Genomic DNA, 57,671 nt, shown 5'->3' on the forward strand with positions numbered 1-57,671 from the left:
CTCGAATGGTAGAGCATGCCAGACAAACGAAGCTCCGCTTCGGAAGACATAGTCCATGGTTTCAGACATTCCAGCGCATTTACGGGATCTTGTCGGGATAATCAATTGCGAACCTATGTTTCCGTTCAAGCTTTGCACAAGGGAAGCTTTGTTTCGTGATGTCTTTTTCAAGTGAATCGAGTCATCGCCTCTGCTTTCTGCGCCTTTCGTTACAGCTGATAGTGCTGGTTCTCTTAATCGTAACCCTTTCACGGATTCAGGAATTATCAAAAACAAAAAATGCAACAATCTCTAACCCAACTCGAAACCAACTTCAACGCCCTCCTGCAACGAGCGTTCAAAGGAGAGTTGACCAGCAGTACCGATTTCGAAGAGTAATGGACAACTAGAGAGGAGCGTTCCTTCGTGTCTTCCAACTTCGTATTTCTGAAAGAACAACCGCAATATGCCTCCTTCGCCAATGCGTGCCTGGAGGCAGAGAAAAGCTTGCTCGTCAGTCCGGCTACCTGTGCGATTCTATCCAGACGAGCATTAGAGTTATCCGTCAAGTGGTTATACAGTTCAGACAGCGACTTGAGAGTTCCGTATCAGGATAACCTATCAAGCCTTATCCATGACCATAGCTTTCTGAACATTATTGATCATGAGCTGCTGCCATTGCTCAAGTACATTGTGAAGCTTGGCAACGTAGCTGTGCATACGAGCGCGACGTTTACGCGCCAAGAAGCGATTCTCTCGCTTCATAATTTGCACCAATTCGTAAGCTGGATTGACTATTGCTACTCGGATGAATTTACCGCTCCCGAATTCTCGGAAGCTGTCATTCCAGTCGGAGAAGAGAAGCGTACGCGACCGGAGGAACTTCAGGATCTGTACGAGCGTCTCAGCTCCAAGGATCGTGATCTCGAAGAGATTATGAAGGAAAATGAGCAGTTGCGGCAGCAGCTGTCGGCGAAGCGTGTTGAGCATACCGAACAGTATAATTTCAGAGTGGATGAGATCAGCGAATACGAGACGCGGAAGCGGTATATTGATCTCGATCTGAAGCTGGCAGGCTGGGAGTTCAAGAAGGATGTTATTGAAGAAGTTGAAGTGCAAGGCATGCCAAATGAGACCTCGCTAGGTTATGCTGATTTTGTGCTGTATGGAGATAACGGATTGCCGCTGGCCGTAGTCGAAGCGAAGCGGACAAGCGCTGATCCGAATAAGGGCAAGCAGCAAGCGAAGCTGTACGCGGATTGCTTGGAGGCAATGTCAGGGCAGCGGCCAATCATTTTCTATACGAATGGATTCGAGACGTATATCTGGGATGATATGAATTATCCAGCGAGACGCATATCCGGGTTCTACAACAAGGAAGAACTGCAACTGCTTATTGATCGTAGAACGATGAAGCGCCCGCTTGCGGACATCGTGATCAACGATCATATCACGAATCGTTATTATCAGAAGGAAGCGGTTCTCGCTGTGGCACAATCGCTGAACGAGCAGCAGCGGAAGACGCTGTTAGTCATGGCAACCGGAAGCGGCAAGACGCGGGTTGCAATCTCGATTGTCGATGTGCTGACGCGTCATAATTGGGTGAAGAACATTTTGTTCCTTGCAGACCGCAAGGCACTGGTGACACAAGCCAAGAAAAATTTCAGCAACTTGCTGCCGAATCTGACGCTGTGCAATCTTTTGGACAATAAGGACAATCCGGAAGAGTGCCGGATGGTATTCTCTACGTATCCGACGATGATGAACGCCATTGATGAAGCGAAGCGCAAGGATGGCAAGAAGCTGTTTGCGGTCGGGCATTTTGACCTCATTATTGTGGATGAGTCGCACCGCAGTATTTATAAGAAGTACAAGGCAATCTTTGATTATTTTGACGGCATGCTAATGGGTCTCACCGCAACGCCGAAGGCGGAAATTGACAAGAATACGTATGACGTGTTCGATCTCGAGAACAATGTGCCTACCTTTGCCTATGAGCTGGAACAAGCGGTCGCGGATGGGTATCTGGTCGACTATCGGACATTGGAGACGAAGTTCAAGTTCCTTGAGGAAGGAATTCGATACGATGACCTGTCTGAAGAGGAAAAGGAGCAGTACGAGGCGACGTTCGATGACGAGGTTGGCGACGAGATTAGCAGTGAGGCGCTGAACAATTGGCTCTTCAATGCCGATACGATTGATCAGGTGGTATACCAGCTGATGGAGAACGGAATTAAGGTTGAGGGTGGAGACAAGCTCGGGAAGACGATTATTTTTGCGAAAAGCCACAAACATGCCTTAAGCATCGTCCAGCGCTTCGATCTGCTCTATCCAGAGTATAAAGGGAAGTTCGCTGCGGTAATCGACTATGAGACGAAATATTATCAATCGCTCATTGACGACTTCTCAGATCCGGCGAAGATGCCGCAAATTGCGGTCTCTGTCGATATGCTCGATACCGGCATTGATGTGCCGGAGGTTGTCAATCTCGTGTTCTTCAAGAAGGTGCGTTCCAAGGCGAAGTTCTGGCAGATGATCGGACGCGGAACGAGACTGTGCAAGGATTTGCTCGGTCTGGGCAGTGATAAAGAGGGATTCATCATCTTTGACTATTGCGGTAATTTTGAATTTTTCCGGGCGAACCCGAAAGGGAAAGAAGGCAATATAGCGATCAGTCTTACAGAGAAGCTGTTCAACAGCAAGGTTGAATTGATCAAGGAATTGCAGGAATTATCTCTTCAAGACGAGGAACATATTGCGTACCGGAAGCAATTAGTAGACGACGTAATGGAGAGAATGCAGCTCTTGAACGATGACAACTTCCGAGTGAGGCAGCATTTGAAGTTCGTACATAAATACATGCGGATAGCTGGCAATCGCTTGGCTTGATGAATGTGAATGAGATCAAGGAACATATTGCGCCTCTAATTATCTCATGGACCGATGATGAACTGGCGAAGCGCTTCGACTATCTGATGTACACGATTGAGCTGGCCAAGCTGCAGGGAAATCAAGCGGTTAAGCCCATCAACAGTGTCATAAACACGGCAGAAGCCCTATCCAAGCTGGGAACTGTCCCGCAAGTAATGGAGCAGCGTGATCTGATTCGCAAGGTGAAGACGCCGGAGTTCTGGGAAGAAGCGGGTGTGTGCGAGCTTGAAGAGGTGCGGACAGCGTTGCGTGAGCTCATTAAGTTCCTGGAGAAAGAGGCACAACAGATCTACTACACAGACTTTAAAGACCAGATTACGGAAGTCAAAGAGAACAGGGCAATCTATCACACAAATGATTTGCAAAGCTATCGTAAGAAGGTCAATCAATATTTGATGGAACACCGTGATCATATCGCGATCTATAAGCTGCGCAATAACAAACAGCTTACGCTTCAAGATATTCGAGCGTTGGAGCATATTCTGTGGACTGAACTTGGTACGCGCGAAGAATATGAGAAAGAATACGGCGACACACCTGTCGCCAAGCTGGTTCGCAAGATTGTCGGGTTAGACCCGCAGGCTGCCAATGAGGCGTTCTCCGTTTTTTTGACCAATGAGCAGTTGAATCTCGAGCAGAGCAAGTTCGTGAAACTCATCGTGGACTATGTGGTCAAAAATGGAATTATGGACAAACGGGTGCTGCAGGAAGAACCGTTCAAGACGGTGGGCAGCATCATCGAACTGTTCAAGGATGATATGGAACAAGCAAGAGAAATCATCGCGATTATTGATCAGATTAACCGGAATTCTGAAGAAGTTACAGGAGCGTAAGAAAAAATATAACAAATAAAGACATCAACGGAACATACTTGTTCTCTTGATGTCTTATCCATTTGCATGCAGTTGGAAAAAGGTGCCGTCGAGTCCTGCGCTCCGCCAGCGTTTGGATCCTGCCGCTTCGTCAGAGAAAGCCGTGGTTTCTCGCCCTATAAAGGTATGGATGCTGTGCGCCTTGGCGTGTGATTGAATTGTACCGCGCCCATGGCACAAGCGAGCAATTTCACAGTGAAATCAAAACCGCTCTGGATCTGGAGCGACTTCCAGCCGAGAAATTCGCGACCAATATACCAACTGGAGCACCAGTTGTATCCACAGAATACCAAATCGGTAGCTTAGGCTGCGGTAATGTCAGGGATTCAAAGTAATGATATGATAGCTATTTTCATAGTTTACAATTCAAAAGTGATGTGATAAATTGAAGATAGCGAGAAAAAATGGTGAAAAAAGGAAGGTGAAGGTGTGGGTGAACAGCGCGACCCTAACGATTGGGGAATCGATACACAAGTATAGGCGCGAGGCCGAGATGACATTAGCACAGCTATCAGAGCTGAGCGGCATCCATAAGGGGACCATTTCCAGAATCGAGAATGGTGAGGTCAAGCGGCCCGGTTTCGAGACGATACGCCCTCTTGCTGCATCGTTAGGAATACCCTTCGAGGACATCGTCGAGCGCTACATAGAGATTGAGAAGAGGGCAGATTCCCTGTATACTATTTTGCTGGAAGCCGTTTCGACAGGAGATAGCGGGCTGATTAGCAAGGTTGCTGTGAAGTTTTTGGAATCGCCAAGCGAAGATACTTATTGTCTGGTTCAACGACTGTATGAGTTGGCCGATGCCATCGACGACCGAAAAATCCGATTATTATTGTATACCTTGATCACGAACTATTCGCGTGACCACGGAATGATGCCGTTTTTAGCCAAAGGATTACTTCAATCCTACTTCATTGCCCGAGATGATTTCAGCAGGCTGGAAGCTACTTATCAGGATGGAAGACATATTTTGCACTACACCAATTTCCTGTCAGACGAAGAAAAGCTCGCTTTTCATTACAAGTTGGGCGTCCACGCCTATAATCTCATGAGGTACGAGGAATGTGTGGAATTATGCGAGTATATTATTCACAATGATCCGACGAGAAGTGAGGTTAAAGCAAAAACTCTCTATTTGTTAGGGCTTGCGCATGAGCATTTAGGCGATTACGAAAAGTGGGAGTATTATTTACAGGAGTACGGAACTTATAATCATCCTGGAGTAGAAGAGAACCGAAAGGTGACAACTGCTATCGTAAAAAGCAGGACAGGTGAGATAGAATCGGCAATTGGCATATTGGAAGAGTTACTGCCTCAAGTGGCAGATAAAAATTTTATCATTATCATCACAAGACTTTTTGAAATTTATTTGGAAACCAACGACCAACATGCTATTCGAGAGCTGCTTAAATACGAGGAAAGATTAGCGAGCATTCCGGTCGGTACACCCATTACCCAACTGCATAAGGCTTATTTCTATCGTCTCAAACAGCTTGCATTTATTACAAGCGATTTTGATATGGCTATGGAAAGTTGCCGAATAAGCGCCCAAGAATACGCTAAAATATCACGGTTTGATCAGGTTTTCGAATGTCTCAGCATCATATCGAAAGAACTGTTAAAGAACAAAAGCCTAGTCCATGATGAAAATATACGAAAAATTGACATGCTCTATGATGAGTTAAGAGATTATGGCAAGGAGGAGTAGTATTTATGAAAAAAAAGTTGATTCCGGTTGTATGTCTCTTATTGTCGTTATATGTGGCTGTAGCCCCTCTTCCTGTCCATTCTGATTACACTGAGATCGGGTTGTATTCCGGAAATCCCGATTGGACCTCGCATTAATTGCTCCAACAGTTGTGTATATGAATCTATTTTGAGAGTGCCCTTCGAGGCACTCTTTTTTAGGGTCATTTTGTAGAATTGAGTCGAAAGTTACATTAATAACAAAATAATGGATATATGGAAACCTGTCATATAATGGGTACAACAATAATCGACAACTTTGTTGACACGTCATCCATGGACCAAATATGCGAGGTGTCTCACGGTGTGCATTTATTACAGCGCTTCAAATGACAGGTTATTCAAAAAAATTCAGCAGCTTCGGCATAAGCTCGTAACGATAGTGAATGTGAAGAAAAATTTTACGGACGATGAGGTCGTGAGCGTCAGCCAGGAGTTGGATTATTATCTCGTCGAATTTCAGAGGAAAATGAATCACGAACGGGCGGACAGGTGACGAATCAGAGGAATGGAGTCGATTCCAGATCAGCATCGCGGCGATACTGGACATCGACTCTGTGTATCGTTTTACGTGAATCGAAATCAAAAGAACCACCCGTATAAGTATCAGTCGTCAAGCCATGGATAATTCCCGTAGGCCTCGCGAATAAACTGGACTGCCTGATCAATCAGTTCCCATACTTGCGGGTAATTGTTCTCCAGCAAGTATCCCTCCAACATAGCGAACGTCTCCACATGATAATGACCCGCCCAATCTCCGATAGGCAGAAAAACGCCGTCCTCCCGCGTAATCAAGCCAGCTTCCTGATAATCCCTTACGATATGCCCGCGAATATCCTCATCACAGAGCTTCTGTCATTCATGTTGTTCATCGGTATACCTTCTCTCCTGCCGGTAGTAGATAAGCTTGATTGTTGATTGTAACCAACAAATAAAGCCCCTGAAATAGGAGCTTTATTTCGAGGATATAACCTGGATAGCTAGTGTAGCTACAGCGACAACGGTAGCCAAAAGACCAAAAATGGTCGTGATAACAAGTAATTGCGTATGTTTTTTCATCGAGTCGATCTTATCGACCGCCCGGTAAATCTCATGTCGTACCTCCGAACGCAACCCCTTAATCTCTTCTGAGATGCGGGAAACTAACTTTTCGTTCCGTTCTTCAATTGCTTTCATTTCTTCCCTATATCTTTTATCTTGTTCTATCATTTGCTGGTGCAGCCTTGACTCTCGTTCCGCAGCGTCCTTAGAAAGACGTTGTTCCCGCTCTCTGAGGTCGCTGTCCAATCTATCGACATATCTTCCCAAGTCGTTGCTCATGCCATCACCATCTTTCTGATCATGATCACTTGAAGCGATTTGCGAATATCCCGCTACAATTTCATGAAACGGATGCTCTCTAATATTTCCAATTGCTTGCTGGTCAATTTGATCATAATCAAACTTTTTTGGCAATGAGGGGAATACGGGTAAATTATCGTTTGAAACAACTTTAAACCGTCTTTTTGTTGTGGCATGATCAAAATTATTCATGATCATCACCTGTGGCAAATGTTCTTAATTGATCAGCCAAGGTTTCTATTTGCTTCCGTTTCCTGTCATCAAAGTCTGATTTGTCAAAATAGGATTCAAGGTAGATATTTAGATTCATCATAACAGAAATGATATTATTCTGATTTATTTCAACATCAAAATACTGTCCATCGGCTCTGGAGATTCTTACAATTTTAGAATCATTTGAAGCAGGGGCAAATTTGGTCAGTGAGAAAGGTGAGTTGCTAAGAGATGCTGCATAGCAAGCAAAATCGAAATAAAAACTGTTCTTCAATGCTATAAAGTATTCGCGATTGTCAGTTAGGTATTCATCATAATTTGAATTGCGATCAGCTAGTAAGCAAGCTATGGTTTGCCCGGTATGTTCCCCGAATATGTCTTCAATATACTCATTGATGTCTTTATCGGCAATTGTAGCTTTCTTTCGAAAAACTTTTCTAGTGATTTCCAGAGGACATCTCTCATAAATGGATTCTCTTTAAATAAGTTGTTAAGCGTCTGGAACCCTAATCTAATGTTTTCTTCGTTAAGTTCGATATCTCGTTCCGCAACGATTTCAGTGTTTGCAGCTGCAGTCATGCGAAATAACCTCCTACTTTTCATTGCGCCGGACCCTTATGCATCTATTTTGCCATAGTAAAATTAAGGAAGGTGTAGGATAAAGGCGGAAAATGTCGAACCAAAAATATATTTTTTCCAAGGACTTTGCGCAGCATTCGCCTTATAATGTATACATACAATATTGTACAAAACAGGAACGGGAGTCGACAATGATAGACATGAAGGAGATGCTTGTTGATTATATACGAAGCTTGAGAAGGGCAACCGTGTATACGGAGCAATTGGAGCGCGCGGTAGAAGGCATGCTGCTCACCTATGAGGATTTTGCGGGAGCTATCCTGGACCTGGAACAGTCGGGGCTGCTGGAAGCGATCCGATCGGCCGGCAGGAACCCGAGGCCGCCGCATGTCGCCTACCGGTATCGAATTCATGCCGCCCCGTTGCGAACCGGCTTGCAGCAGCGGCTCCATCAGTTGCGGCTGAAGCTTCATCCTTCGATCTCGCTAGATCGTTATTTTATGCTGGGGGAATCTGTGCTTGATTCGGATCTGCCCTATATTATGAAAATCGATCGCTATTTGCAGGCATGCGGTCTGCCAGCGGACAGCGCCGCTGCGCCAGAGAGGAGCTTTGCGTTAGTCGGCGACGAAAAATGGATCAAGGAGAAGGACGGCCAAGCTCTGTTGGAACGGATTGGGCTGCTTGACAAGCTGAAGCTCGACTCATCTCCGGATCCGGTGATGTTCGCCGTGAATCCATCCCGAGGCGTTCACCCTGGCCGTGAAGAACCGCGTATCCATCTTGTCGTAGAGAACAAGACGACCTTTCTGGCGCTGCTGCCTGCTCTGTCCGAGACGATCTTCCACACGCTTATTTATGGTTGCGGGAACAAAATCGTCGGCAATATCGACATGTTCGCGCAGCAGTATCCTGCTGCTTCGGGAGCGCACCGCTTTTACTATTTCGGCGATATCGATTATGCGGGTATCCTGATTTGGAGCAATCTGTCCCGGAAGGTTCCGATGATTCCTGCTCTTCCTTTTTATAGAGCCTGCCTGGAGAAGCCGGCCGTGCCCGGGAAGACCAGTCAACGGCCTGCCGCATCGGCCTTGTATCAATTCGGCATGTATTTCGCTCCAGCCGAGCGGGAACGATTGGCATGGAGCCTGGAGAGCGGGCGATATTACCCGCAAGAGACATTATCCGCTCAACAACTTCAGCAGATCGGGAAGGAGGCTACATGGGAACCGTGGGAACCGTTGACGTAACTCAGATCGTATCCGGCTTCCAGGAACGAATGGCGAAGCTGGCTTTGTTCGATCCGCTCTTCGAATTGCAGCGCCAGAGAAAATCCGATCGCAACGGAGAACCGATTGAGATGATGGAAATGGGGCTGTTGACGCTGCTGTTCTTTTTCGAACAGAAGCTCATGCGCAATCCGAGAGCAAGCGTGAAAGATTTGGCGAAGTTTTTGCAAGAGACGGCAGCCGATACGGTTACGCTGGATGATGCGGCGTTTGAAGATTTGGCCAGAACGATCATTCAAGTGTTTCGGCCCTCCTCAGGCAAGAGGCGATCTTTCACTTTCTTTAATTGGGAGACGCGACAACAGGATACGGCCTATACTTCGATCTTGAGGGCCAGCTCCTTCGACAGCAAGACGAACACGCAATATTATGCGCTGGATGACGACGGCCTGGAGCTCGTATTTGCAACCAAAGAATTCTATATGGAATTCCAGCTCTCCATTCATCAACTGGTGCTGCGCAAGCAATTGGAGAAAGGGGAGTTCCAGGGGGCGCTGCGGCAGATCAATGAAATGCGCGTCGATGTGGAGTCGCTCCAAGAGCGCATGATCAAGCTGGGGCATGAGATTAAGCGAAGTATCGTATCGGAAGACACGTTGAAGAAATACGGCGCCCTTCTCGAAGATATCTACTCTCGCCTGCAGCGAGAAAATGAAGAATTCGAAGAGCTTCGCAGCTTCGTCAAAGAGACGAGGGAACGAATCTATTCGGATACGCTGCAGATGAAGGAGCATCATGCCTACGAATCTATTTTGCGGATATCCGCGGAATTGGAGAAGGTTCATACGGAGCATACCCTATTGCTGCAGCAGAGCATTGAATTGAAAAATGGCGCGCTGCATGCCGCCAAAGAATCTCTTTATTATACGGGAATGGATTCTTTCAATTTTGATCAGGATATCGTGAATCTCCTGCTGGGCACTCCATTGCCGTTGGAAGCGGCAAGAGGCGTGTTATCGCCGTTTCTTGGTCTGGAGCAGCACGCATGCTGGTCGCCCCTGACCGTATTTGCGGAACAGAACATTACGGCGGACGGAGAAGAGGAGCATCGCGAGGAAGGTTTTCTGGAGTTGGCCGAAGGTCAGGAAGCGGGAGCGTTCGTTCACTGGCGCGGCCGTTTGTTCAAGTCCATTATGGAAGAACTGCTGGTCCGGATGGAGGAAGGGCAGACGATTCGTCTGTCGGAAATGATTAAAGCGTGCGAGCAGCGGGAAGAGATGCGCGATTGGCTTTCTATGCGGGCCTTTTATGATTTCTGGCTGATTCTGCATCAGCGGAGTCCGGTTCAAGCGGGACGGGAGAATACGGATGATACCAAGCCAACCGGAATGGAGGAAGCGATCCGGCTGTTGGGCAAGCGTACGCTGATCGTGAAGGAAGCGGGACAGGTAATCGAGGTCAATGAGCGCTTCTCGATTCAGGAGATGGATCTGACGTTGACATTAGGAGGAAGAGACGATGCATTATCAGGGTGAGGTTGTCATGCGGGCATTCCGGCTGTATGCGGAGTTGGCCCGAAGCGGGGTGGTGGAGCGGGAAGGATTGCAGCAGTATTTGGCCGATGACGAGGTGAGGGGGCTTGTCGATCAATTCGCAAGAGAGGTCGACTGCTTGACCTTGGCGGCAGGCGATCAGTTGTTCCTCATTCCGCTCGTCCGCTTGTCTCCCTTCCATGTGTCCAATGAATATTTGAAAAGAACGTACATGCGAGGTCAGGCCGTCAACGCGGATCTCTACCTGATGTATGTGGCGATCATCGTATTTGTCGGAGCGTTCTATAACAGCTATCTCAGCATGGAGCCGACAAGAGATTTTATCCGGGTGGAAGATTGGCTGTTGCTTGTTCAGGAGCGGATAGACGGACTGAAGGAGCACGATCCTGAGGAATTGAGAGAGTACGAGAAGCAATTCTCCTATAATTGGACGGCCATTATCGAGAAATGGGACGCCATGGATGATATTAAGGAGACGGCCAAGCGCCAGAGCGGGAATACGATCAGCCGTTTCAGCTTCATGGATACGGTGAAGCGATTCCTGCTGGCGGAGAGGCTTGCGGAGGAAGTCGGGGAGAATGAACTGGCGATGACGGAGAAGACCCGAATTATCGTTCAGCGCTATTTCATGGAGCTGCAGTACAACCGCGGCATTTTGCAATTTCTATATCAGTTCGAAGAAGAGCGTCAGGCCCATTCCGCTCAGGAGGAGGAGAGATCCGGTGCCATCCATAGCCAAGATTAGATTTACGCATGTCTTGTATGAAGGCGGGAATAAGCGATATAACGATGTTACGTTCCAGTTCCATGGCCATAATGGCGCGGTTGTATTGGAAAATGGCGGCGGCAAGACGGTATTTATCCAGACCGCGATTCAGGCGGTGCTTCCCCATGAAGATCTCGCCGGACGCAAGGTGAAGGATACGCTTCAGCTGGACAGCGGTCCCGCGCATATCGCGATCGAATGGATTTTGACGGACAAGCCATACCGCAGATATTTGGTCACCTGTGTCACTCTGTTCCAGTCCGGCAACGGCATTGACTCTTATCGCTATGTGTATGAATACGGCGAGCATGATGAACATCGGCTGGAGAACATTCCGTTCGCGAAGGTTCATATGGGGAAGTCCCGTCCGGCGGACAAGGGAGAAATTCATGATTATTACCAAACGATGGCGCAGCGGCACCCGCTTCATGCGAAGACGTTCCCTACGATTAAGGAGTATAAGGCATATCTGGAGCAGCAATATCAGATTATAACGGGCGAGTGGGAGGCCATCGCGCGGATTAACGATACAGAGGGCGGCATCGAACAGTTCTTCGATGAATGCAAGACGACGAAGCAATTATTCGATCGTTTGCTCATTCCGGCCGTGGAGCAGTCGATTGAAGGTTATGAACAGGGGACATTTGCCCGCATATTCGAGAAGCACCGGGAGGAGTTCAAGAGATATAAGCAGTTAACCGAACAGATCGAGGAGAACCGGCGAATTCAGCAAGAATTGAACAATTATGTCGCGCTCTGTGAACGTCTGGATCGGGAAGAGAGGAAGTATCAGGAAGCCCGGCAAGAGGCGAAGGCGTATTGGCAATCCACTCTCGAGCTGCAGCAGGCGGTCGAGAAGGAACGCCTTCAGCTTCAACTTCAGGCCGAGGAGCATGGGGAGAGAAGCAGGCTTCTGCGGCGCAAGCAGAAATCATACCTTATCGCGCGGGAGATTCAGGAGCAGGAGGCGATTGCGGAGAAGCTGAATCTGGTCGAGGATGAAGCAGAACAGATCAGAGAGCGCCTGCATGATGCCGAGCATCAATATTATTCCCTGCAGCATGCCGAGATCCGTGACAGATGCCGGGCTGCCGAGGCGAAGGTTATCCAACTCTGCGTGCAATTGGAACGGTTAACCCTTACCGAGGATGAACGCAAGCTGGAAGAGCATTGGAAGCGCAATAGCGGACAGCTTCGTTACTTGTACGATGTGAAGGAGCAGACGCTTGAGGAACAGCGCAGCTTGCTCGAGCGGCGTCATAAGGAGCTCATGGAACAGTTAGAAGTGATACGGGGGAGTCTGCGCCAGCTGGCTGAGGAGAGCTTGCAAGCGGAGAGAGCCATTGCAGAGAAGACAGCCGGGATTCAAGCGCGGCGGGATCAACAGAAGGATATCGCGAACAGCCTGCTGGCGAATCCGCAGCTGGAGAAGGTGGAACAGCAGCTTCCGCTGTGGATGGAGGAAGAGCAGCAACTGGATCAGAGCCGGATGACTCAGTTGCAGGAGATCAAGCGGCTGGAAGAGGAAGCGGCTTATAAGGAACAGAAGCGGAGAGAAGTGAGCGAGGATATCGGCCGCATGGGCGAAGAGCTGGCGAAGCTAATGTCGGAGCATGAACGCCACCAATCCGATATGGAGGAGCTGAAGCAAGAGCTGTTCCGCCTCCGGCCCGCGTGGGACAAATATTCCTCCTTATATGAAAAGGAATCCACTATTCAGGAGCAACTGGCGGAAGGCATCGAGCGCTGCCGGCAGCAGAAGCAGCGGCTGCTGATGCAAGAGCGGCTGGCTTATCGCTTTGTCGATGATCATGGGCAGCAGCCGTTATTTTTCGCCGATGCCGTCGTGGCCAAATTATGCGAGCAATGGAGCCATCAATATTCGTTGCTTCAATTAGGAACGGATTATATCCGCGGGCTGTCCGCAGAGAGCAAGGGAGAGCAGGCCAGTCGTGCGGATCAGCTATGGGCCGTCACGCTCATCACGACGATGCACGAGAAGGAATCATTGCAGCAGCGCCTCCGGCAGGCGAGCGAGAGCTTCGCATTCCCGATTCGCGTCCTCGGCGCGCAGGAGGCGGCGGATATGCTTCAAGGAACGGGGGAGCCGCAATCATCCTCCTCATCCTGGATCGTGCCCCAGCATTGGTTGAGCAATGAAGAGGCGGACGCCTATGAAGAGTGGAAGTCCGAGCTTGCCCTGCAGGCCGAGGAAGCGAAGCGGGAACGGGAACGATCGGAGCAGTCGTTGCACGAATGGCAGTCGGCTCAGACGCGGTTCCAGGCTTTCATCGCGAAATATCCGCTAGCGGCTCAGCAGGAAGCGGAACAGAGAAGACTGACGCTCCAGGAGCTGAAGCTGGAACGGGCGCGTGAGCTTGAGCGGCTCGAGCATGAACTGGAGGTCAATCGCCGGACTGCCGAGCAGCGGCGCAGAGCGCTCGAAGACATAGGAAGCAGAATTCAACAATTGCAATACCAGCTCCAGCAGGGCCATTGGTATACGCTGCTTGGCAATGAAGCAAGCAAGCTGGAAGAGGAGCTTGTTCCTGTCCGGAATCAGCTTGGACGATTGGGCGATCAGCGGAAGCAGGAAGAGAGAGCCGAACGGCTGGTGCAAGAAGAGCTGCAGACGATTCAGGGGCAACAGCGGGAGACGGGCCTCCGCCTCGAAGTGCTGAAGCAAGACGAAGATTACCGGAAAGTGCGTGAATATGCCGCGCTGTCCTGCCAAGCTACGATCGAGGAACTGAAGGCGGAACGGAAGCGGCTGGAACTGGAGCGTCATCAGATTATGCAGGAGCAGACGCAGCTCGAAGCGGCGCTTGCCAGCGAGCGGGAGCGGGTGGCGGAATATCATCGGCTCATGGAGAAGCTCCGCATCGAGCATCCAGACATCGACGCAGCTATGCCGCTTCCGTTAGATGTCATTGAACGCCAAGAGCAGCTCTGGTCACGGATAGAAGAGCTGCGGCATCAGTTGAAGCGGATCGAGGGAGAGTATGCCCGGACGCGCGGCGAGCTGCAGGCGAAGGAAGGAGCATGCCTCAAGCTGCGGCAGCAGTTCGGAGAGGAGTTCCCGGATGCCGAGCCCGAACGGTTCACCGAACCGCTCCATTCGGTTCAGAATAAGCTGCGGGACGAGGAGCAGCGGTTGGCAGATGAGGAAGAGCAGCTCACTCGTCGCCAACAGGTCAACCGCAAGCGTCTGAATGAGATCGAGCGGGTGCTGCAGGTGTGGAACAAGCACTTGATGGTGTTCGCTCTGGAAGACGTGCGGCTGCAGCCCGCGATCATCGGGGAAACGGATCGAACGGAGTTCCCGTATAAGACGTCTCATTATGCCAATCTCTGCATCGAGAAGCTGAAGGACAGGCAGGCGCGCGTGGAGAAAGAACAATTGTCGGTCAAAAATGGCCGAACCCGGATGAAGGATTATTGCATTCACTCCGTCCAGGATACGAAGCTGCGCTATATGACGATTCAAGGCATTGAATCGAAGGAGCAATTCTCCGAGCTCTTGGAATTCCAGCAGTCGATGGAGAAACGTATTCGAACGGCCATTCACATCATGGAACAGAATCTGCAGACGCATGATCAAACTTTGCAGCAGTTCATTGTGCATGTTCATTCCCATCTGAAGCTGATTGTTCAGGAACTGAAGGAGATTCCGAAGAAGACTCGGGTCAAATCGGCGGACGGATGGAAGGAAATCTACAGTTTCACATTGGCGGAATGGGACGAGCAGGAGGGCAAAGATCGCATCCGCAAGCATATGGATTGGATCATGACGAAGCTGGAGCGTTATGCCGATGAACAAGATCAGCCAGATTGGCAGGAGCAGCAAGCGCTCATTCGCAAAGATCTGGAGAAGTGGCTTGATTCGCGGCAGCTGCTTCAGATCGTTATGCAGGGCGAAGGGATGAAGGTGGCTTGCCGCAAAGTAACGAATGATCAGCAGATTACGCGTGCCGCCTTCTCGTGGGAGCAGTCCAACCGCTGGTCGGGCGGCGAGAAATGGAGCAAAAACATGACCTTGTTCCTGGGGCTGCTTAATTATATCGCGGAACGCAAGCAGTACATTCAGGCGCAGATGAAGCGGCATCGCACGGTGATTCTGGACAATCCGTTCGGCAAGGCTTCCAGCGATCATGTATTAAGCCCGGTATTCTTCATCGCCGAGCAGCTTGGCTTCCAGATTATCGCCTTGACCGCTCATGTGGAAGGCAAGTTCCTGCAAGATTATTTCCCGGTTGTCTATAGCTGCCGTCTGCGTCACGCGGCAGATTCCGGCAAGCAGATTATCGAGGCGGCGCAGACGATTCAGACGGCCTATTTCCGGGACAACGATCCGGGCGTGCTCGAACGGATTGATTCGCACGTCACGCAGATGGAATTGTTCTGAGCGCGGGGGCCGCTGCCCCTTGGCGGAGACAAGGGACTGTCCTATAAGCATGAATCATGATGCAGGCCAAGACGGGACAACAGAGAAGGCAGAGGCGGTAATGGCGGCGGCGGGACGAGCTGCGGGATGAGCGGTGGAAGATGGCTAAGGCAGCGAATCCTGCATTTGTGCAGGAATTTACGCTTTTTAAGCCGCAATCTGATGAAATTCCTGCAAAAGTACATCATTTTTGCTTATTTTTACCTTTTGTCCATTGGCATGGCTTCAATTCCTGCAGTTTCGCAGCAATTTCGGGAGCGGAGGAAACATCACAAAGGAATACTGTATTTTCGCAGTATTGTCGGCAAGTCACCAAGTCGTGCTGCGAGAAGCGGGGGGCTGTCTCCAAGTAGTCAAAACTGCTTATGGGACAGCCCCTTGTTGCGATCCGGGCGACCCGGAACGAACCTGGAACGAACCCGGAACGATGCAACTGGATCCGGAGGCATGCCTGGCCGGGCATCTGAAGCGACCTCGAACATAAAAGGCGCGCCTCTTCATCACTCGTACCCGTTCAAGCAAAAACGGCCTCCGTTTCATTTCAATTCATATATACAGCCGGCGGGATGATGTCTACTTTTATTTTGTGCTGCTGTAATTGATCGATAAAGCCTTGCGGTGCGCGGGAATCCGTAATAATGGTTCCGATGTCCCGGGCGCTCGCGAACGAAGATATCGAGCGCTTGCCAAGCTTCGTGTGATCCAGAAGCCCGACGACTTGAGAGGAAGCCTGTACCATGGCCCGCTTCAGGTCAACTTCATAGACGTTGAAATCCATCATTCCGTCTTCCAATGTAAACCCGTGAGCGGAAGCATACATCGTATCAATATGAATCTGATTCAAAACGGAACTCCCCAACATGCCTTCCAGACCGACGGAACCGGCTCGGATGACACCGCCAACTACAATAACCGTAAAATTCGGATTTTCTTTCAGTTCGAGAGCCGAGTAGATGCCATTGGTGACGATGGTAAGGCGGATTGGCCTGCTTTTGAGAGCTTTGGCCATCTCCAGCGCAGTGGAACTTGCATCGAGCAGGATACACTGGCCGTCTTGCGGCAGCATGGCCGCTTTGCTTCCAATGGCCGATTTTTCTTCGTTATTTCGCTTCTCTCGCACGGCGAAGGCGGTATCCGTTTGCATGTCTTCTGCAATCATGGCGCCGCCATGTGTGCGATGCAACAATCCTTCCTCTTCCATCAATTGAAGATCGCTTCGCAACGTTGCCTCAGACACGTCAACGAGGCTGGACAATTCCTTCACCGTAGCGCGTTGCTTCTTTTTCAAGTACTCTAAAATTTTGCTTTTTCTTTCCGCAGGAAACATCTTCCCCAAGTGAGATCACCTTTTCAAGGTTGTTGTATTAACATGTGCCCATCATAACAAACAAAACAGAATTGTTCAAATGAAAGTGGGCTAAAATGAAAAGCGAAAACAAAAATAAATAATAAACAATTAAATACGAAAATAATAACAAAAATAAAATTGACAAAATGAAAATAAATGATAATATATGTGTGAATAAAACAAGAAATGAAGGTGAGGCTTCGGAAGAAAAGTTCAGGGAAACATGTCGATGTTTTGTAGCTTATTCTTATTTCTCGTCAATGAAAGTTGGACAACCGTTTCATTTCCAAGATCGGGGGAGTAGTCTTGAACAAAATGTTAAGAATGACGGGGCTCTGGTTGTTGGTGCTTGTCTTGTTCATGTCTGCCGCATGTTCTTCGGCGGGAGACAACGCAGGGACCGCGACGGCAAAGCCCCCTGAGGCCGGGAAGCGAGCCTTTGGCACAGAGTTCAGTTGGAAGCAATTCGAAGGCCATGAGATTCAAGTAATGCTGAACCAGCATCCGTATGCCGAAGCGATCATACAGAGACTATCCGAATTTGAAGCCAAGACGGGCATCACCGTGAAGTACTCCGTTACGCCGGAGGAGAACTATTTCGACAAGCTGACGACGGCATTGAATTCCCGCAACGGCAACCCGGATGTCTTCATGACGGGATCCTACCAATTGTGGGAATACGCTCCGGCGGATTATGTTCAACCCCTGGATGAATATCTGGAAGATAAGGAACTGACGGACCCGGATTACGCTCTCGATGATATCTACAAGGGAATTTTGGACGGCGTCCGCTGGGACCGGAAGCCGGGGCATCCTGTCGGAACGGGCAACTTGTGGGCGCTGCCGCTCGGCTTCGAAGCGAGTGTTTTGCTGTACAACAAGAAAGCGCTTGCTCATCAAAATTTGAAGCCGCCCGCAACATTCGATGAATTGATCGACACCGCCTCGCAATTGAACGGTTGGAACGGAGAAGGCTCATATGGCATCGCCGTTCGGGGCACCCGTTCCTGGGCCACGATCCATCCCGGCTATATGACCGCGTTCAGCCTGAACGGCGCGCAAGACTTCGCCGTTGAATCCGGGAAGCTGGTGTCCAGGCTGGACAGTCCCGAATCGATTGAGGTAACGAAGAAATTTGCGGAATTGGTGAACAAAGCAGGACCGAGGGATTGGACGAACTATACATGGTATCAAGTGTCCACCGATATCGGGGCGGGGAAAGCAGCCATGGCATTTGACGCGGATATTTTCGGTATATTCCAGGGGCAGGACGGCGCATCCGCGGAATCAGGCAATATCGCGTTCGCCCCGCCGCCCGCCATGAAGAGAGGGCAGGATGTGGGGGCGAATGAATGGATCTGGTCCATTGCCATGAACAGTTCCTCGAAGCGGAAGGAGGCGGCATGGCTCTTCATGCAGTATTTCTCCGGCAAAGAACACACGCTGTGGGGGGCGACCCAGGCGAGCGTCGTCAATCCGGTCCGTCAATCGGTATGGGACAATCCGGAGTTCATTGATCGTATTTCTGCATTCGAAGGTTACGAGGACACGTTCAAGAGCATTATTGATCACACATCGATCAAATTTACGCCGCAACCGGAATTCTTCAACACCACGACCGAATGGGCGGCTGCGCTTCAGGATATCGTTACGGGGCAAGCGCCGGCGGAAGAGCGGATGAAGAAGCTGGCTGAAGACATCAATAAGCGCGTAGCGAGGATTCGAACGGCAGAGTAAGCGAGGGGCATCAGCTCAGGGGGACAACTATCTTGCTTCTCATGCCATTGAAAGGAGGGCTCTCATGAGCTCGGTCGACAAAAATCGGGAGGCCCCGGCGGTGCCGATTGCCGATTCGGCAGAACGCAACAACGCTGCCGATGCGATCAACGTACCATGGAGAAGAAAAGCGCGCCCGTATTTCATTCTGGCGCCGGCGCTGCTTCTGACCATCGGCATTCTTATTCCTTTTTTTACATCCGTGTATTATTCGCTGACGAATTATTCGTTTAAATATCCGGATGCTTCCTTCATAGGATTGGAGAACTGGACGAGAATGTTCCGTGATCCGTCTTTCTGGCACAGCGTATCGGTGACCGGGCAGTATGCGTTTTTTGCCACCGCGATTGAAATGCTTCTTGGAATGGCGATTGCGCTGATGTTGAATCGGGACAATTTGTTGTCGCGGGCGCTGCGGATGGTGCTTATTTTCCCGTTAATGATTGCGCCGGTCGTGGCCACGCTCATCTGGCAGCTGATGACGAACTCTTCCGTAGGCGTGATCAGCCGCTGGCTCCGTGCCATTGGAGTGACCGATTTTTTGTGGGGGGCCGATCCGGCTACAGCCATGTTCTCTGTCGTCTTGATTGACGTATGGGTATATACGCCGTTCGTTATCATTCTCGTATTGGCCGGTCTTCGTTCCTTGCCCAAGGCGCCATTTGAGTCCGCGATGATAGACGGAGGTTCAGCGTGGTTCACCTTCAAGACATTGACATTGCCGATGATTAAGCCTCTGCTCTTCATTGCGCTGTTATTCCGCATGATGATATCGCTTCAGGAGTTCTCTATTATTTTCGCCTTAACCCGCGGCGGACCCGGCGATACGCTCATGACGCTGCCGCTTGCGGCTTATAATGAAGCGTTTATCTATAAGGAAATGGGGAGTTCCCTGCCCTATATGGTGATTCTGTGGATCTTCGTCTATGTGGCGAGCCATTGCATGATCCGTTATTGGAGCCGTGCGCAGCAACGGGCCTCTGGCAATTAGGAGGGTGACGATGGTAATAACAAATAAACTGACAAGCTTGTTGAAAAATTTAGCGCTCGTTCTCTATGCGGCATTTGCCCTGTTCCCCTTGTTGTGGATGCTGCTGATCTCGTTCAAGTTCGATCGGGAAATGTATGATACCGTATTCGTGTTTACGCCCACATTGGAAAATTACCGGATGCTTTTTTCAACGGGGGAGTACCTGGGTTACTTCGTGAATAACTTGATCGTCAGCGTAGGGGCGGTGCTGCTGTCCATCGCCGTCGGTGTACCGGCGGCATACGCTCTGGCGCGATTTGATTTCAGAGGCAAGGAGAATTTGGCCTTCACTTTTTTGTCCTTCCGCTTCGCGCCTGAACTGCTGGTCATTCTGCCGCTGTTCCTTATTTATCAGAAACTGGGACTGTATGATTCGTATTTCGGATTGATATGGGTGTATCAGCTCATCTCGCTTCCGTTCATCATCTGGATTCTGAGAGGGTACTTCGAGGATATCTCGCCGGAGATCGAGCATGCGGGTAGAGTGGACGGGTATTCTTGGGGACACGTCTTCATGAAGATCATGATGCCGCTAGTCAAGCCGGGGATGGTGGCTGCCGGACTCCTGTCCTTCATTTTTGTCTGGAACAACTTTACATTTGCGCTGCTTCTCGCGGGCCAGGGAATCGTCACTTCGACGGTGGCTTCATTAAAGTATATTTCTTCGGATACGGTTCACTACGGGCAAATGGCGGCCGCCGTTACCTTGTCCGCATTGCCTGAGGTGATTCTGGCGCTGCTCATTCAGAAGCATCTGGTTCGCGGACTGAGCATGGGAGCCGTCAAGGGGTGAGAATCTTGCGAGGGGGGAGACGGATGTCGGATATTTCACTAGCAAATATTACGATGAATTATAAAGGGAAGGCGGCTTTGAACAATGTATCGCTTGAGGTGAAGGATAAAGAGTTCTTTGTCGTATTCGGTCCGGCCGGAGCAGGCAAGACGACACTGTTAAATGTGATCGCCGGGATTGTCCTGCCGAGCGAAGGAGTTGTCCGCATGAACGGCAAGGTTATCAATGCGCTGGAACCGGAAGAACGCAATGTAGCCATGGTATTCGAAAACTATGCGTTGTATCCGCACTTGACGGTGTTCGATAATTTGGCTTCTCCCTTGCGCAGCCCCAAATCCCGCCAGCCGGATAGCGTGATCCGGGAGGAGGTTCGGCGCGTGGCGCGTATTCTGCGGATCGACGGGCTGCTGGACAGGCTTCCGTCGGAGCTCTCGAACGGTCAACAGCAGCGGGTGTCGCTGGGGCGGGCTCTCGTACGGAAGCCGGAGGTCTTCTTGATGGACGAGCCGTTGACGCATCTGGACGCCAAGCTGCGCCATCAGATGCGGGCCGAGTTCAAGGAGATGCAGCAAAGCTTGAATACAACCGTCATTTACGTAACGCATGACTATCTCGAAGCGCTTAGTCTCGGTGATCGGATAGCGGTCATTCATCAGGGCCGAATCGAACAAATCGGCAAGCCCGATGATATCTACTGCCGGCCGGCCACGGAATATGTGGCGGAGGCATTCGGCGAACCGGAGATCAATCTGTTGGATGCGGATATTATACGGAGACCCGAAGGCGCTTATCTGAATCTCCTCGGGGACAACAACCACTTCTCCGTTCCGGATGACGTGTTAGAGCGGATAGATCAGGCGGGTTGCCCGGTTGTCCGCGTAGGCTTTCGCCCCAGAGATATCTCCTTCTCCTTCGAAGAAAATCCGGAAGGATCGCTTGAAGCCCGAATCTACAGCTTCGAACCTCTGGGCGCGAAGGCGATACTAACCGTTGAACGGAACGGCCGGCGGATACGACTGACCGCCCCGGCTGATCTGGAATGTTCGATGGATGAGCCGATCTATCTGACATTCAACACAACGGAGGCTCTGTTCTTCGATTCAAATACGGGCCGCTTCCTTGGACGCTCTGGCGAGAAAGGGGGCCGCAAGGATGGCGGAGCTCATCATTAAAGATTTGTGCAAGATGTACACCAAAAATAAAAAACAGGTGCACGCGGTCCGAACGCTCAATCTGGTCTGCCGCGACGGAGAATTCATTGCCCTGCTCGGTCCTTCAGGCTGCGGCAAATCAACCACATTGCGTATGATTGCGGGCTTGGAGAACCTCTCGTCAGGGGACATTATTATCGGAGGCAAATCGGTCAGCCGTTTGCATCCAAGCAAGCGCAATGTCGGTCTGGCGTTCGAAAATTATGCGCTGTATCCACCGTTGACCATTTACGAGAATATAGCCTTTAATCTGCGAGCCCGCAAACTGCCGGAAAGTCAAATCAGGCAGGAGGTTAGCCAGATCGCGGAGCTGCTCCATATTACGGATCTCCTGCCCATGAAGCCATCCGCATTATCCGGCGGCCAGAAGCAGCGGGTCAATATTGCGAGGGCCATCGTCAGACGTCCCGGAGTACTGCTGCTCGACGAGCCGTTATCTCATCTCGACCGCAAGATGCGTCAGACCATGCGGACGGAAATCAAGCGGCTTCATACGGAAATGAAGACAACGAGCATTATCGTCACCCACGATCAATCGGAGGCGATGGCCTTGGCCGATCGGATCGCTATTATTAATGAAGGAGTGCTTCAACAGTATGGTACCCCTCTGGAAGTATACAACCGCCCCGTCAATGAATTTGTTGCCGGATTCATCGGGGAGCCGCCGATGAACTTGTTCCATGTGAAGACGGTGCAATTGCAGGATAGGCTTCAGTTCCAGATCGAAGATTCCGGGCTGGTGTTTCCTGTTCCTGACAAATATATCCAGCGGGTGAGGGCGTCCCAGAACTATCGCCTCGGCATTCGTCCGACCGATATCTGCCCGGTTGACGGGAACTCTCCTTGCACATTGTCAGCCAAGGTAAGCATCTTTGAGCCTCTGGGCGAGGAGAACCGCATTCATATCCGAATTCGCGAGCAATTGCTTAGTGTGAGTACTATGCAGGATACCGTTTATCGGCCAGGGGACGAGATTAGGCTGTTATTCCGGGAGGATCGCATCCATCTATTCGATCCGCAATCGGGTAACCGAATCTGAAGCAGGTCTTCTGACGGACTCGGATCATGCGAATCTAAGGGGGAGAACCAAGATGATGAACGAATGGGTTCAGACGTTGGAAGGGAAAGTCGCCATTCCAAAGACAATGAGAGCCATTGTCGCTTATGCGCCTGGCGATTATCGGCTGGAAGAAGTGCCGGTTCCCGAGATTGGAGAAGGCGAGATTCTGCTCAAAGTAGAAGCCTGCGGGATATGCGCAGGGGATCTGAAGGCATTTGAAGGGGCTCCGAGCTTCTGGGGGGACGAGACTCAGCCCGCTTACATTAAGGCGCCGATGATACCGGGACATGAATTCATCGGCCATGTGGCAGCGCTTGGACCCGGGGTAGAGGGGTTTGCCATAGGCAACAGAGTCATATCCGAACAGATTGTGCCTTGCTGGAAGTGCCGCTTCTGCAAGCGGGGGCAGTATTGGATGTGCGAGAAGCATGATTTGTACGGCTTCCAGAACAATGTGAATGGCGCTATGGCCGAGTATATGAAGCTGCCGAAGGAAGCGATCAATTACAAGGTTCCTGCGAATCTTCCATTGGAGAAGGCGATTTTGATTGAACCATTTGCCTGCTCGTACCATGCGGTGCAGCGCGCACAGATTCAGTTGGGGGATATCGTCGTGTTGGCCGGAGCCGGAACGCTTGGGTTGGGGATGATCGGCGCGATTAAGAAATCGGGTCCAGGAAAGCTGATCGTTCTTGATTTGTTCGATGATCGGCTGCGATTGGCCAAGCAGTTCGGTGCCGATCTCGTGTTGAATCCGAGCAAGGACGATGTTGCGTACATCGTGAAGGAACTGACCGGCGGGTATGGATGCGACATCTATATTGAAGCTACCGGCGCTCAAAAGTCGGTAGAACAAGGACTCTCCCTGATTCGCAAGCTCGGCCGATTCGTGGAATTCAGCGTGTTCACCGACCCCGTAACCGTAGACTGGAGCATTATCAGCGACCGCAAAGAACTGGATGTGCTCGGTTCGCATCTGGGGCCGTACTGCTACGAGCCTGTCATTAAGGGCATTGCCAACGGGGATCTTCCCACGGAGGGCATCGTCACGCATCAACTTCCGCTGGAACAGTTCAAGCGCGGATTCCAGCTGGTGAAGAGCGGATCGCACTCGTTGAAAGTCGTACTTATCCCCTAGTCAGCGAAGAAAACCCGATTCCCATCATGAATCATGAACAGAAAGGAGTATGGCCATGAAAATCGGATTAGGTTCTGACCATAATGCGTATGCGATGAAAGAAGAAATCAAGGCGTATGTGCAAACGCTCGGTTACGAAGTGCTTGATTACGGGTGCGGGTCTTGCGCGGAGGTGGACTACCCGGACGTTGCCTTCCGGGTTGCCGGCGATATTCTCTCCAACAAGATCGCGAGAGGAATCTTGATATGCGGGACGGGCATTGGTGTTGCCATCGCCGCAGGGAAAGTTCCCGGTATTCGCGCTGCCTTGTGTCATGACACTTATTCAGCGGAACGGGCAAAAAAGAGTAATGATGCGCAGATCATCACAATGGGCGCGAAGGTTATCGGCGTTGAGCTGGCCAAGCAGATCGTCACAGTATATCTGCAATCGGAGTTTACCGGCGGCAATTCGGCGAGAAAGATTCAGCAGATTATCGATAAAGAGCAGGATTTCCTGAAAGGGGCTGCATGTCATTGAAGAAATTGATTAACGCTCCGAATGATGTCGTCGAGGAAATGATTGCAGGCTTTGCCGCGGCTCATCCGCAATATATCCGACGGCTTCCGGAGCATCCGCGTTCGATCGTCAAGGCGAAGGAAACCGCGGAAGGCAAGGTTGGGATACTCATTGGCGGGGGAGCCGGCCATGAGCCTGCGTTCATGGGCTATGTCGGGGACGGGATGGCGGATGGCGTGGCGGTAGGCAATATTTTTGCTTCTCCGCCGCCCGATCCGATTCTGGAGGCCGCCAAGGCGCTTGATAAGGGTGAAGGGGTCGTATTTATTTACGGGAACTATGCGGGCGATGTAATGAACTTCGGCATGGCGGCGGAATTGGCCGCCCTTGAGTACGGTATTCCGGTAGGGGTGGTGATCGTAACGGATGATGTCGCCTCCGCCCCGACGGAAGAACGCGATCATCGCCGCGGCATTGCAGGGGAGTTTTTGGTGACGAAGGTAGCAGGGGCTGCTGCGGCCAAAGGATATTCATTGGATGAAGTGGTCAGCGTGTCGAAGAAGGCGAATGCGCGGACTCGAAGCATGGGAGTGGGTCTGTCTCCGTGTTATTTGCCCCAGACGGGACAGCCCAGCTTCGAACTGGAAGCGGACGAGATGGAGATTGGCCTTGGCCATCACGGGGAACCGGGAATCGAGAAAGGGCCGCTGCAAACGGCTGATCGGGTAGCTGAACGTCTCGTTCATGATATTCTGGCGGATATGCCGCTCGAGCCAGGAGCCCGGACTGCCGTTCTTGTAAACGGACTCGGTTCAACGACGCGAATGGAGTTGTATATCGTGTTCCGGAGAGTCGAGCAATTGATGTCGGATAGAGGAATTATCATTCACCGTTCTTACGTAGGCGATTACAGCACATCTCTGGAGATGGGAGGGTGTTCGGTTACGGTGTTGCATTTGGATGACGAGCTGGAAGAATTGATCGATTACCCAGCCGATTGCCCCATGTATGTGCAGAAGTGAGGAGGTTCTGTCATGAACATGACGGCGGATGATTTGAAGAGGTATCTGACCCATGTCATCGCTGTAATGGAAGAGAATAAGGATTACTTGTCCGAGTTAGATCGGAAGCTGGGCGACGGCGACCATGGGGTAACCATGTCGATCGGTTGGCAGGCTATCGGCGAACAATTGCGCGGCGCACTGAAGGATGAACAGGATTGCGCCAAGATCTGTACTGTTGCGGGACGCACGTTCCTCTCCGCGGTAGGTTCTTCCGTGGGACCTCTGTATGCTATGGGGTTTCTGCGGGGCGCGAAGGTCATTCAGAATGTTGCGGTGCTGCGCGACGAGGAACTGGTTCGTTTTTGGGTCGCTTTCATGGAAGGAATCAAGGAGCGAGGGAAGGCGGATATCGGCGACAAAACGATGATCGATACGCTGGGGCCAGCGCTCACCGTGCTGCAGATCCGTTACCGGACGACGGGCGAGTTCAGGGCTGCATTCTCCGACGCGGTAGCGGCGGGGAGACGCGGAATGGAGGCGACCAAGGACATGCTGTCGAGAAAAGGAAGGTCGAGCCGGCTTGGGGAGCGTTCTCTGGGTATTCAAGATCCGGGAGCAACATCCGCTTTTCTGATTCTTCGCGCGTTCCTGGACACGATAAATGCCCAGGTTGAATCGCAAGCCGCTATTCCCATACGTGAGGGAGTGTGTACCATTGATAACGAATGCGGAACGCAGTGATGTGACGGGCCAAATGTACATGGATTTTCTGGCGGTTACACAACAGGCAGCCATCGCCGCCTCCCTCTGGATAGGCAAGGGACGCAAGCAGGAGGCAGACGAAGCGGGCACTGCAGCGATGAGGGAGAACATGAACCGGATCGGCATGCGGGGCCGGATCGTGATCGGCGAAGGGGAGATGGATGAGGCGCCGATGCTCTATATTGGGGAACAGCTTGGCACCGGGCAAGGGCCTGAAGTCGATATTGCCGTAGATCCTGTCGAGGGCACGAGCTTGATGGCGAAGGGACAAGACAACGCTATTGCCGCCATCGCCGCTTCTTCTGGAGGCAGCCTGCTGCATGCTCCTGATATGTATATGAAGAAATTGGCGGTAGGGCCGCAGGCGGCAGGCCGCGTTCATTTAGACTGGCCCATGTCGGAGAATGTGCTCTCCGTGGCCGATGCGCTTGGCAAAAAGGTGTCCGAGGTCACGGTTATGATTCAGGACCGCCCCAGACATGAGCGGTTGATTCGCGAGGTGTTGGATACGGGAGCCAGAGTCCGATTATTTTCCGATGGCGACGTGACCGGAGCTATTGCGACAGCGCTTGAAGAATGCAGTGTGGACATGCTGGCGGGAACGGGTGGGGCGCCGGAAGGCGTGCTTGCCGCCGCGGCGTTGAGATGCCTCGGAGGCGATTTCCAGGCTCAACTTCTCCCGCAACATGAAGGAGAAGTTGAGCGATGTATACAGATGGGGCTGCCTAAGCCCGGAACAATCCTGACTCTCGACGATATGGTACGATCGGACGACTGTCTGTTCGTCGCTACAGGCATCACGGATGGCATGCTTTTGCAAGGAGTGCGACGGAGGAACGGAGCCGCGCTGACTCATTCTTTTATCGCCTACAGGGGCAGCCATGCGAGGTACCAATTCATTGAATCTTATCATTAAGCTGGATGCGGCCTCGCGATTCGCAGAGATCACAGGCCGGGAAGGAGGCGCGTGTGCCACAGAGAGGAATAGACATTGACGAGCGGTGCGTGAACACGATTCGAACATTAGCGCTCGATGCCATCGAGAAGGCGGGATCGGGACATCCCGGCATGCCGATGGGGGCGGCCCCGATGGCATATGCGCTGTGGAGCCGTTTCATGAGCGTCAGCCCTGCGAATCCGGAATGGTTTAACCGGGATCGTTTCATTCTATCTGCCGGACATGGTTCGATGCTCTTATACAGTATTTTGCATTTATTCGGCTATGACTTATCCCTGGAGGAATTAAGACAGTTCCGCCAATGGGGAAGCAGGACGCCCGGTCACCCCGAATACGGCCATACCCCTGGAGTAGAGGCGACAACGGGACCTCTGGGCCAAGGCATTGCGATGGCAGTTGGGATGGCCATGGCTGAGCGGCATTTGGCGGCTGTGTACAACCGGGACGGATTTCCGGTCATTAATCACTATACGTACAGCATCTGCGGAGATGGCGATCTGATGGAGGGCGTGGCGGCGGAAGCGGCTTCGCTGGCTGGACACCTGAAGCTGGGCCGCCTGGTCGTCATGTATGATTCCAACGATATATCGCTGGACGGGGAACTCTCGAAGTCGTTCACCGAGGATGTGGCAGGACGCTTCCGTGCCTGCGGCTGGCAGGTGATTCGGGTCGATGACGGGAACGATCTCGAAGCGATTGCCCAGGCATTGGCCGAAGCCAGAGCCCACGCGGAGCAACCATCATTAATCGAGGTGAAAACGGTTATTGGCTACGGATCGCCTAATAAGGGAGGCAAGTCGGATGCGCATGGCGCTCCATTAGGCCCGGATGAGGTCAGGTTGGTCAAGCAGCGGTATGACTGGCCTGCAGATGCCGAGTTTTATATTCCGGAGGAGGTGAGGGCCCATTTCCTTGAGCTGCGAATGGAGGGAGAACGCGCGGAACGGCAATGGAATGAGCTGTTCACCCAGTATGCGAATGCCTATCCGTCCCTCGCGGCACAACTGCAATTGGCGATGAACGGAGACCTGCCTCCGGGGTGGGAGATCATGGTCCCCGTGTATCGCGCAGGGGAAGATAAGCTGGCGACGCGCGCTTCCGGAAGCGAGACGCTGCAAGCACTGGCCAGCCGCGTTCCTCAACTGCTGGGGGGTTCCGCCGACCTAGCATCGTCGAACAAGACATTGCTTCGAGGCGAAGCGGACTTCAGCCCGGATGACTACAGCGGCCGCAACATCTGGTTCGGCGTGCGCGAATTTGCTATGGGCGCCGCGTTGAATGGAATGGCTTTACATGGCGGCGTCAAGGTGTTCGGAGCTACGTTCTTCGTCTTCTCCGATTACTTGCGCCCGGCGATTCGTTTGTCCGCGCTCATGAAGCTGCCTGTCGTGTATGTGTTCACCCACGACAGTATCGCGGTCGGCGAAGACGGGCCGACTCACGAACCGATCGAGCACTTGGCTTCCTTGCGCGCCATGCCGGATCTGTCCGTCTACCGTCCCGCAGACGGCAATGAGACGGCTGCCGCTTGGAAGCTGGCGCTGAGCAGCAAGGATCGCCCCTCTGTGCTCGTGCTTACACGGCAGGAGCTGCCTACGATTGTTGATCACGTAACTGCCGATGAAGGAGTAAGGCGCGGAGCTTATGTCCTGGCTCAAGCGGCGGGGGAGCCTCACGGCCTATTATTGGCTTCCGGTTCCGAGGTGAGTCTGGCGCTTGATGCCCGGAAGGCGTTGGCGGCCAGAGGATGGCATGTGGCGGTCGTCAGCATGCCGAGTTGGGATCGATTCGAGCAGCAACCGGACGATTACAAAGAAACGGTGCTGCCCGCCCAGGTCAAGGTGCGACTGGCCATAGAAATGGGCAGCTCCTTGGGCTGGAGCCGTTATACCGGTCCAGAGGGGAGCGTGCTCGCGATCGATCGGTTCGGCGCATCGGCTCCTGCAGACCGATTGCTTCAGGAATATGGGTTTACCGTCGATAATGTGGTGTCCGAATTCGAGAAGCTGCTTCGAAAAAGCGTCCCGGATCTTTGACCAGACGGGCATTTTTATCAAGATGAATGAGTACGTAATAGAAAGACGAAGGTCTGGCGTAAATTGCACCTTCGTCTTTTTTTTGGTATGACATAGTTGAGAGATGTATGGAATGGGTATTCATATTCACGGCATTTATGGGAGATGAGAGAATGCACGTCGAGGAGGGAGCGGGGATGCATTTTTATCCGCTTGGAGATGCCGCGGTCGTGGTGGAATTCGATACGGTCATCGGGCCGGCATCTCATGAACAAGTCCGATTGTTGTCGCTATATCTCGATCATCATCCGATTCCGGGAATGATCGAATATGTCCCCGCTTTTACCACGGTAACGGTATTTTACGATCCTGTAGTACTGCGGTATGAAGAGGCGAAAGCCAAGCTGGAAAGGGCCGTAGAACAGACGGCGGATATGCGGCTTGATGAGAAAGCACGCGCTGTCGAAATTCCGGTATGCTACGGCGGGGAATTCGGTCCCGATCTGGAGGATGTCGCCGCGCATAACCATCTGACGCCAGATGAGGTTGTGCGCATTCACAGTAGCGCCGAGTACCTGGTCTACATGATTGGGTTTGCGCCAGGTTTTCCGTATCTTGGCGGCATGCCGGAGCGCATTGCCGCACCGAGGCGATCTTCGCCGCGCTTGGCGATTCCGGCGGGCTCGGTCGGAATTGCCGGGAAGCAGACGGGGGTCTATCCCATTGTCACGCCAGGCGGCTGGCAGTTGATCGGCCGGACGCCGGTTCCGTTATTTCGCCCGGATATGACCCCTCCGACCTTGCTAAGGGCAGGGGATACGATACGCTTCGTCCCGATAACTGAGAAGGAATACGATTGCTGGGAGGAGCATGCGATTTGAGCATCCGGGTTGAGACGGCAGGCCTGCTTACGACGGTACAGGATAGCGGGCGCTTCGGATTCCAGAAATGCGGCGTGCTGGCGAGCGGCGCCATGGATGCGGTGGCGCTCAGACTGGCCAATCTTCTGGCAGGCAATCAGGAAGGGGCGGCGGCTCTGGAGATTACGCTATTAGGGCCTAAGCTTGTATTCGAAAAGGCGGCAGTGATTGCCCTGGCGGGCGGGAATTTGTCCCCTGTCGTGGACGGTGTGTCCCTTCCGCTATGGCGGCCTATCTATATACCGGCCGGCAAGACGCTCACCTTCGGCAGGGCGGTGTACGGTTGCCGGATCTATCTTGCGGTCGCAGGCGGGATTCATGTTCCCGAAGTGATGGGTAGCCGCAGTACGTATTTGCGGGCCGGCATGGGCGGATTTCGCGGCCGGGCGCTTCAAGCGGGCGATGTGCTGGAGACGGGAGCGTCAATGTTATGGCGGGACATGGCTTCAGACGAAGCCGTCGTGCTTCCGTGGGGGGCCAGTCATGAGCTTCGTCCGGCCTATCAGGACAATCCGGTGCTGCGCGTGGTGCGAGGACCGGAATATCATCGCTTCGATGAAGAGAGCAGACGGAAGCTCTGGGCGGAGCAATTCCGCGTCATGCCTCAATCGGATCGGATGGGATACCGGCTGGAAGGCGTGCCGTTGGCAGTAGCAGAGCCACTGGACATGGTCTCGTCAGCCGTTGGCGCGGGCACGATTCAGGTGCCGCCGGAAGGCAAACCGATCGTGCTGCTGGCCGACCGGCAGACGGCTGGCGGATATCCGCGTATCGCGCACGTGATTAGCGTAGATCTGCCGCTGATAGCCCAGGTGAAGCCGGGTGGACAGATACGGTTCGAAGAGGTTTCTCTGGAGGAAGCACAGGAGTTATATGTGATGCGGGAGCACAGCATCGCTCAATTCAGGCAGGGGCTGGCCCTGCAAGCCCGTTAGGAGGGATTCGCGTGTACAAGATAGACATCAACTGCGATATGGGAGAAAGCTTCGGCGCCTATCGGATGGGGACGGATGAAGAGATTTTGCCGTTCGTCACCTCGGCGAATATCGCCTGCGGCTTTCATGCCGGCGATCCGTCGGTCATGAGGAAGACGGTGGCCGCGGCGCTTGCGCACGGGGCTGCCATCGGGGCGCATCCGGGACTGCCTGATCTGGCAGGCTTCGGCCGCCGCAATCTCGACATCACTCCGGAGGAAGCCTATGACATTGTCGTGTATCAGGTTGGCGCATTATTCGGATTCGTCAAGGCAGCAGGCGGGAACATGCGGCATGTCAAGCCGCACGGCGCCCTGTACAACATGGCCGCTTCCCGTCGGCCATTGGCTGATGCGATCGCCCGCGCGGTCTATGACATTGACCCGGAGCTCATCCTGTTCGGCCTGTCGGGCAGTGAATTGGTCCGAGCGGGGCAGGCCGCGGGGCTTCGAACCGCGCATGAAGTATTTGCCGACCGGACGTATCAGGAGGACGGTTCATTGACCTCGCGCCGGGAAGCCCATGCGCTGCTTACGGACACAGAGCAAGCGGTGCAGCAAGTTGTTCGCATGGTGCGAGAAGGCGTTGTCCGCTCTGTGCAGGGCCATGACGTGGCGATTCAGGCCGATACGGTCTGCATTCACGGCGACGGCGCGCATGCGCTGGCCTTTGCCCGCAGCCTGCGGGAGCGGTTGGAACAGGCGGGTATTGCGGTTCAGCCTGTGTAGTTGAGAGGGAACTGGATGGGGGAGTTGTGATGACCTCGTTCGAGCGGTTGGAAATGGTTCGGTAACATGTTGAGCAATGACCCTGTAAGATGCGCATTAATGCGCGAGTGATGAATTGTTGTATATACGGACTCGAAAGGCACTATATTATGAAACTGCAAAATGTGGTAACTTATAGATAATAGATTTAACGATAGAGACCCCCAAGTTCTAGTGCGAATGTATAGTGCACATGAATTTCCCGGGGGATTCGCACCATGAAATTACTATATTATAGGAAGAATCCATATTATGGTTTGTGGCAAAGGTGAGAAACGACCTACTTTAGATTGATTCTATAGCTAATTTGATTTATTTAATCATAACAAGAGCGAAAAATGATTGGAACAATCATTTTTCGCTGTCGCATCCTACGCGGATGCGTGGATTGAAATGATAGCGCTCAAGTCCGACCCTAGAAAGATGTATCCGTCGCATCCTACGCGGATGCGTGGATTGAAATACCGAAACTTGATGAAACTCATCGACCCGAAAGGGGTCGCATCCTACGCGGATGCGTGGATTGAAATGTAGTCCAGTCGAGGAGGTGATTTTATTTACGGACAGTCGCATCCTACGCGGATGCGTGGATTGAAATAATTCAGATATCCCCTTTCGGATTTTAATTAGGCAGTCGCATCCTACGCGGATGCGTGGATTGAAATAATCGCTGTCAGCATATCGCCTAGCAAGTCATACACGTCGCATCCTACGCGGATGCGTGGATTGAAATGTTCGTGTCCTTGACTCGGTTCAGGGCCGTCGCCAGGTCGCATCCTACGCGGATGCGTGGATTGAAATTTTGGGTACCGTGGCACCCGGTAAAGCTGCTGCTGGTCGCATCCTACGCGGATGCGTGGATTGAAATATTGCCCCTCGATAAGTGCAATACCCGCGTCTGTGTCGCATCCTACGCGGATGCGTGGATTGAAATAATCCGTGCGGGCATATCGACATTGGCAACATAGTCGCATCCTACGCGGATGCGTGGATTGAAATCCGCATCAGTGCCCCGGGTACTGTGTCCCGGTCTATCGTCGCATCCTACGCGGATGCGTGGATTGAAATTGATTAGGGGTGATGATCATGAGGCTGGACCAATGGTCGCATCCTACGCGGATGCGTGGATTGAAATACACCCAACGATGAAACAGGCGCTTATTCCGGCTGTCGCATCCTACGCGGATGCGTGGATTGAAATACGATCGACGTATGCGCGAATGAACAAAATCACAAGGTCGCATCCTACGCGGATGCGTGGATTGAAATACGATCGACGTATGCGCGAATGAACAAAATCACAAGGTCGCATCCTACGCGGATGCGTGGATTGAAATACGATCGACGTATGCGCGAATGAACAAAATCACAAGGTCGCATCCTACGCGGATGCGTGGATTGAAATAAACGGTGTGATTACTAGACTATATGGCAGTGGTGTCGCATCCTACGCGGATGCGTGGATTGAAATATTTTCTTTAATGGATTATTTATCGTATGTACGGGTCGCATCCTACGCGGATGCGTGGATTGAAATCGCTGCGCGTTTTGTGGCAATCAATGAGCACATCGGTAGTCGCATCCTACGCGGATGCGTGGATTGAAATTTCGAATTTCGTCACTTTGCTATATTGGTCGCCATGTCGCATCCTACGCGGATGCGTGGATTGAAATTTGTACATCAGGTACCCGCCGCCTATTGTCAGGAGCGTCGCATCCTACGCGGATGCGTGGATTGAAATATACAAAGCGACTATGCCAATTACCTCATGGGGGGTCGCATCCTACGCGGATGCGTGGATTGAAATGCTACATAACCGCCCGTTTTGCGGATTGTCGGCGTCGCATCCTACGCGGATGCGTGGATTGAAATATTTTCTGGATTAGTTTATCTATCCTAGCCATGGTCGCATCCTACGCGGATGCGTGGATTGAAATATTACTCAATCACCCCCAATATGTCATCTGCTTTAGTCGCATCCTACGCGGATGCGTGGATTGAAATCAAAGTACCCGATGAGGTGCGATAAACTGTCATTTGTCGCATCCTACGCGGATGCGTGGATTGAAATATGCATGCGCGCTACCAATAATACGACTACCACAGTCGCATCCTACGCGGATGCGTGGATTGAAATCTACCTCCCGCCGGCTTATTTGAGAGGGGGCCGCAGCGTCGCATCCTACGCGGATGCGTGGATTGAAATCCGTATAGGCTAACGTGTTTGGCTACGTAAAGGACAGTCGCATCCTACGCGGATGCGTGGATTGAAATAATCCGTCCTATGACCGTATCGACCAGACCGAGCGTCGCATCCTACGCGGATGCGTGGATTGAAATGCGAATAGACCGGATACGGATTTCGAGTGGATGACCGTCGCATCCTACGCGGATGCGTGGATTGAAATTGGTGGTGGGCCATGGATTATGCCCAAGATGGTGTCGCATCCTACGCGGATGCGTGGATTGAAATAATAAGGAATGTTATGCGATCACATACGGCGGCGTCGCATCCTACGCGGATGCGTGGATTGAAATGTCTCACGCTGTTTCTCGGTGCATTTCCTCGAACTCGTCGCATCCTACGCGGATGCGTGGATTGAAATGAGAATCCCTCCGTCTGGCCGCTCGCCAATTGCCGTCGCATCCTACGCGGATGCGTGGATTGAAATAAGTCCATATTCCCGTTCGTAGCGTAGTTGCATTTGGGTCGCATCCTACGCGGATGCGTGGATTGAAATCTTGTCGTAGGTTCCTAGTAGGATGGCTCCATGGTCGCATCCTACGCGGATGCGTGGATTGAAATAAAGAAGAGCATGTCTTCGTTGATGAAGAGGACGCGTCGCATCCTACGCGGATGCGTGGATTGAAATCGTGCGCCGACGCTGGATACCGCCATGCCCGACTGGGTCGCATCCTACGCGGATGCGTGGATAGAGGACGAAGAAACTTACCAAAATAGTAAGCATTGTGGCATTCTACTCGCATTCGTGGACCTCTCCAAGCAGTTCAAGCGCACATTTGAGCGTCGCATCCTGCACGGGCACGTAGAAAACATATGAAACCTAAGAAGCATCTATCCCCCTTATCAAAAGATAATGCGGGGGCAGGATGCTTGTCTTTTTTTTGTGGAACACTTGTTCCCTGACAGGCCGTTGTCACTTTCTTCAACCATAATAGAATTTATAGTATCAGTACGAAGGAAGGTGAGGATGTACGCAGCTATGAATACGACAGTTAGCGAGCAGCAACAACTGCATCCAAATGTGGTGCCATATTGGCGAATTTATCGGCTTTTCTCTGCATTGAAGCGGACTGCGCTGGCAAGCATCCCGATCATCGTTTATTTGATGTGGTTGCCCCAATGGAAGTGGATCCTATATGTTGATGCGGCCTATCTCTTGTTTCATTGGAGCAAAGACGTATTCTATATCATATATGGAGTTCGGTTCAGCTATGCCCGAAGAAGTTACGTCCTGACAACGGATGAGATTGTGATTCGGTGGGGCAGCATATGGTCCGTCAATTCATCGGTTATTCCGCTTAGCCGTGTTCAGCATGTAGATATTGATCAGGACGTCATCCAGAAAAAGCTGGGCATATCTGAAGTCGTTATCGTAACGGCAGGTGATGCGACTGGCATCGTCGGTTTATTGGAAGATGATGCGAATAAACTGCGGCGGCAGGTCATTGAACTGGCGAAGATAGGTGAGACTGATGCGTACAATCCATAGACAGCATCCGATCAAGATTGCCGTACATTTGTATCGAACGATCCGCTATATGATCATCCCCTATACTCTCTTGCTATTCAGGGAGATCAAGGCCGGCACAGGTCAACAGCCTTATTGGGTATATGGGGTAGCTGTCGTCATTGGTCTATCTATCTTGCTGTGGTCTATTATTTCCTGGTGGAAAGACACTTATCAGATCGGGGACTCTGAGATCGTCATTCAAAGAGGAGCGCTTATCACCACCCAACGAACAATTCCGCTGGAGCGAATAACGAATATATCGGTAGAACAGACTTGGACCGATCGGCTAGTAGGTTCGGCGACTGCCGAATTGCACACTTCAGATTCGAACGAAGAGGCGGATGCCAGGTTCGTGTTGACTCAACGCAACGCAGACATGCTCCTTGCCAGAATTAATCGACCCGTGTCGCGTGTCTCGAACCAAGCAAAGCCGAATTGGGTACTTGAACCCAAGGATATTTTGATGAGGGCGATTAGTTCCAATTCGTTCTGGCTGGGGGTTCCCCTATGTCTCACTATCGTAACGTATGTATGGGATTGGGTTGAACCAAGCACGGAAGAAGAAGTAAGCGTGGTCCGTTTTTTTCAAGATGAAAGATGGAAAGAATTATTGACGACGGAGCTTATACCCGTTCTGCTTGCGCTTCTTGGCATTATTGCCTTGTGCGTATTCACGTCCTGGTTGCTGTCTCTGGTCATGATGCAGATTCGCTATAACCAATGGACCGTTATCCGAGACAGTGACTATATTCATATCCAGTATGGATGGTATGAGAGGAAATCAATCTCCCTCCGGACTGCGAAGATTCAGTCGATCCGGGTCAAGGAGCAGTTGTTCAGTCGTTATTTTGGTTATGTGTCCATCTGGATGGATTGCGTTGGGTATGCAGGGGAAAAGAAGGTGAAGCTTCTGCTGCCCGCGGTCCACAGGTCAGAGATGCATGCTGCATTGAAGCGGCTGTTGCCCGAATTTACAATCGTGAAGCCTCAGCGCCATTTAGCGGCGGGAAAGGCGATGTATTTTGTGTGGCTTCCGGTCATTGCGGTAAGCCTTGTCATCTTAGTCTCCACATTTTTTTCTCTGTGGGCATGGTTGACGTTTCCGTTCGCGGCAGCAATATATTGGCGAGGAAGCCGAAAATATTCGGGAACGCTATGGGAAGTTCATGGGAATCAATGTGTGATCGCGAAGCCGGGTCTTACGCGAACTACAGTCTATGTACAGCGCCAAGCGATCCAATCGATAACCTGTCGTCAAACTTGGATCCAACGCATATTTGGCATTTTCCAGATTGAACTCGTGATAGATTCGCCATCCAAAGCGAAGGAATACGTATTTACCGGCGCATCCCAAGAGGATGTACAGCAGCTTTTACATTGGTATAAAAATAGAGGTAATTCCAAATGCCCATACATTGTTAACGAAGAAAAGGGTTGTTTAGTCTGATTTTTTTGCAGAAGCAGGCAGGAAGACCTATAGATGTTGTCGAATATCCAATATTTATAGGATATGATGATAGCATCTGGAGGAGAGTCAAAGATGTCCGATAGAATGATACGGCTGCTGAAAATGGTCATAGCCATACAGGCGAATCCTGGCATATCGGCGCAGGAGCTGGCCGACAAATGTGAGGCTTCCGAGCGGACCATATATCGGGATTTGCGAACGCTAGATCTCGTCGTGCCTATAACGAATGATGGATACGGAACAGGGTATCGCTTTATAGGCAACTTCGCGATGTATCCGCTTAATTTTACAGAAGAAGAGGAGATGGTCTTCTCTGTCCTCCCTTCCATGGTGGACAAAAGCAAGCTGTCTCCTCTGTTCGATTCGGCATACGACAAAGTCATGGCGACGCATGCCAAGGAGAAGCAGAAGCGCAGGGAAGCAATGGAGAACTTCACAAATCTAATACAGATGGGGACGCCTGCTTACAAGGCAGAGCGAGATAGTCCAAATTACCTACTCCCTGTGATGGAAGCGATTATAGCGGAGAAGACAATCCGTGCAGTATACCATACCCAAAGCCGCAATACAATTACAGAGCGCGAGATCGATCCGTACTGTCTTGTGCCTCGCGAGCAACGCTTCTACTTAATCGGGTATTGTCATCGGAAGCAGGACATTTTAATGTTCCGCATGAGCCGGTTTCATCGCGTCGAAATAACGACTAAAAGTTTCGACAAAGGCGATTTCGACATCCACCACTATATGAAGCATACCTGGTCGGTCCATCGGGGCGACTCGCTTATTACGTTCAAGATCAAATTTCAGCCCGATGTGGCCAGATATATTAAGGAAGAGGAGATGTTCGTGCGCCCCAAAATGACGGACTTGCCCGACGGAAGCTTATTGTTCGAGGCGACAGTCAACCATGAGCAAGGCTTCCTGAATTGGCTCGCCCAGTATGGCCCGTCTGCCGAAATTCTGGAGCCGCTTTCGATAAGGAAGCAGTTCATCGAGCGACTACGGCGTTGGATGGAGGTGTATAACTAAGTCAGCATTCGAAATAAATAAGTTCCCTGACATTTAGTTGTCATCATGTGTGCGGTACAGTAACTACGAGCATTGTAAAAAGGGGTGCTGAAATGCGATCGATTGCTCATATTCGCATGAGCGATGAGAAGGTACAGACTGTGGAACGGCATTTGCTGGAAGTGAAGACGCTGGCGGAAGAATACGGCAAGAAATTGAATATTCCTCATGTGACCGGGCTGGCGGGAATGCTTCATGATATGGGGAAATATACGGAGAAGTTCAGGACATACATATTGGCGGCTGCGAGCGGAGCCGAGGACCGGCTGCGCCGGGGGGATGTTGATCATTCTACGGCCGGAGGACGGTTGCTTTATGATCGTTTTCATGCGGATGCGAAAGCGCCTTATAAAGCGATTTTGGCTGAGGTTGTAGGCAATGCGATTATTTCGCATCATTCCTATTTGCATGATTTTCTGGATCCGGATTTGGAATCTCCTTACTTGAGACGGGTTGCTTACAAAAAGTTGGAGGAGTTTGATCAGAGCGTTGAAGCCTTTTTTACACATGTCATGAGCGAGCAGGAGTTCCAGGGATATGTGGATCAGGCGGCTGTGGAAGTGGAACAATTTCTGGCCAGAGTGCCTGCCAAGAGTATGGAACTGAAGCTGATGTTCCTGACCAAGTTCGTGTTCAGTGCCTTGATCGATGCCGACCGGACGAACACGCGCTGGTTTGAGATGGGAGAGCCGGACGAGCCGGAACAGAACGTGATGGCATTGTTTCAAGGATACTATGACAAGTTGATGGCGCAACTTCGTTCTTTCGAGGAAAATAAAGACGCAGATACGCCAATTGCGCGGTTGCGGAGCGAAATGTCCGAGTTATGCGAACATTTTGCCTTGAAGCCGTCTTCTATTTATACACTGTCGATACCGACCGGTGGCGGCAAGACGCTGGCTAGCTTGAGATATGCTTTGAAGCATGCGTTAACCTTTGGCAAACAGCGGATTATCTATGTTGTCCCGTTTACAACAATTATTGAGCAGAATGCAGCCACGGTGCGCAAAATATTGCAGGACGATGCGAATATTTTGGAGCATCACTCCAACGTCGTGGAAGTAGAGATGGAGGAAGACGACGAGGAGCAGGACGGGCTGGCGCTGACGGCGCGGCAAAAGGCGAACCTGGCTAAAGACAACTGGGATTCGCCGATCATTTTTACGACGATGGTGCAATTCCTGAACGTGTTTTTCGCCCATGGAAGCAGGAATATACGGAGACTACATAACTTGTGTGATGCAGTCATTATATTTGACGAAGTACAGAAGGTCCCTACGCATTGTATTTCCCTATTCAATCAGGCGCTGAACTTTTTGAAGGAGTATGGGGGCTCCAGTATCGTGCTGTGCACGGCGACGCAGCCAGCGCTGCAGTTCGTGGAGCAGAAGCTTGACATCGGGGCGGACACCGAGATGATACAGGATATTAATCGCGTAATCGATGCCTTTAAGCGTGTCGAGTTGGTAGATCAAGCTACCGACAAGGCCTGGAGTACGGAAGACTTGGCAGACTTTGTCCGGGATGCCGTTCAGGAAGCGGGAAATATGCTTGTTATTTTGAATACGAAATCGGTCGTCAAGGCGCTGTATGGACGATTGCAAGCGATGCAGGAACAAGGCCAGTTCGGCTCGGATGGGAAAATACATTTGTATCATTTGAGCACGTCGATGTGTCCCGCTCACCGGGTTGCGATTTTGGACAAGGTCAGGGCGCATCTTGAAGCAGAGGAAAAAGTGATTTGCGTCAGCACGCAGTTGATTGAAGCCGGAGTAGATGTCAGCTTCGAGTGCGTCATACGCTCCCTGGCCGGACTGGATTCGATCGCGCAAGCGGCGGGACGATGCAATCGCCACGGGAAGGATAAGGTCCGGAACGTCTACATTATCGACCACGCGGAAGAGAATCTGAAGCATTTGAAGGAGATTCAAATCGGCAAGGAACTGACACGCACGATGCTTGTCGATTTGAAGCGGGATGCGGCGGCGCATGGAGGTCAGTTATTGTCGAAGCAGGCGATGGAGTATTATTTCCAACGATTTTATATGAAGCTGGAAGCGGACTTGAATTATTTTGTCCCTAAGCTTCGCAAAGATATGACAGTCTTGTTGTATGCCGGCCGGATGGAAGCGGACAGCTACTTTCAGGCTTATCATCAGGACAGGAAAAAGAAAGGGGAGAAAAACACATGGCTGCCGCTGTTCCTTGCCAACAGTTACGGTACGGCTGCGCAACATTTTCACGTTATTGACGATCATACGCGCTCTGTCATTGTTCCATATGGAGAGGGAGGCAAGGAAGTCATAGCCGAACTGAACGGGGGCGGGAGCATTGATGATCTGACGCGCTTGCTCAAACGGGCGCAGCAGTTCACGGTCAATTTGTTTGAACACGATCTCCGTGAGTTGGATCGCGGCGGCGGGCTGGAGAGTTGTCTCGACGGGAAAGTGCTTGTATTGAAGGAGGGGGCCTACAGCGAGCATTTTGGAGTCGACCTGAAAAATGATAGCGTCATGAGTTTTTTAAGTTTTTAAATAGAGAAAGCCTATCGTTTGAAGATAGGCTTCTAATAAAATACTATATTTTTCAATCCGCGCTATCACAGCGACAACTAATTATAGCATAACCAAGGTCATATCTATAATAGATGTGTTAATTTAATTATACTTCATGCAATAACAGTTACAAAATGTTCATATAATATTTTATTAGATGGGATTGTTATTTCTTGTAGGAGAAGGTAGAATGAAGTTGTAGTTGAAGGGGAATTGTGGAAAGGAGGCGGCGCGTTGATACGCAACAGCATTGAGTTCGAAGTGTTCGGGAATTATGCGTTGTTTACAGATCCATTAACGAAGCTGGGCGGGGAAAAGATGTCGTACCCCATCCCAACCTATCAGGCATTGAAGGGGATCGTCGAATCAATCTACTGGAAACCTACTATTCTCTTCATTGTGGATGCCGTCCGCGTCATGAACCCGATCCGGATGGAGTCGAAGGGAGTTCGCCCGCTTGATTATGGCGGCGGCAATACGCTGGCATACTATTCCTATTTAAGGGATGTTCGCTACCAGTGCCGGGCTCATTTCGTGTTCAACCCGAACCGGCCGGACTTGGAGTATGATCGCAACGAAAATAAGCACCACAATATTTTGAAGCGCGCTTTGCGGGCGGGAGGACGCCGGGATATTTTCCTGGGGGCCAGAGAATGCCAAGGTTATGTAGAGCCGTGCGAATTTGGCACAGGAGAGGGCTTCTATGACAATTATGGCGAGCTCCATCTCGGAACGATGGTACACGGCATTAATTATCCGGATGAGACGGGCAGGAAGCAGATGGAGACGCGGCTGTGGAATCCGGTGATGAAGAATGGTGTCATTGAATTTATTAGACCGGAACAATGTACGCTTGTTCGTCCCGTGGCTGAGATGCAACCGAAGACGTTTGCGGCTGGGGAGATCGAATCGGTGGAGGAACTGGAGTCCCGCCTGGAAGTGGAGGGAAGCCAATGAGTTGGTTGCAGCAATTATATGAGACGTATGAGTCGAACCTCGATCGGATCGGGGTTGTCGAGAAGAAGCATAACGGGCAAGAGTTCACGCTGCTTCCGATATCTCATACGACACAGACGGCGCACATTGAAGTTCGCGTGACGGAAGACGGTGAATTCCATTCCGCTATCGTCATTGACAAGAGCGATGCCAGCACATTGATTCCGTGCACGGAGGATTCCTCCAGTCGCTCAGGAACCGCCGTATTTCCTTATCCGCTGCATGATAAGTTAAGCTATGTGGCCGGAGACTATATTGACTATGGCGGACATGCCAAGAAAGCGGATCAATTTAAAAAATATATTGAAAATTTGCAGGAGTGGGCGCTGTCTCCATTCAGCCATCCCCATATTGTCAGTATTTTTACATATTTGAATAAAAAGCGGCTCATACGCGATCTAGCAGTGGAAGAACACATACTGTCTCTCGATGGGGACGGTTGCCTGATTGGAAAATGGGATAAAAAATACGGTGACGAGAAACCACCGCTGTTTGGCGTGCTGAATGGCGAGCAAGAAAGCGCATTCATTCGTTTTACAGTTTACTCCCCGGTTCGGCCGCTCAAGGAAGTGTGGAAAGATCCGGAGGTGTATGATTCGTTCATTCGCTACTATAACAGTAAGCTGGGCAACAACAAGTTGTGTTATGTGACGGGGCAATGGGTGCCAAGTACGGACAAGCATGCGAACAAAATACGAAATCCGGCAGACAAAGCAAAATTAATCTCGGCCAATGATGACAAAGGATTTACGTTCCGCGGCCGGTTCAGCAGCAGTCAGGAAGCGGCGGGCATTAGCTATGAGGTATCGCAAAAAGCTCATAATGCGCTGAAATGGCTCATTAACCGCCAAGGGAAAATCATTGATGGGCGCGTGTTTCTCGTGTGGTCGAACGATGCGGTAGACGTGCCGGGTCCCGGAGAGGATACCTTTGCCCTATTTCCGGAACAAAGCGCGGCGAACAAAAGGGAGTCTTTCACGAACGAAGGGCTGGCGCGGGACATTGGGAGTTATCTGGCCGGGTATGGAGCAGGACAGAAGCTGTCGATTACGAATCCCGCTGTGAACCTGTTGATTCTTGATTCTGCCACGACCGGGCGCATGGCGGTGCTCTATTATCGCAATCTGGACAAGAAGCATTATTTTGAGAAGCTGGTGGAGTGGCATTCCAGTTGTGTATGGCTGCACCGTTATCGCAAAGATGAGAATGGTGATTATGTTCAATTTTTCGGCACACCGGCGACGAAAGATATTGCATATGCCGCTTACGGAACATCAGCCAGCGACAAGCTCGTAAAAGGTCTAATGGAACGTATGCTTCCGTGCATGGTAGACGGCGTCAAAATTCCGGCGGATATTGTGAATAGCGTCGTTCGCCGGGCGTCCAATCCGGTGGCGATGGAAAAGTGGGAGTGGGAGAAGACGCTCAGCATCGCATGCGCCTTAGTAAATAAGTTTTATCAGAAGGAGGGGTACACAGTGGCGCTGGACAAGGAGAACACGGACCGAAGCTATTTGTTTGGGAGATTGCTGGCGGTGGCCGATATTTTGGAGCGGCGTGCGCTAGGTTCAGAAGAGACGCGCGCAACGAATGCGATTCGCTATATGAACTCGTTCGCACAGCATCCGGTGCGGACGTGGAAGGTGATTCAAGCGAGTTTGCAGCCGTATCAGGCGCGATTGGGCGCGAAATGTACGGATCTGACGAAATTGATGGATGAGATTCTATCTGCATTTAACTATGAAGACTTTAATGATAAGCCTTTATCCGGAAAATACTTGCTGGGACTCTCCAGCCAAAGACATGACTTTTTCCAAGGAAAGAAGAAGGAAGAAAATCAAACCAAACCATCCAATGAAGGAGAGACTGAATCATGACAATTCTTGATCATAAAATTGATTTTGCTGTCGTCTTTTCGGTAATCAAAGCGAATCCAAATGGAGATCCGCTGAATGGCAATCGCCCCCGTCAAAACTATGATGGCCACGGTGAAGTGTCGGATGTCGCACTGAAGCGGAAAATTCGAAACCGGCTTCAAGATCTCGGCGAACCTATTTTTGTCCAATCCAATGATAGAAGCGATGATCAGCTCAAAAGCTTGCGAGAGCGTGCGGAAGGAAACGAGGCACTGGCGAAAATAGTAAATCAAAAAGACAGTTCCGGCGAAGAGTTTGCGAAAACGGCTTGCGAGCAGTGGATCGATGTCCGCAGTTTTGGCCAGGTGTTTGCCTTCAAGGGAAGCGGTGGTAAAGGGGTATCTGTAGGCGTGCGCGGTCCGGTGTCGATACATACCGCAACGAGCGTCGATCCGATTGATATTACGAGTATGCAGATCACGAAGAGCGTTAATTCGGAGCCGGGCGAGAAAAGAGGATCGGACACAATGGGCATGAAGCACCGCGTAGACTTCGGCGTCTATGTCTTCTATGGCAGCATCAATACGCAGTTAGCGGAGAAGACGGGCTTCACCGTGGAGGATGCGGAAAAAATCAAGCAGGCGCTCGTAACGCTGTTCGAAAATGACGCCTCTTCCGCCAGACCTGAAGGAAGTATGGAGGTGCACAAGGTGTATTGGTGGGAGCACAGCAGCAAGTTGGGTCAGTATTCATCTGCAAAAGTGCACCGCTCCTTGCACATCAGCAAAAATAGAGAAGAACCAAAATCATTTGAACACTACGACATTACAGTTAACGAACTGGAAGGTCTGAAGGTTGAGATCATTGATGGCCTATAATGATGAAGACAACTACTTATTGCTGTCTGGCATTCAGCATTTTCAATTCTGCAAGCGGCAATGGGCGTTGATTCACATTGAACAGCAATGGGAAGAGAATGTGAAGACGATCGAAGGGCAGTATCTCCATCGCAATGCAGATCAACCATTCACGAGGGAAAAGCGCGGCGACAAGCTTGTCGTCCGCGCTATGTCTGTCAAGTCGCATGAATTGAAGTTGACAGGCATCTGTGATGTGGTCGAGTTCATACAAGACAGTCGTGGCGTTCCGATTAATGGAGCCGAGGGAAAATATATTGCGTATCCTGTAGAATACAAGCGTGGCAAGCCTAAGACGGATGAATCCGATGTATTCCAACTGGCTGCGCAAGCGCTCTGTCTGGAAGAGATGCTGTTGTGCGATGTGCAGACCGGATATATTTTTTATCAAGAGTTGAAGCGTCGAATTGAAGTTCCGCTCACGGATGATGTGAAGCAGAGGGTCAGAGTTGTGGCAGCGGAAATGCATGATTATTATAAGCGCAGCCATACGCCCAAAGTCAAAACCGGGCCCTATTGCAAAAACTGCTCGCTGCAATCCATCTGCCTGCCGGCCTTGATGAACAAACGGACGGTAAAAAGTTATATTGAGGGGAAGATCAAAGATGAAGCGTCTCCTTAACACGTTATATGTAAACCAGCCGGACGTTTATATGGCATTGGACGGGGACAATATTGTGCTGCTGAAGGGAGAAGAGAAGCTGGGCCGTCTTCCGTTGCACAATCTGGAAGCTATCGTCGCTTTCGGTTATACAGGAGCAAGTCCTGCGTTGATGGGGTATTGTGCAGATCGGAATATCGCGATCACCTTTATGACGGTGACCGGCAGATTTCTGGCCAGGGTCATTGGACAGAGCAAAGGAAATGTAGTGCTGCGGAAAAAGCAATACCTTGTCTCTGAAGATGAGAGCTTGTCCGCGCAAATTGCACGCAATTTTATTGTCGGCAAAATTTATAACCAGAAGTGGATGATTGAGCGGATGACGCGAGACTACCCGCTGCGAATCAATGTTGATCAGTTCAAGGAGATTTCCGCGCAGTTATCGTCCCTCATTCTGGAAGTACGGGCTTGTGAAGATCTGGAACGTTTGCGAGGCTTAGAAGGACAAGCTGCAGTCAGTTACAATAAGGCTTTTGGCCAAATGATTCTGCAACAGACAGACGATTTTTACTTTCATTCCCGTTCACGCAGGCCGCCGCTGGACAATGTAAATGCGATGTTGTCGCTTGCGTACACATTGTTGGCGAATGATATGGCCTCCGCATTGGAAGCGGTCGGGCTGGATGCTTATGTCGGATTTTTACATCGCGATCGTCCGGGGCGGGCTTCACTTGCTCTGGACGTAATGGAAGAGCTGCGGGGAATCTATGCGAACAGATTTGTTCTCACCTTGATTAATAAAAAGATTGTGAACAAGGATGATTTTTACAAGAAGGAAAACGGCGCTGTCTTGATGACAGATGAGGCGAGAAAAAGATTTTTGCAGGCATGGCAGGATAAGAAACAAGAAAAGATTGTGCATCCCTATCTGGGAGAGAAAATCAGTTGGGGACTTGTCCCGCATGCCCAGGCCCTGTTGCTAGCTCGTTATTTGCGTGATGATCTAGATGAGTACCCTCCATTTCTCTGGAAGTAGGTAGTATAATTGTTGGTACTAATCACTTATGATGTCAGCACGACCAGCATTGCCGGGCAGCGCAGGTTACGTAAAGTCGCAAAGTTATGCCAAAATTATGGTCAGAGAGTGCAAAACTCTGTTTTTGAATGCAATGTAGACGCAGCTCAGTTCGCCAGCTTGAAGATCCAACTTGTCGATATGATTGATGAAAAGGAAGACAGCCTGCGATTTTATCAATTAGGAAACAACTACAAAAGCAAGGTGGAGCATATTGGCGTGAAGGCATCGATCGATATGGAAGGGACCCTAATTTTCTAGTGCGAATGTGTAGTGCACATGAAATCCCCGGGGGATTCGCACCACATTTTTTTCATATTATGGATAAAAACCATTTTGTGATTTATTACAGAAGTGAGAAACCACCTAGTTTAGATTGATTCTATAGCTAATTTGATTAATTGAATCATAGTAAGAACGAAAAATGATTGTAACAATCATTTTTCGCTGTCGCATCCCACGTGGATGCGTGGATTGAAATTATATCCGTAGGCATGAGAGAGGCAAAAAGGCAAGTCGCATCCCACGTGGATGCGTGGATTGAAATTCCAGGAACTTCTTGATGCTTTCAACGTGGCTTGTCGCATCCCACGTGGATGCGTGGATTGAAATTCATACTGTATCGTGCGCTTAACGACCGTGCAAGTCGCATCCCACGTGGATGCGTGGATTGAAATTTCCTCGCTTGTCCATTCGGTCTCGTACGTGTAGTCGCATCCCACGTGGATGCGTGGATTGAAATCATGCACGGATGAGCAGATTGAACGGAAATACGGTCGCATCCCACGCGGAAGCAGTGGATTGAAATCCGTAACACGCCGAATGTCGAACGCACTTTTCCCATCGTATCCCACGTGGTTGCTTCACTCCAGATTCGAATAGATGAGCGGTATGCTAATCCTTGACCCACTGTGAGTATGCTATAATATTGGCAAGTTTATAGCCTAATGGAAGGAGTAAATGCAATGGAGCGTGTTCAGGCCTTCCGAAAATTAATTAGGCTTACAGGGGATAGAGCCAAACTGGATGCAAAAGCAAACGGGACTTACGTTGTGTATAAAACGGATAAAGGTCAAATCGTCAAAGAATATGTTAATGGTGAGATTATAACATTAAACGATCCAGGGTTGCCTCATGAGTGAACCTTCCGCAGTAATATATGTATTTGCCGGAAATAATGGCAGCGGTAAAAGTACAATTCGAGATTTGATTGTAGATATACTGGGATTTAGTATGAATATTGATCCTGACGCCTTGGCTCGTGGCATTGATCCGAATCAACCAGAGAGTCGTAAATTTTCAGCAGGTAAAAGAAGCGATCAAGATTGCTAGAGACTGTATACGCAATAAACGGGATTTTTCTATAGAAACGGCTTTGACTGGGGGGAATGCAGTACGACTTATACGAGATGCGAGAGCAAAGGGATTTAAAGAAACGATGTTTTTGTGGGTCCTGGTGATTCTCATCTCAATATAGAACGGGTTGCCGCAAGAGTTCGAAACGGCGGGCGCCATATTCCGGCTGGAGATATTATAAGAAGGTATAAACATCGCTCCAAAATTTGATTTCCCATCTTCATCTTATTGATTATTTAATCGTTGTCGACAATAGCGAATCAAGCGGCGAAATTGTTCTGGATGTAGAAGATGGATCAATAAAATACGAGGCCAAGCTAATACCACAGTGGGTCCAACAAATAAAGGATAGTCTTAAGTAATACTTTTAGGCGAAAAAAGAAACTTGCTCTCTTTTTCGGAATCTAGCATGAATAGACTAGGAAATATGTTTCGTGCTGCAATAATGCCCGTAACAATCATGAACTTAAGGTAGGTGTATGACAGAAATACACTCACCAGATAAGGTTTTCCTCCTGAAAAAATTGAAGTGACATATAGCGAAGAAGACTGGATTAACATGGGTGGGGCTGTTATCTGCAGGTGCGAATGTCTAGTGCACATAAAATCACTGGGGGATTCGTACCTTGTTTTTTCTATATTATGGGTAATATTCTTTTTATCGTTTGTTACTGACTTGGAAAAACCTCTTTTTAGAGGCTATGGTATGGATGTTTTGATTGATTCGGTCATATCAAGGGCCAAAATTGATTGTTACTATCATATTTCGCTGTCGCATCCTACGCGGATGCGTGGATTGAAATTGTCGCCAGGAAGGGAATCCGGACGCGGGAAACGAGTCGCATCCTACGCGGATGCGTGGATTGAAATAGTCGATGACAACAATCAGACAGCACATATGCCCGTCGCATCCTACGCGGATGCGTGGATTGAAATACGTGGACTTTTACGATCCGGGCCTGCCCATTGAAGTCGCATCCTACGCGGATGCGTGGATTGAAATCTCTTTGGAAGATGTCGACATCTGCGTGGTTCCGTCGCATCCTACGCGGATGCGTGGATTGAAATTCTGGCCGGGTATGACTGCTCCGCATCCAGCAAGTGTCGCATCCTACGCGGATGCGTGGATTGAAATAAAATCTGCTATTTCCTGCAATTTCTTTCTGGACGGTCGCATCCTACGCGGATGCGTGGATTGAAATAGTCATTTCAGGCTCAAGGGATAGTGACTGCAGCCGTCGCATCCTACGCGGATGCGTGGATTGAAATCAAGATGTGCTTGTATGGTCGCCGGCTCCAGTGGGTCGCATCCTACGCGGATGCGTGGATTGAAATCGTCAGGATATCGAGATAAATCCGCAGGCTCTCAACGTCGCATCCTACGCGGATGCGTGGATTGAAATATGGCAGCCCGCCGGGAAGGGGCGAACAGCGTGAGGTCGCATCCTACGCGGATGCGTGGATTGAAATATTCTACGTAGTCCATGACGATAACATCCGGACGCGTCGCATCCTACGCGGATGCGTGGATTGAAATTCGACCACTCATAGGTTCGCGAGCAGCCCATACTGTCGCATCCTACGCGGATGCGTGGATTGAAATCCGTATCTGCATGGCACGGCGGGGACGGTGGAGGGTCGCATCCTACGCGGATGCGTGGATTGAAATGGCAGGGTGGCCGCCGGGATGGATGATCGTTACGGTCGCATCCTACGCGGATGCGTGGATTGAATTGGAATGTCGAAGGATACGTGTCTCCGAGCTGTGGTCGCATCCTTGAAATAAAGAAAGAGCCGAGACAGCATGTCAAACAGCAGTCGTATCCTACGGATGGTGGATTGGAATCGTAAAGTCACCGTGATGAACAATAAACCGGGCATGTCGTATCCTTCACGGATGCACAAAGTAAAAAACGGCCCCGCTTGCGATAAGATTTACTCGCAACCCCAGCGGGCCGCATCCCCTAATCCCATCCCACGGAACAGCCTCTCTTCCCTTCACACTTACACATCCCTCACTTTCTCTCTCCTCATACCTAGCCGCTCACCTCCCAACTCCATCCAGCCAAAAATACAATGGCAGCTTTCCCCGTACATGCACTTCTGGGCCATCGCCTACATACAATGTATCACTGCGCCGGGATTCGGCTTGCTGCGAAGAGATACCGCTAGGCGCAAATCGCAGAATAGAACGTTGTCAGACTCCTGGAGGTGGCTAGCATGACGGGTTTATTTGCTGCAATCGCCGTGTTCATCAAGCAATTGACGCTGCTTGTATCCTACGTCAAGAACAATGCGTTTCCGCAGCCGTTGGCGGAAGAGGATGAGATGAAGCATTTGCAGCGGATGGCGGAAGGCAATGCACAGTCGCGCAACACGCTCATTGAGCACAATCTCCGCCTGGTTGCGCACATCGTGAAGAAATTCGACAACACCGGAGAAGACTTGGAGGACTTGATTTCCATCGGCACAATCGGACTCATCAAAGCGATCGAGAGCTTCCAGCCGAACAAGGGAACGAAGCTGGCGACCTTCGCCGCCCGCTGCATCGAGAACGAGATCTTGATGCATCTTCGCTCTTTGAAAAAGACGCGCAAAGATGTCTCCCTTCATGATCCGATCGGGACGGACAAGGAAGGCAACGAAATCACGCTAATAGATATTCTTGGCACGGACGGCGATGAAGTCGTCGATAAAGTGCAGCTCAAAATTGAGAAAAGTAAAATATACCGGAATCTGGATATTCTCGATGAGCGGGAGCAGGAAGTGATTCGCGGCCGCTTCGGTCTGGATGGGGGCGGGGAGGAACGGACACAGCGGGAGATTGCCAAGGAGTTGGGCATCTCGCGCAGCTATGTCTCCCGGATAGAGAAACGGGCGTTAATGAAGCTCTACCATGAATTTTACAAAAATAAAGGTCACTTGTAACAGCCGCATTGCGAGAAGGCCAGCCCTGTCCTGGTCCAATCCGCTCCATGATTGTCCCGTGCAACACGGCCCCGGAGCCGTGCTGCGCGGGCATTCGCGATCGGCGGGGGCCATCGCGTCATGTCGTGCTGCGGCTCTGAATGGTGCCGTCCTGCCTGTGAATGACGATATCGGCTCCATCGGACGCCTTCCGCTGCTGAGCGTATTGAACGGCCTCCTGCTTCGTCGGCGCCGTCATGAGCGGATGCTTCCGCCCTTCGGCTTTTACCGCCCAGTCTTCGCCGGCCGGGACGACATGAAGGACGTGATCCGGCCCCGAATGGTCCGGGAAGTGCTCTCCATGCCATTTTTTGGCCTGCGCGGTCGCGATCGCAATCGCGCGTCCTTCTTCCATGCCATCTTCCAATAAAGCGTTGGCGATCTCAATCGCCTTGGCCCGCACCTCAGACAGCAGATGCTTCATGGACGGAGGATAGTTGTGCTCGTTCCATGGCATTCGGCTTCCCTCCTTGCTGCATAGGGTTGTCCATACTTTACCCGGATGCGTCTCCGGGCAAACCGGTACCTGCTCCGGCGGGGCGAATTTGCTATAATGAACGAGCCGGAACAACGAGATGGACGAGAGGAAGGAAGATGGCAATGACATCAGAGGCGAACACAGAAGCAGTATTCAGCAAGGCAACGGATAGCCCGGTGCCACGCTACATATGCCGCCGCGTGCCCGACGGCGAGGCGGATTGGAAGGGGGCGGAGGCGGCGGTCCTGGCCGATGTCGTCACCGGGCAAGCTCCGCGCTACCGCACCCAGGTTCAGGCCTGCTGGTCCAAGCGGAGCTTATATCTTCGCTTCGAATGCGAGGATGAGCGCATTGTAAGCCCTTATACGAAGCGGGATGAGCCCTTGTTCGAAGCGGATGTGGTGGAATGCTTCATCCAGCCGGGGGAAGACGCCGACGCGTATTATGAATTCAACATCAGCCCGCATAATGTCGTCTTCGATTCGCGAATCGTCTGCGAACCGGGCAAGGACAAGCTGTTCCAGCCCGAGTGGGATGCCGGGCTGCTGCGGACGACAGTAACCTATGTCAGCGAGCCGAAGCGGCTCCTTGTCTATGAGGCGGCAATCGCGTTTGAGGATCTGGGGCAGGCCCCTCGGCCGGGAGACTGCTGGCGCATCAATTGGTTCCGGATCGACGAGGGCGAGGACGGACAGCGGACGTTCGATGCCTGGTCGCCGACGGGCGCGGTGAATTTCCATGTGCCGGAACGGTTCGGGCGGATTCTGTTCGAAGCATAGAGATTTCCGAAAGAGGAAGGTTCAACAAAAAGCTGCGACAATCTGCAACAATGAAAGAAGGCTTCCCGCCAACGGCTGTAACAGCCCGACGCGGGAAGCCTTGCTCATGAGGTCTGCCGCATGCCCGAGGCAGCCGGGACGCGGCTATTGAACGCCCGGAGTAATCCCAATCTCCACGCCGCCAGCCGGGTGAATGAAGCTGATTGCGAAGGTCGGGACGCTTCATCCCAGGCGAGATCGAACGGGTATGCCTGGCCGCCGCGCTGCACGGTCACGTGCGCCGGGGCAGTCGGCGCATAGAACCGCAGCACCGCCCGGACACCGGCCGGCCCGCGCGCCGTATAGCGCCGGGACTTCGCTTGTCCAGCATCGGCGGGACCGTCGTCCGGCTCCGGGACAACCCGTCCGGCCGCGGCGACGAGGACCAGCTCCCGGCCGCTCTGCTGCGCCTGCTTCAGATCATACAGCAAGGCCTGTTCCCCCGGCCCGATCGTCACGCTTGGCCGCACCGATAATTGCCCGTCGAACAAATCGACGAACGGGCCTTCCAGGGTGACCGGATCGCTGCGGCAGCTCTCCTCAAGCACGGCTGCGGCCACGTACGGGCCCCGCTTGGCGACGAGCGCATGGGAAGGCGTCCAGCCTGCCGCCGACGGACCGTGGACCGCCGCCCATGCTGCCTTCACCGCGCCGCGCAGCCGGTTGGCGTCGTCCGCGGAGCGAGTGAAGCGGGCAGGATGCTCCGGCAGGTAAGCAACCGCGCCCCGGCCAATGCGCGTGATGGCCAGTTCCCCGTCCTGGCTCTCCATCGCGGCTCCCAGCGTCTCGAACAGATGCTGCGCCGGGCTGTCATACGTACGCGTTCCCGCGTTCCACCATTCGCGTACGGCATGATACGGATCGCTGCCATCCCCGACATACAGCAGAACCCCACCGGCTTGCACCCATTGCGCCAGCCCGTAATGGATATCCATATGCTCCGGCTTCATGAATTCATAGCTGACGATTAGCAGCCCGTACTCGTTCAAATAGTGCGGAATCCGGCGCACATTGTCCAGTTGGACCGGTCGGACCGGATACCCGTGCTTCAGCAGCGGCATCGCCAAGCCAAAGAACGCATCCCACGTAATATGCTCCATCTCGGAAGCGAACCGCTCTTCCTCCCGCACCCGTTCCCAATCGAGCGACAAATCGAGCCGCTGGTACATGCAGGAAGCGGCGACCAGCACTCCGATGCCGGGAAGGGAGGCCGTCCGCCCAGGGGATTCCTCACCGGACGTCCTGTCCGGTGATTGATCCAGAACCTGCTCCGACGTACCGGCCTGGCCCCCCAGCGGCATGTGCTGAAGCGCATGCATCACCGCCTGCAGGATCGTTCCATACGCTTCCGGCAGCGGCACCTTGCCCGAGCGATCCGCGGACAAATAGGACCGGCCATAGATGCGATGCGACCAAGGCGCCACTTCATAATGATCGATATGGGGGTGGAGGAGGGAAGCGACGACGGTTTTTTTATAATTGGCCTCGTAATCTTCCCAGGTCCGTCCGGGATGGTCTTCAATCGGATCATGCAGGAACCACATGCGGCGGTCGCTTCCCCGCACGAGCTCTTGCATGACGCCATACTCCAAATACGCCGTCTCGAACGTCCGCTCCCGCCGTTCGCCTTCATACACGTTCGGCACACGCGAAGTGCCTGTCCAGACTTGGGCGATATAGCCGTCGATGCCGGCCATGTCCATGAGCTTCGACTCCGGGCTCACAATGCGCCATTGGCAATAGTTGATGAGGCTGTGCGTCGCCACGTACACATGGATATGACGCCCGTGCGCATGCTTGGCGTAAGACTTGAGCCCGGAGGTGATGCGCTCCAGCGCCGGGCATACAAATGCGCCTTCAGCTTGGACGCCCGGTACTGGGCATCCGGCGACTGATGAGGCGGCATCCACGGCTATAATACAGCTCCCATTCACGCCGGAACGAAGGGGAATACCCGGCCTCCACCCAAAATTCCGGATCTTCCATAAAAAAGGCGTCTAGACCCGGCATCCACGGCCTTTTTCAACCGTTCCGTTATGTAATCCGCGAAAGACACCGTCGGCACCATATAAGGCACATCATCGGTCTCATGAATAAGCCGGGTCCCGTTGGCCCGGGTCTGTCCCTCGTCCCAATGCTGGCGCCCGTCGAACCTCCCGTTCAAATAAGGCTGGTATTCGCCCCATGCGGTGCCGGTCATGAGACCGACGCGATACCCTTGGGCCGACCAGCCGCGTATCCGCTCCTCCATCGTGTCATCCATTCCATACACCAAGACCATGTCGGTCTGTAGATCGAAGCTTCATACGAAGCGATTTCCTGAAAGGCCGTCTTCTCGCCAGGACGCTGCCGGTTCAGCATCGTCATCCCTTCTTCCTGATTGAAGTGGTCATCGGCCAGGCGCTGTGGCCTGCCATGCGAATCGCCCTCCATTGTACACCTCGCGGGAAGCGTTGCCAACCGGGCTTGTCACAGCTCTAGCCTGAGGCCTTTCCCTAATAATCGTGTCATTTGGATATGTGCCCCATTCAGGCCCAACTGCATACGTTAGAAGCAAGGGATAACCGGAAAGGATGATGGACTTATGGAAATGAAGCTGCAAGCGTGGGATATTATCTTGGTGCTGTTCGTCCTCTTGGTCATCGTGTGCCTGCTGCTGTTCGGATTAGGGCTGTAACTTGGTGGACCATGGAGAAGAGACATATTTTATCCGCCAATGACAAATACTGAATGCATACAACTGAAAATCAGATTGGATGCAGGAGGTGACTCAATGGCGACTTCGGCTAAATCCGGGTCATCCGGGTCCACAACTTGGACTTCCGGAGGAAAGACGATCTCGGAGCAAGAGTATAAGCAGATCGCCAAGCAGCGTGAACCGTCCCGCCCCGTATGGAAAAATTGCGTACGGGCTTTTTTGGCGGGAGGAACGATCTGCCTGATTGGACAAGCCATTGAACAAATATTAGTCACGTTTTTCGATATGACGAAGAAAGAGGCGGCAGGCCCGACGGTCGTCATTCTGGTGCTGGCTTCCGTCATTCTGACAAGCCTGGGCGTGTATGACAAACTCGCGCAGTGGGCCGGCGCGGGCACGGCGGTTCCCGTGACCGGGTTCGCCAATTCGATGTGCTCCGCGGCGCTGGAGCACCGCAGCGAAGGCCTCGTGCTGGGGGTCGGCGGCAATATGTTCAAGCTGGCCGGTTCTGTCATCGTATTTGGAACGGTGGCCGCCTGTATTATTGCGCTTATCTATTACATTTTCGGGATACAGTTCCAGCATTGATGCCGGACGTTCCCAGATGGTAAAGGAGGCAATCCGATGCGTATAGGACGCCATACATGGCGGTTTGCCAATCAACCGGTCATCATCGGCACCGCGACCGTAGTTGGCCCCGAAGAAGGAAAAGGGCCTCTGGCCGCCGACTTTGACTTTGTTCACGAAGATTTGGATTTGAAGGAGCCAAGCTGGGAAAAGGCGGAGCGCAAGCTGCTGGAACAGGCCTCCCAGCTCGCCATCGTCAATGCGAACATTACGCAGGATGACCTGGATTACTTCGTCGGCGGCGACCTGATGAACCAGATTATTAGCAACTCCTTCGCCGCACGCGGGCTGGGGGTGCCATACATCGGCGTATTCGGCGCCTGCTCCACCTCGATGGAGGCGCTGGCCCTCGGATCGCTGCTGGTCGATTCCGGCAACGCGAACATCGTCATGGCCGGCACATGCAGCCATAACTGCTCCGTAGAGAAGCAGTTCCGCTATCCGACGGAATACGGTTCCCAGAAGCCGCCCACCGCGCAATATACCGTAACCGGCGCCGGCGTGGCCATCGTCGGCAAAAAAGGAAACGGACCGAAAGTGACGGCCGCGACGATCGGCAAAATTGTCGATCTGGGCATCAAAGATCCCTTCAATATGGGGGCGGCTATGGCGCCGGCGGCCGTCGATACGATTCAGACCCATTTGACCGATTTGAAGCGCAGCCCCGCCTATTATGACATGATTGTGACCGGAGACTTGGCTGCCGTCGGTTACGGGATCGCCAAAGATTTGTTCAAAAAACACGACATCAACATTCAGACGACGAACTACCAGGATTGCGGGCTCATGATGTACGACATGGTCAAGCAGAAGGTGGATGTGCAAGCGGGAGGAAGCGGGGCGGCTTGCTCGGCTGTCGTCACGTACGGACATATTCTGAAGCGGATCAGGGAGGGCGAATTGAAGAAGGTCATGATCGTGGCGACCGGAGCCCTCATGTCCCCGCTGTCCTACCAACAAGGAGAGAGCATTCCTTGCATCGCTCATGCGGTAACGATCGAGATGGGAGGAGACGAATCATGATCTTTGTATGGGCATTTATCGTCGGAGGGTTGATCTGCGTCATCGGGCAGCTGCTGTTCGATGTCGCGAAGCTGACGCCGGCGCACACGATGGCGCTGCTGGTCGTTACCGGCGCGGTCGTGGACGGCTTGGGATGGTACGAGCCGTTGATCGAATTCGCCGGCGCGGGCGTCACCGTTCCGATTACGAGCTTCGGCAACTCCCTTGTGCACGGGGCGATTACCGATTTGAAGTCGGATGGTTGGATCGGCGCCGTCAGCGGCATTTTCAAGACGACAAGCGCGGGCATATCGGCGGCGATCGTCTTCTCCTTCCTGGCATCGCTCTTCGTACGGCCCAAAGGCTAAGCGCGGTCCAGCAGACAAGCTCCGCAACCCGAACAGGTGCGGAGCTTGTTTTATGCCATTAATTAGTTCAAAGACGAAATGAGTTGTTGATGTACCTTCACCATAGAATGGTGTAAAATGAGGAAATGTAAGGCAACTTCGCTTAGGATCCCCATGCCAGAGATATTATAAATTTATGGATATATTTCCTTATATTACCATATTGGAGGAGGTTTTTCCTTGCATTCGCAATCATCGCTCCATTCGATTATGGAACAGATCCAAGCTGCCTTGGATCAATGCATATTAGGGAAGTCATTCGAGATTGAATTAATGCTGACCGCCATGGTGGCCGGGGGCCACGTCCTTATCGAGGATGTGCCGGGAACGGGCAAGACGCAGCTGGTCAAATCGCTCGCGCGCACGATGGACGGGGCGTTCCGCCGTGTCCAATGCAACCCCGATCTGCTGCCGACCGACATTACCGGCGTTTTTATTTTCCACCCCAAAGACCAGCAATTCGTCTTCCGTCCCGGACCGGTCATGTGCAACGTGCTGCTCGTGGACGAGATTAACCGGGCGACGACGAAGACCCAATCGGCTCTGCTGGAGGCGATGGAGGAGCACCATATTACGGTGGACGGGGAGACCTTCGATCTGCCCGTTCCATTCATGCTCTTCGCCACGCAGAACCCCATCGAGTTCGAAGGAACGTTCCAATTGCCGGAAGCCCAGTTGGATCGCTTTATGTTCAAGATTAACCTGGGGTACCCGGATGAAGCGATGGAGCGGGCCATGCTGGCCCGCCATGTGCTTGGACAGCCGTCCGAGCGGGTTCAGCCGATTACGGATATTACCGTGATTGAAAAGATGCGGGACGCCGCTCGCGGCATTCATATCGACGATGCCGTCGCTTCCTATATTATTGATGTGGTCCGCGCGACGAGGAACCATTCGAAAATCGTGCTGGGCGCAAGCCCGCGCGCTTCCGTGGCGCTCATGCAGGCCGTGAAGGCCCGCGCCTGGATTCAAGGACGGCGCTATGTTACGCCGGATGATGTCAAGACGCTGCTTCCATTCGTCCTGGCTCATCGTCTCGTCCTTGATATGGAAGCGAAAATGGAGGGGCTGACCGCGGAGCAAGTGCTGATCGATGCGGTTCGAGGCGTGCCGGT

46 protein-coding genes, 1 pseudogene and 3 CRISPR repeat arrays (1 of these 50 running past the window's edge) are annotated in these 57,671 nt (G+C 51.8%); of the genes and pseudogenes, 39 read left to right on the plus strand and 8 right to left on the minus strand.

The annotated features are described in order from the left end of the window. Positions 1-405 precede the first annotated feature (405 nt). The 3 genes and pseudogenes from ABD76_RS05765 to ABD76_RS05775 all read left to right on the plus strand — a co-directional run bounded on the left by ABD76_RS05765 (position 406) and on the right by ABD76_RS05775 (position 6,027). Positions 406-3,743, plus strand: a pseudogene (locus ABD76_RS05765) (DEAD/DEAH box helicase family protein). A gap of 472 nt (positions 3,744-4,215) precedes the next feature. After that, positions 4,216-5,493 carry a helix-turn-helix domain-containing protein gene (locus ABD76_RS05770; RefSeq protein ID WP_197255043.1) on the plus strand — a complete coding sequence of 426 codons (1,278 nt, stop codon included), beginning with the start codon at positions 4,216-4,218 and terminating at the stop codon, positions 5,491-5,493. 342 nt (positions 5,494-5,835) lie between these two features. After that, on the plus strand, positions 5,836-6,027 hold the full coding sequence (locus ABD76_RS05775; protein WP_338125056.1) for a Spo0E family sporulation regulatory protein-aspartic acid phosphatase: 192 nt from the start codon (positions 5,836-5,838) through the stop codon (positions 6,025-6,027). A 110-nt stretch (positions 6,028-6,137) separates the two neighbouring features. Here ABD76_RS05775 and ABD76_RS05780 read toward each other — a convergent pair whose 3' ends face one another. The 4 genes from ABD76_RS05780 to ABD76_RS05795 form a co-directional block, all read right to left on the minus strand. After that, positions 6,138-6,326, minus strand: coding sequence for a hypothetical protein (locus tag ABD76_RS05780; protein ID WP_197255045.1), 189 nt, complete (start codon positions 6,324-6,326; stop codon positions 6,138-6,140). Positions 6,327-6,485: 159 nt separating this feature from the next. Next, the gene (locus ABD76_RS05785) at positions 6,486-7,064 is read right to left on the minus strand and encodes a hypothetical protein (RefSeq protein ID WP_197255047.1); all 579 of its coding nucleotides are present in this window, start codon (positions 7,062-7,064) and stop codon (positions 6,486-6,488) included. Further along, positions 7,057-7,359: a hypothetical protein gene (locus tag ABD76_RS05790; protein ID WP_197255049.1), complete on the minus strand. Its 303-nt coding sequence runs from the start codon at positions 7,357-7,359 to the stop codon at positions 7,057-7,059. The genes ABD76_RS05785 and ABD76_RS05790 overlap by 8 nt, the downstream gene beginning before the upstream one ends. A gap of 71 nt (positions 7,360-7,430) precedes the next feature. Next, the gene (locus ABD76_RS05795; protein ID WP_197255050.1) at positions 7,431-7,664 is read right to left on the minus strand and encodes a hypothetical protein; all 234 of its coding nucleotides are present in this window, start codon (positions 7,662-7,664) and stop codon (positions 7,431-7,433) included. 191 nt (positions 7,665-7,855) lie between these two features. Here ABD76_RS05795 and ABD76_RS05800 point away from each other — a divergent pair, with 191 nt between their 5' ends. From ABD76_RS05800 to ABD76_RS05815, 4 genes are read left to right on the plus strand one after another with little or no spacing between them, the layout of a single operon-like run. Beyond that, the gene (locus tag ABD76_RS05800; protein ID WP_197255051.1) at positions 7,856-8,914 is read left to right on the plus strand and encodes a Wadjet anti-phage system protein JetD domain-containing protein; all 1,059 of its coding nucleotides are present in this window, start codon (positions 7,856-7,858) and stop codon (positions 8,912-8,914) included. After that, positions 8,887-10,428, plus strand: a complete 1,542-nt coding sequence (locus tag ABD76_RS05805; protein ID WP_197255052.1) for a replicative DNA helicase — start codon at positions 8,887-8,889, stop codon at positions 10,426-10,428. Before ABD76_RS05800 ends, ABD76_RS05805 begins: the two co-directional genes overlap by 28 nt. Continuing rightward, on the plus strand, positions 10,412-11,191 hold the full coding sequence (locus tag ABD76_RS05810; RefSeq protein WP_197255053.1) for a DUF6063 family protein: 780 nt from the start codon (positions 10,412-10,414) through the stop codon (positions 11,189-11,191). The genes ABD76_RS05805 and ABD76_RS05810 overlap by 17 nt, the downstream gene beginning before the upstream one ends. Continuing rightward, on the plus strand, positions 11,169-15,617 hold the full coding sequence (locus ABD76_RS05815) for a coiled-coil domain-containing protein (protein WP_197255054.1): 4,449 nt from the start codon (positions 11,169-11,171) through the stop codon (positions 15,615-15,617). Before ABD76_RS05810 ends, ABD76_RS05815 begins: the two co-directional genes overlap by 23 nt. Positions 15,618-16,197: 580 nt before the next feature. Here ABD76_RS05815 and ABD76_RS05820 read toward each other — a convergent pair. Next, the gene (locus tag ABD76_RS05820) at positions 16,198-16,983 is read right to left on the minus strand and encodes a DeoR/GlpR family DNA-binding transcription regulator (protein ID WP_197255055.1); all 786 of its coding nucleotides are present in this window, start codon (positions 16,981-16,983) and stop codon (positions 16,198-16,200) included. 336 nt (positions 16,984-17,319) lie between these two features. On the opposite strand from ABD76_RS05820, the gene ABD76_RS05825 reads away from it, so the two are divergent. The 27 genes from ABD76_RS05825 (at position 17,320) to sigK (ending at position 50,487) form a co-directional block, all read left to right on the plus strand. Next, a complete protein-coding gene (locus ABD76_RS05825; protein WP_242069406.1) occupies positions 17,320-18,741 on the plus strand; it encodes an ABC transporter substrate-binding protein in 1,422 nt (473 codons plus the stop codon). Positions 18,742-18,805: 64 nt separating this feature from the next. After that, positions 18,806-19,771 carry a carbohydrate ABC transporter permease gene (locus ABD76_RS05830; RefSeq protein WP_197255056.1) on the plus strand — a complete coding sequence of 322 codons (966 nt, stop codon included), beginning with the start codon at positions 18,806-18,808 and terminating at the stop codon, positions 19,769-19,771. A gap of 10 nt (positions 19,772-19,781) precedes the next feature. After that, positions 19,782-20,603 (plus strand): carbohydrate ABC transporter permease, encoded by an 822-nt coding sequence (locus ABD76_RS05835; RefSeq protein ID WP_197255058.1) that lies wholly within the window; start codon positions 19,782-19,784, stop codon positions 20,601-20,603. Between the two features lie 23 nt (positions 20,604-20,626). Next, complete coding sequence (locus tag ABD76_RS05840; protein ID WP_197255060.1) at positions 20,627-21,775, plus strand: ABC transporter ATP-binding protein; 1,149 nt, start codon at positions 20,627-20,629, stop codon at positions 21,773-21,775. Then, a complete protein-coding gene (locus ABD76_RS05845; protein WP_197255062.1) occupies positions 21,756-22,853 on the plus strand; it encodes an ABC transporter ATP-binding protein in 1,098 nt (365 codons plus the stop codon). Before ABD76_RS05840 ends, ABD76_RS05845 begins: the two co-directional genes overlap by 20 nt. Positions 22,854-22,905: 52 nt before the next feature. Further along, on the plus strand, positions 22,906-24,012 hold the full coding sequence (locus ABD76_RS05850; RefSeq protein ID WP_197255064.1) for an MDR/zinc-dependent alcohol dehydrogenase-like family protein: 1,107 nt from the start codon (positions 22,906-22,908) through the stop codon (positions 24,010-24,012). A gap of 55 nt (positions 24,013-24,067) precedes the next feature. Further along, on the plus strand, positions 24,068-24,532 hold the full coding sequence (gene rpiB, locus ABD76_RS05855; RefSeq protein WP_197255066.1) for a ribose 5-phosphate isomerase B: 465 nt from the start codon (positions 24,068-24,070) through the stop codon (positions 24,530-24,532). Further along, entirely contained in the window at positions 24,529-25,533 is a 1,005-nt protein-coding gene (locus ABD76_RS05860; protein WP_197255067.1) for a dihydroxyacetone kinase subunit DhaK, read from the plus strand. The genes rpiB and ABD76_RS05860 overlap by 4 nt, the downstream gene beginning before the upstream one ends. A gap of 12 nt (positions 25,534-25,545) precedes the next feature. After that, a complete protein-coding gene (gene dhaL / locus ABD76_RS05865) occupies positions 25,546-26,256 on the plus strand; it encodes a dihydroxyacetone kinase subunit DhaL (protein WP_197255068.1) in 711 nt (236 codons plus the stop codon). A gap of 13 nt (positions 26,257-26,269) precedes the next feature. Further along, entirely contained in the window at positions 26,270-27,193 is a 924-nt protein-coding gene (gene glpX / locus ABD76_RS05870) for a class II fructose-bisphosphatase (protein WP_197255160.1), read from the plus strand. A 53-nt stretch (positions 27,194-27,246) separates the two neighbouring features. Then, positions 27,247-29,271 carry a transketolase gene (gene tkt / locus ABD76_RS05875; protein ID WP_338125059.1) on the plus strand — a complete coding sequence of 675 codons (2,025 nt, stop codon included), beginning with the start codon at positions 27,247-27,249 and terminating at the stop codon, positions 29,269-29,271. A gap of 152 nt (positions 29,272-29,423) precedes the next feature. After that, on the plus strand, positions 29,424-30,131 hold the full coding sequence (gene pxpB / locus ABD76_RS05880; protein ID WP_242069400.1) for a 5-oxoprolinase subunit PxpB: 708 nt from the start codon (positions 29,424-29,426) through the stop codon (positions 30,129-30,131). Further along, a complete protein-coding gene (locus ABD76_RS05885) occupies positions 30,128-31,105 on the plus strand; it encodes a 5-oxoprolinase subunit C family protein (RefSeq protein ID WP_197255070.1) in 978 nt (325 codons plus the stop codon). Before pxpB ends, ABD76_RS05885 begins: the two co-directional genes overlap by 4 nt. Before the next feature lie 11 nt (positions 31,106-31,116). Beyond that, positions 31,117-31,872, plus strand: coding sequence for a 5-oxoprolinase subunit PxpA (gene pxpA, locus ABD76_RS05890; protein ID WP_197255071.1), 756 nt, complete (start codon positions 31,117-31,119; stop codon positions 31,870-31,872). Between the two features lie 402 nt (positions 31,873-32,274). After that, positions 32,275-34,853: direct repeats of the CRISPR family, unit length 32 nt; unit sequence GTCGCATCCTACGCGGATGCGTGGATTGAAAT. 283 nt (positions 34,854-35,136) lie between these two features. Next, positions 35,137-35,646 (plus strand): PH domain-containing protein, encoded by a 510-nt coding sequence (locus ABD76_RS05895; RefSeq protein WP_197255081.1) that lies wholly within the window; start codon positions 35,137-35,139, stop codon positions 35,644-35,646. Next, positions 35,630-37,114 carry a PH domain-containing protein gene (locus tag ABD76_RS05900; protein WP_197255087.1) on the plus strand — a complete coding sequence of 495 codons (1,485 nt, stop codon included), beginning with the start codon at positions 35,630-35,632 and terminating at the stop codon, positions 37,112-37,114. The genes ABD76_RS05895 and ABD76_RS05900 overlap by 17 nt, the downstream gene beginning before the upstream one ends. 93 nt (positions 37,115-37,207) lie before the next feature. Beyond that, positions 37,208-38,164, plus strand: a complete 957-nt coding sequence (locus tag ABD76_RS05905) for a helix-turn-helix transcriptional regulator (RefSeq protein WP_197255088.1) — start codon at positions 37,208-37,210, stop codon at positions 38,162-38,164. A 92-nt stretch (positions 38,165-38,256) separates the two neighbouring features. Continuing rightward, on the plus strand, positions 38,257-40,737 hold the full coding sequence (gene cas3 / locus ABD76_RS05910; protein ID WP_197255089.1) for a CRISPR-associated helicase Cas3': 2,481 nt from the start codon (positions 38,257-38,259) through the stop codon (positions 40,735-40,737). A 258-nt stretch (positions 40,738-40,995) separates the two neighbouring features. Then, positions 40,996-41,715, plus strand: coding sequence for a type I-C CRISPR-associated protein Cas5c (gene cas5c / locus ABD76_RS05915; RefSeq protein WP_197255170.1), 720 nt, complete (start codon positions 40,996-40,998; stop codon positions 41,713-41,715). Next, positions 41,712-43,631, plus strand: a complete 1,920-nt coding sequence (gene cas8c / locus ABD76_RS05920) for a type I-C CRISPR-associated protein Cas8c/Csd1 (RefSeq protein WP_197255091.1) — start codon at positions 41,712-41,714, stop codon at positions 43,629-43,631. Before cas5c ends, cas8c begins: the two co-directional genes overlap by 4 nt. Further along, positions 43,628-44,488, plus strand: a complete 861-nt coding sequence (gene cas7c / locus ABD76_RS05925; RefSeq protein WP_197255093.1) for a type I-C CRISPR-associated protein Cas7/Csd2 — start codon at positions 43,628-43,630, stop codon at positions 44,486-44,488. The genes cas8c and cas7c overlap by 4 nt, the downstream gene beginning before the upstream one ends. Continuing rightward, the gene (gene cas4 / locus ABD76_RS05930; protein ID WP_197255096.1) at positions 44,478-45,149 is read left to right on the plus strand and encodes a CRISPR-associated protein Cas4; all 672 of its coding nucleotides are present in this window, start codon (positions 44,478-44,480) and stop codon (positions 45,147-45,149) included. Before cas7c ends, cas4 begins: the two co-directional genes overlap by 11 nt. Then, positions 45,133-46,164, plus strand: a complete 1,032-nt coding sequence (cas1c, locus tag ABD76_RS05935) for a type I-C CRISPR-associated endonuclease Cas1c (RefSeq protein WP_197255097.1) — start codon at positions 45,133-45,135, stop codon at positions 46,162-46,164. The genes cas4 and cas1c overlap by 17 nt, the downstream gene beginning before the upstream one ends. A 9-nt stretch (positions 46,165-46,173) precedes the next feature. Next, entirely contained in the window at positions 46,174-46,464 is a 291-nt protein-coding gene (cas2, locus tag ABD76_RS05940; protein WP_197255098.1) for a CRISPR-associated endonuclease Cas2, read from the plus strand. Positions 46,465-46,652: 188 nt separating this feature from the next. Then, a CRISPR array of direct repeats spans positions 46,653-46,946; the repeat unit is 32 nt. Positions 46,947-47,168: 222 nt separating this feature from the next. Beyond that, positions 47,169-47,345 carry a hypothetical protein gene (locus ABD76_RS05945; protein WP_197255099.1) on the plus strand — a complete coding sequence of 59 codons (177 nt, stop codon included), beginning with the start codon at positions 47,169-47,171 and terminating at the stop codon, positions 47,343-47,345. Then, on the plus strand, positions 47,338-47,535 hold the full coding sequence (locus ABD76_RS30375; RefSeq protein ID WP_338125060.1) for a hypothetical protein: 198 nt from the start codon (positions 47,338-47,340) through the stop codon (positions 47,533-47,535). The genes ABD76_RS05945 and ABD76_RS30375 overlap by 8 nt, the downstream gene beginning before the upstream one ends. Positions 47,536-48,330: 795 nt before the next feature. Then, positions 48,331-49,294: direct repeats of the CRISPR family, unit length 32 nt; unit sequence GTCGCATCCTACGCGGATGCGTGGATTGAAAT. A gap of 485 nt (positions 49,295-49,779) precedes the next feature. Next, the gene (gene sigK, locus ABD76_RS05955; RefSeq protein WP_006676301.1) at positions 49,780-50,487 is read left to right on the plus strand and encodes an RNA polymerase sporulation sigma factor SigK; all 708 of its coding nucleotides are present in this window, start codon (positions 49,780-49,782) and stop codon (positions 50,485-50,487) included. A gap of 118 nt (positions 50,488-50,605) precedes the next feature. On the opposite strand, the gene ABD76_RS05960 is transcribed toward sigK, so the two are convergent. Beyond that, positions 50,606-50,983, minus strand: a complete 378-nt coding sequence (locus ABD76_RS05960; RefSeq protein WP_197255100.1) for a DUF2188 domain-containing protein — start codon at positions 50,981-50,983, stop codon at positions 50,606-50,608. 137 nt (positions 50,984-51,120) lie between these two features. Here ABD76_RS05960 and ABD76_RS05965 point away from each other — a divergent pair, with 137 nt between their 5' ends. Continuing rightward, a complete protein-coding gene (locus ABD76_RS05965) occupies positions 51,121-51,783 on the plus strand; it encodes a carbohydrate-binding family 9-like protein (RefSeq protein WP_242069401.1) in 663 nt (220 codons plus the stop codon). A 104-nt stretch (positions 51,784-51,887) separates the two neighbouring features. Here ABD76_RS05965 and ABD76_RS05970 read toward each other — a convergent pair whose 3' ends face one another. Beyond that, entirely contained in the window at positions 51,888-53,732 is a 1,845-nt protein-coding gene (locus ABD76_RS05970; protein WP_242069402.1) for a hypothetical protein, read from the minus strand. 20 nt (positions 53,733-53,752) lie between these two features. Beyond that, positions 53,753-54,085, minus strand: coding sequence for a hypothetical protein (locus tag ABD76_RS29290; protein ID WP_242069403.1), 333 nt, complete (start codon positions 54,083-54,085; stop codon positions 53,753-53,755). 510 nt (positions 54,086-54,595) lie between these two features. Here ABD76_RS29290 and spoVAC point away from each other — a divergent pair. From spoVAC to ABD76_RS05990, 4 genes are all read left to right on the plus strand, one after another. Beyond that, positions 54,596-55,108: a stage V sporulation protein AC gene (gene spoVAC / locus ABD76_RS05975; protein ID WP_197255101.1), complete on the plus strand. Its 513-nt coding sequence runs from the start codon at positions 54,596-54,598 to the stop codon at positions 55,106-55,108. A gap of 36 nt (positions 55,109-55,144) precedes the next feature. Continuing rightward, complete coding sequence (spoVAD, locus tag ABD76_RS05980) at positions 55,145-56,170, plus strand: stage V sporulation protein AD (RefSeq protein ID WP_197255103.1); 1,026 nt, start codon at positions 55,145-55,147, stop codon at positions 56,168-56,170. Further along, positions 56,167-56,517, plus strand: a complete 351-nt coding sequence (gene spoVAE / locus ABD76_RS05985) for a stage V sporulation protein AE (RefSeq protein ID WP_197255105.1) — start codon at positions 56,167-56,169, stop codon at positions 56,515-56,517. Before spoVAD ends, spoVAE begins: the two co-directional genes overlap by 4 nt. A 219-nt stretch (positions 56,518-56,736) precedes the next feature. Next, positions 56,737-57,671 carry the 5' portion of an AAA family ATPase gene (locus ABD76_RS05990; RefSeq protein ID WP_242069404.1) on the plus strand. 22 nt of this gene lie beyond the right edge of the window, so only the first 935 of its 957 coding nucleotides appear in the window; the start codon lies at positions 56,737-56,739; its stop codon lies beyond the right edge, outside the window.

It is taken from the genome of Paenibacillus dendritiformis (assembly GCF_015845845.1).
Taxonomy (GTDB): domain Bacteria; phylum Bacillota; class Bacilli; order Paenibacillales; family Paenibacillaceae; genus Paenibacillus_B; species Paenibacillus_B dendritiformis_C.

What these genes read in the sequence shown, in the direction of transcription:
- ABD76_RS05840 (WP_197255060.1), top strand. Translation starts at nt 20,627, where the DNA reads ATGTCGGATATTTCACTAGCAAATATTACGATGAATTATAAAGGGAAG.
- glpX (WP_197255160.1), top strand. Translation starts at nt 26,270, where the DNA reads ATGTACATGGATTTTCTGGCGGTTACACAACAGGCAGCCATCGCCGCC.
- cas3 (WP_197255089.1), top strand. Translation starts at nt 38,257, where the DNA reads ATGCGATCGATTGCTCATATTCGCATGAGCGATGAGAAGGTACAGACT.
- ABD76_RS05900 (WP_197255087.1), top strand. Translation starts at nt 35,630, where the DNA reads ATGCGTACAATCCATAGACAGCATCCGATCAAGATTGCCGTACATTTG.
- spoVAE (WP_197255105.1), top strand. Translation starts at nt 56,167, where the DNA reads ATGATCTTTGTATGGGCATTTATCGTCGGAGGGTTGATCTGCGTCATC.
- ABD76_RS05835 (WP_197255058.1), top strand. Translation starts at nt 19,782, where the DNA reads ATGGTAATAACAAATAAACTGACAAGCTTGTTGAAAAATTTAGCGCTC.
- ABD76_RS05895 (WP_197255081.1), top strand. Translation starts at nt 35,137, where the DNA reads ATGAATACGACAGTTAGCGAGCAGCAACAACTGCATCCAAATGTGGTG.
- sigK (WP_006676301.1), top strand. Translation starts at nt 49,780, where the DNA reads ATGACGGGTTTATTTGCTGCAATCGCCGTGTTCATCAAGCAATTGACG.
- cas1c (WP_197255097.1), top strand. Translation starts at nt 45,133, where the DNA reads ATGAAGCGTCTCCTTAACACGTTATATGTAAACCAGCCGGACGTTTAT.
- spoVAC (WP_197255101.1), top strand. Translation starts at nt 54,596, where the DNA reads ATGGCGACTTCGGCTAAATCCGGGTCATCCGGGTCCACAACTTGGACT.
- ABD76_RS05785 (WP_197255047.1), bottom strand. Translation starts at nt 7,064, where the DNA reads ATGAATAATTTTGATCATGCCACAACAAAAAGACGGTTTAAAGTTGTT.
- ABD76_RS29290 (WP_242069403.1), bottom strand. Translation starts at nt 54,085, where the DNA reads ATGGATGACACGATGGAGGAGCGGATACGCGGCTGGTCGGCCCAAGGG.
- ABD76_RS05800 (WP_197255051.1), top strand. Translation starts at nt 7,856, where the DNA reads ATGATAGACATGAAGGAGATGCTTGTTGATTATATACGAAGCTTGAGA.
- spoVAD (WP_197255103.1), top strand. Translation starts at nt 55,145, where the DNA reads ATGCGTATAGGACGCCATACATGGCGGTTTGCCAATCAACCGGTCATC.
- ABD76_RS05820 (WP_197255055.1), bottom strand. Translation starts at nt 16,983, where the DNA reads ATGTTTCCTGCGGAAAGAAAAAGCAAAATTTTAGAGTACTTGAAAAAG.
- cas8c (WP_197255091.1), top strand. Translation starts at nt 41,712, where the DNA reads ATGAGTTGGTTGCAGCAATTATATGAGACGTATGAGTCGAACCTCGAT.
- ABD76_RS05850 (WP_197255064.1), top strand. Translation starts at nt 22,906, where the DNA reads ATGATGAACGAATGGGTTCAGACGTTGGAAGGGAAAGTCGCCATTCCA.
- rpiB (WP_197255066.1), top strand. Translation starts at nt 24,068, where the DNA reads ATGAAAATCGGATTAGGTTCTGACCATAATGCGTATGCGATGAAAGAA.
- ABD76_RS05845 (WP_197255062.1), top strand. Translation starts at nt 21,756, where the DNA reads ATGGCGGAGCTCATCATTAAAGATTTGTGCAAGATGTACACCAAAAAT.
- ABD76_RS05805 (WP_197255052.1), top strand. Translation starts at nt 8,887, where the DNA reads ATGGGAACCGTGGGAACCGTTGACGTAACTCAGATCGTATCCGGCTTC.
- ABD76_RS05960 (WP_197255100.1), bottom strand. Translation starts at nt 50,983, where the DNA reads ATGCCATGGAACGAGCACAACTATCCTCCGTCCATGAAGCATCTGCTG.
- ABD76_RS05945 (WP_197255099.1), top strand. Translation starts at nt 47,169, where the DNA reads ATGGAGCGTGTTCAGGCCTTCCGAAAATTAATTAGGCTTACAGGGGAT.
- ABD76_RS05830 (WP_197255056.1), top strand. Translation starts at nt 18,806, where the DNA reads ATGAGCTCGGTCGACAAAAATCGGGAGGCCCCGGCGGTGCCGATTGCC.
- cas7c (WP_197255093.1), top strand. Translation starts at nt 43,628, where the DNA reads ATGACAATTCTTGATCATAAAATTGATTTTGCTGTCGTCTTTTCGGTA.
- dhaL (WP_197255068.1), top strand. Translation starts at nt 25,546, where the DNA reads ATGAACATGACGGCGGATGATTTGAAGAGGTATCTGACCCATGTCATC.
- ABD76_RS05825 (WP_242069406.1), top strand. Translation starts at nt 17,320, where the DNA reads ATGTTAAGAATGACGGGGCTCTGGTTGTTGGTGCTTGTCTTGTTCATG.
- ABD76_RS05795 (WP_197255050.1), bottom strand. Translation starts at nt 7,664, where the DNA reads ATGACTGCAGCTGCAAACACTGAAATCGTTGCGGAACGAGATATCGAA.
- ABD76_RS30375 (WP_338125060.1), top strand. Translation starts at nt 47,338, where the DNA reads ATGAGTGAACCTTCCGCAGTAATATATGTATTTGCCGGAAATAATGGC.
- ABD76_RS05810 (WP_197255053.1), top strand. Translation starts at nt 10,412, where the DNA reads ATGCATTATCAGGGTGAGGTTGTCATGCGGGCATTCCGGCTGTATGCG.
- ABD76_RS05965 (WP_242069401.1), top strand. Translation starts at nt 51,121, where the DNA reads ATGGCAATGACATCAGAGGCGAACACAGAAGCAGTATTCAGCAAGGCA.
- ABD76_RS05905 (WP_197255088.1), top strand. Translation starts at nt 37,208, where the DNA reads ATGTCCGATAGAATGATACGGCTGCTGAAAATGGTCATAGCCATACAG.
- cas4 (WP_197255096.1), top strand. Translation starts at nt 44,478, where the DNA reads ATGGCCTATAATGATGAAGACAACTACTTATTGCTGTCTGGCATTCAG.
- pxpB (WP_242069400.1), top strand. Translation starts at nt 29,424, where the DNA reads ATGCACGTCGAGGAGGGAGCGGGGATGCATTTTTATCCGCTTGGAGAT.